This is a genomic window from Pseudomonas sp. NFACC05-1, assembly GCF_900100135.1.
Classification (GTDB): domain Bacteria; phylum Pseudomonadota; class Gammaproteobacteria; order Pseudomonadales; family Pseudomonadaceae; genus Aquipseudomonas; species Aquipseudomonas fluorescens_Q.
In genome coordinates this window covers 1-57,671 of the sequence record NZ_FMTR01000008.1, presented here as the reverse complement: position 1 = coordinate 57,671, position 57,671 = coordinate 1, and the positions used below count along the sequence as shown (strand labels likewise).

General features: G+C 59.4%; 51 protein-coding genes and 1 pseudogene (1 of these 52 running past the window's edge). 26 read left to right on the top strand and 26 right to left on the bottom strand.

The window, feature by feature from the left end:
• Nucleotides 1-1,119, bottom strand: partial view of a hypothetical protein gene (locus tag BLO97_RS14455; RefSeq protein WP_092346387.1) — the 5' portion only. It extends 870 nt beyond the left edge of the window; 1,119 of the gene's 1,989 nt are visible here — the first part of the coding sequence; it begins with the start codon at nt 1,117-1,119; the stop codon falls past the left edge of the window.
• A 327-nt stretch (nt 1,120-1,446) separates the two neighbouring features.
• Here BLO97_RS14455 and BLO97_RS14450 point away from each other — a divergent pair, with 327 nt between their 5' ends.
• Entirely contained in the window at nt 1,447-1,992 is a 546-nt protein-coding gene (locus tag BLO97_RS14450; RefSeq protein ID WP_092224509.1) for a hypothetical protein, read from the top strand.
• 42 nt (nt 1,993-2,034) lie between these two features.
• On the opposite strand, the gene BLO97_RS14445 is transcribed toward BLO97_RS14450, so the two are convergent.
• The 7 genes from BLO97_RS14445 to BLO97_RS14415 all read right to left on the bottom strand — a co-directional run bounded on the left by BLO97_RS14445 (nt 2,035) and on the right by BLO97_RS14415 (nt 8,369).
• Nucleotides 2,035-2,670, bottom strand: coding sequence for a hypothetical protein (locus tag BLO97_RS14445; RefSeq protein WP_092224511.1), 636 nt, complete (start codon nt 2,668-2,670; stop codon nt 2,035-2,037).
• Between the two features lie 170 nt (nt 2,671-2,840).
• Nucleotides 2,841-3,341 carry a lipocalin-like domain-containing protein gene (locus tag BLO97_RS14440; protein WP_092346385.1) on the bottom strand — a complete coding sequence of 167 codons (501 nt, stop codon included), beginning with the start codon at nt 3,339-3,341 and terminating at the stop codon, nt 2,841-2,843.
• A 71-nt stretch (nt 3,342-3,412) separates the two neighbouring features.
• On the bottom strand, nt 3,413-4,735 hold the full coding sequence (locus BLO97_RS14435; protein ID WP_092346383.1) for an NTP/NDP exchange transporter: 1,323 nt from the start codon (nt 4,733-4,735) through the stop codon (nt 3,413-3,415).
• A 67-nt stretch (nt 4,736-4,802) separates the two neighbouring features.
• Nucleotides 4,803-5,795, bottom strand: coding sequence for an oxidoreductase (locus BLO97_RS14430; protein WP_256571887.1), 993 nt, complete (start codon nt 5,793-5,795; stop codon nt 4,803-4,805).
• Nucleotides 5,796-5,900: 105 nt separating this feature from the next.
• A complete protein-coding gene (locus BLO97_RS14425) occupies nt 5,901-6,161 on the bottom strand; it encodes a DUF2790 domain-containing protein (protein WP_092224519.1) in 261 nt (86 codons plus the stop codon).
• 130 nt (nt 6,162-6,291) lie between these two features.
• Complete coding sequence (locus tag BLO97_RS14420) at nt 6,292-7,665, bottom strand: heavy metal sensor histidine kinase (RefSeq protein ID WP_092346381.1); 1,374 nt, start codon at nt 7,663-7,665, stop codon at nt 6,292-6,294.
• Nucleotides 7,665-8,369: a heavy metal response regulator transcription factor gene (locus BLO97_RS14415; protein WP_092346379.1), complete on the bottom strand. Its 705-nt coding sequence runs from the start codon at nt 8,367-8,369 to the stop codon at nt 7,665-7,667. Before BLO97_RS14415 ends, BLO97_RS14420 begins: the two co-directional genes overlap by 1 nt.
• A gap of 549 nt (nt 8,370-8,918) precedes the next feature.
• On the opposite strand from BLO97_RS14415, the gene BLO97_RS14410 reads away from it, so the two are divergent.
• From BLO97_RS14410 to BLO97_RS14375, 8 genes are read left to right on the top strand one after another with little or no spacing between them, the layout of a single operon-like run.
• Nucleotides 8,919-11,144 (top strand): type VI secretion system Vgr family protein, encoded by a 2,226-nt coding sequence (locus BLO97_RS14410; RefSeq protein ID WP_092346377.1) that lies wholly within the window; start codon nt 8,919-8,921, stop codon nt 11,142-11,144.
• A gap of 16 nt (nt 11,145-11,160) precedes the next feature.
• Entirely contained in the window at nt 11,161-11,619 is a 459-nt protein-coding gene (locus BLO97_RS14405) for a DUF6484 domain-containing protein (RefSeq protein ID WP_092143439.1), read from the top strand.
• A 12-nt stretch (nt 11,620-11,631) separates the two neighbouring features.
• Nucleotides 11,632-12,774: a DUF2169 family type VI secretion system accessory protein gene (locus BLO97_RS14400; RefSeq protein WP_092346375.1), complete on the top strand. Its 1,143-nt coding sequence runs from the start codon at nt 11,632-11,634 to the stop codon at nt 12,772-12,774.
• Nucleotides 12,771-13,835 carry a 3-oxoacyl-ACP synthase gene (locus tag BLO97_RS14395; RefSeq protein WP_256571885.1) on the top strand — a complete coding sequence of 355 codons (1,065 nt, stop codon included), beginning with the start codon at nt 12,771-12,773 and terminating at the stop codon, nt 13,833-13,835. Before BLO97_RS14400 ends, BLO97_RS14395 begins: the two co-directional genes overlap by 4 nt.
• Nucleotides 13,832-14,749 (top strand): DUF4150 domain-containing protein, encoded by a 918-nt coding sequence (locus BLO97_RS32100; RefSeq protein ID WP_092143443.1) that lies wholly within the window; start codon nt 13,832-13,834, stop codon nt 14,747-14,749. Before BLO97_RS14395 ends, BLO97_RS32100 begins: the two co-directional genes overlap by 4 nt.
• Nucleotides 14,749-15,615: a hypothetical protein gene (locus BLO97_RS14385; RefSeq protein ID WP_175456210.1), complete on the top strand. Its 867-nt coding sequence runs from the start codon at nt 14,749-14,751 to the stop codon at nt 15,613-15,615. Before BLO97_RS32100 ends, BLO97_RS14385 begins: the two co-directional genes overlap by 1 nt.
• 15 nt (nt 15,616-15,630) lie before the next feature.
• A complete protein-coding gene (locus BLO97_RS14380) occupies nt 15,631-16,890 on the top strand; it encodes a TIGR02270 family protein (RefSeq protein ID WP_092346373.1) in 1,260 nt (419 codons plus the stop codon).
• Between the two features lie 60 nt (nt 16,891-16,950).
• A complete protein-coding gene (locus BLO97_RS14375; RefSeq protein WP_092346371.1) occupies nt 16,951-17,730 on the top strand; it encodes an SDR family NAD(P)-dependent oxidoreductase in 780 nt (259 codons plus the stop codon).
• 69 nt (nt 17,731-17,799) lie between these two features.
• On the opposite strand, the gene BLO97_RS14370 is transcribed toward BLO97_RS14375, so the two are convergent.
• On the bottom strand, nt 17,800-18,681 hold the full coding sequence (locus BLO97_RS14370) for a LysR family transcriptional regulator (protein ID WP_092346369.1): 882 nt from the start codon (nt 18,679-18,681) through the stop codon (nt 17,800-17,802).
• Nucleotides 18,682-18,833: 152 nt separating this feature from the next.
• Between BLO97_RS14370 and BLO97_RS14365 the strand changes: the two genes are divergently transcribed.
• A complete protein-coding gene (locus tag BLO97_RS14365) occupies nt 18,834-20,042 on the top strand; it encodes an MFS transporter (protein WP_092346367.1) in 1,209 nt (402 codons plus the stop codon).
• A gap of 20 nt (nt 20,043-20,062) precedes the next feature.
• Here the strand turns inward: BLO97_RS14365 and BLO97_RS14360 are convergent, their stop codons facing one another.
• Genes BLO97_RS14360 through BLO97_RS14325 form a run of 8 tightly spaced genes read right to left on the bottom strand, consistent with a single transcriptional unit; the run spans nt 20,063 to nt 28,743 of the window.
• Nucleotides 20,063-21,382 (bottom strand): MFS transporter, encoded by a 1,320-nt coding sequence (locus BLO97_RS14360; RefSeq protein WP_092346365.1) that lies wholly within the window; start codon nt 21,380-21,382, stop codon nt 20,063-20,065.
• Nucleotides 21,379-22,620 (bottom strand): acetylornithine deacetylase, encoded by a 1,242-nt coding sequence (argE, locus tag BLO97_RS14355; RefSeq protein ID WP_092143494.1) that lies wholly within the window; start codon nt 22,618-22,620, stop codon nt 21,379-21,381. The genes BLO97_RS14360 and argE overlap by 4 nt, the downstream gene beginning before the upstream one ends.
• Before the next feature lie 23 nt (nt 22,621-22,643).
• Nucleotides 22,644-23,591, bottom strand: coding sequence for an EamA family transporter (locus tag BLO97_RS14350; protein ID WP_092346363.1), 948 nt, complete (start codon nt 23,589-23,591; stop codon nt 22,644-22,646).
• Nucleotides 23,592-23,637: 46 nt separating this feature from the next.
• The gene (locus BLO97_RS14345) at nt 23,638-24,921 is read right to left on the bottom strand and encodes an ATP-grasp domain-containing protein (RefSeq protein WP_092224546.1); all 1,284 of its coding nucleotides are present in this window, start codon (nt 24,919-24,921) and stop codon (nt 23,638-23,640) included.
• A 9-nt stretch (nt 24,922-24,930) separates the two neighbouring features.
• Complete coding sequence (locus BLO97_RS14340; protein ID WP_092346361.1) at nt 24,931-25,788, bottom strand: TauD/TfdA dioxygenase family protein; 858 nt, start codon at nt 25,786-25,788, stop codon at nt 24,931-24,933.
• Entirely contained in the window at nt 25,779-26,936 is a 1,158-nt protein-coding gene (locus BLO97_RS14335; protein ID WP_175489846.1) for an NAD(P)/FAD-dependent oxidoreductase, read from the bottom strand. The genes BLO97_RS14340 and BLO97_RS14335 overlap by 10 nt, the downstream gene beginning before the upstream one ends.
• Nucleotides 26,937-26,949: 13 nt before the next feature.
• Nucleotides 26,950-28,071 (bottom strand): pyridoxal phosphate-dependent aminotransferase, encoded by a 1,122-nt coding sequence (locus BLO97_RS14330; protein WP_092346357.1) that lies wholly within the window; start codon nt 28,069-28,071, stop codon nt 26,950-26,952.
• A 27-nt stretch (nt 28,072-28,098) separates the two neighbouring features.
• Nucleotides 28,099-28,743: an iron-containing redox enzyme family protein gene (locus BLO97_RS14325; RefSeq protein ID WP_003201856.1), complete on the bottom strand. Its 645-nt coding sequence runs from the start codon at nt 28,741-28,743 to the stop codon at nt 28,099-28,101.
• Between the two features lie 366 nt (nt 28,744-29,109).
• Here BLO97_RS14325 and BLO97_RS14320 point away from each other — a divergent pair, with 366 nt between their 5' ends.
• From BLO97_RS14320 to BLO97_RS14265, 12 genes are all read left to right on the top strand, one after another.
• Nucleotides 29,110-29,667 carry a helix-turn-helix domain-containing protein gene (locus tag BLO97_RS14320; RefSeq protein ID WP_086936583.1) on the top strand — a complete coding sequence of 186 codons (558 nt, stop codon included), beginning with the start codon at nt 29,110-29,112 and terminating at the stop codon, nt 29,665-29,667.
• Between the two features lie 314 nt (nt 29,668-29,981).
• The gene (locus tag BLO97_RS14315; protein WP_092224555.1) at nt 29,982-30,923 is read left to right on the top strand and encodes a hypothetical protein; all 942 of its coding nucleotides are present in this window, start codon (nt 29,982-29,984) and stop codon (nt 30,921-30,923) included.
• 29 nt (nt 30,924-30,952) lie between these two features.
• Entirely contained in the window at nt 30,953-31,348 is a 396-nt protein-coding gene (locus BLO97_RS14310) for a hypothetical protein (protein ID WP_063321276.1), read from the top strand.
• A gap of 22 nt (nt 31,349-31,370) precedes the next feature.
• Nucleotides 31,371-32,693, top strand: a complete 1,323-nt coding sequence (locus BLO97_RS14305) for a hypothetical protein (protein WP_092143521.1) — start codon at nt 31,371-31,373, stop codon at nt 32,691-32,693.
• A complete protein-coding gene (locus tag BLO97_RS14300) occupies nt 32,693-33,757 on the top strand; it encodes a polyprenyl synthetase family protein (protein ID WP_139197684.1) in 1,065 nt (354 codons plus the stop codon). Before BLO97_RS14305 ends, BLO97_RS14300 begins: the two co-directional genes overlap by 1 nt.
• A 22-nt stretch (nt 33,758-33,779) precedes the next feature.
• Nucleotides 33,780-35,414 (top strand): hypothetical protein, encoded by a 1,635-nt coding sequence (locus tag BLO97_RS14295; RefSeq protein WP_092346355.1) that lies wholly within the window; start codon nt 33,780-33,782, stop codon nt 35,412-35,414.
• A 9-nt stretch (nt 35,415-35,423) separates the two neighbouring features.
• On the top strand, nt 35,424-36,134 hold the full coding sequence (locus BLO97_RS14290) for a hypothetical protein (protein WP_092346353.1): 711 nt from the start codon (nt 35,424-35,426) through the stop codon (nt 36,132-36,134).
• A gap of 20 nt (nt 36,135-36,154) precedes the next feature.
• Nucleotides 36,155-37,270: a hypothetical protein gene (locus BLO97_RS14285; protein ID WP_063321280.1), complete on the top strand. Its 1,116-nt coding sequence runs from the start codon at nt 36,155-36,157 to the stop codon at nt 37,268-37,270.
• Nucleotides 37,271-37,341: 71 nt separating this feature from the next.
• Complete coding sequence (locus BLO97_RS14280; protein ID WP_092346351.1) at nt 37,342-38,283, top strand: exonuclease/endonuclease/phosphatase family protein; 942 nt, start codon at nt 37,342-37,344, stop codon at nt 38,281-38,283.
• Nucleotides 38,284-38,319: 36 nt separating this feature from the next.
• Nucleotides 38,320-42,228 carry a hypothetical protein gene (locus BLO97_RS14275; RefSeq protein ID WP_092346349.1) on the top strand — a complete coding sequence of 1,303 codons (3,909 nt, stop codon included), beginning with the start codon at nt 38,320-38,322 and terminating at the stop codon, nt 42,226-42,228.
• A gap of 149 nt (nt 42,229-42,377) precedes the next feature.
• Nucleotides 42,378-42,851, top strand: coding sequence for a (2Fe-2S)-binding protein (locus BLO97_RS14270; RefSeq protein WP_072345188.1), 474 nt, complete (start codon nt 42,378-42,380; stop codon nt 42,849-42,851).
• Nucleotides 42,852-42,863: 12 nt separating this feature from the next.
• Nucleotides 42,864-45,101, top strand: a complete 2,238-nt coding sequence (locus tag BLO97_RS14265) for a xanthine dehydrogenase family protein molybdopterin-binding subunit (RefSeq protein ID WP_092346347.1) — start codon at nt 42,864-42,866, stop codon at nt 45,099-45,101.
• A 46-nt stretch (nt 45,102-45,147) separates the two neighbouring features.
• On the opposite strand, the gene BLO97_RS14260 is transcribed toward BLO97_RS14265, so the two are convergent.
• The 6 genes from BLO97_RS14260 to BLO97_RS14235 form a co-directional block, all read right to left on the bottom strand.
• Nucleotides 45,148-46,056: an AraC family transcriptional regulator gene (locus BLO97_RS14260; protein WP_072345184.1), complete on the bottom strand. Its 909-nt coding sequence runs from the start codon at nt 46,054-46,056 to the stop codon at nt 45,148-45,150.
• A gap of 241 nt (nt 46,057-46,297) precedes the next feature.
• Nucleotides 46,298-47,044 (bottom strand): YkgJ family cysteine cluster protein, encoded by a 747-nt coding sequence (locus BLO97_RS14255; RefSeq protein ID WP_092224559.1) that lies wholly within the window; start codon nt 47,042-47,044, stop codon nt 46,298-46,300.
• Between the two features lie 227 nt (nt 47,045-47,271).
• A complete protein-coding gene (locus BLO97_RS14250) occupies nt 47,272-48,345 on the bottom strand; it encodes an alpha/beta fold hydrolase (protein WP_092346345.1) in 1,074 nt (357 codons plus the stop codon).
• Nucleotides 48,346-48,405: 60 nt separating this feature from the next.
• Nucleotides 48,406-49,776: an epoxide hydrolase family protein gene (locus BLO97_RS14245; RefSeq protein ID WP_092346343.1), complete on the bottom strand. Its 1,371-nt coding sequence runs from the start codon at nt 49,774-49,776 to the stop codon at nt 48,406-48,408.
• Nucleotides 49,777-49,813: 37 nt separating this feature from the next.
• The gene (locus tag BLO97_RS14240; protein WP_092143548.1) at nt 49,814-50,071 is read right to left on the bottom strand and encodes a DUF2790 domain-containing protein; all 258 of its coding nucleotides are present in this window, start codon (nt 50,069-50,071) and stop codon (nt 49,814-49,816) included.
• Between the two features lie 179 nt (nt 50,072-50,250).
• Nucleotides 50,251-51,213, bottom strand: a complete 963-nt coding sequence (locus BLO97_RS14235; RefSeq protein ID WP_092224631.1) for an AraC family transcriptional regulator ligand-binding domain-containing protein — start codon at nt 51,211-51,213, stop codon at nt 50,251-50,253.
• 67 nt (nt 51,214-51,280) lie between these two features.
• Here BLO97_RS14235 and BLO97_RS14230 point away from each other — a divergent pair, with 67 nt between their 5' ends.
• Together BLO97_RS14230 and BLO97_RS14225 are read left to right on the top strand one after the other, a co-directional pair.
• Nucleotides 51,281-52,135, top strand: a complete 855-nt coding sequence (locus BLO97_RS14230; protein ID WP_092346341.1) for a sterol desaturase family protein — start codon at nt 51,281-51,283, stop codon at nt 52,133-52,135.
• Complete coding sequence (locus BLO97_RS14225; protein ID WP_092346339.1) at nt 52,132-52,725, top strand: NADPH-dependent FMN reductase; 594 nt, start codon at nt 52,132-52,134, stop codon at nt 52,723-52,725. The genes BLO97_RS14230 and BLO97_RS14225 overlap by 4 nt, the downstream gene beginning before the upstream one ends.
• Before the next feature lie 28 nt (nt 52,726-52,753).
• On the opposite strand, the gene BLO97_RS14220 is transcribed toward BLO97_RS14225, so the two are convergent.
• The gene (locus BLO97_RS14220; RefSeq protein WP_092346337.1) at nt 52,754-54,265 is read right to left on the bottom strand and encodes a methyl-accepting chemotaxis protein; all 1,512 of its coding nucleotides are present in this window, start codon (nt 54,263-54,265) and stop codon (nt 52,754-52,756) included.
• A gap of 180 nt (nt 54,266-54,445) precedes the next feature.
• Between BLO97_RS14220 and BLO97_RS14215 the strand changes: the two genes are divergently transcribed.
• Nucleotides 54,446-55,594: a MalY/PatB family protein gene (locus tag BLO97_RS14215; RefSeq protein WP_092346335.1), complete on the top strand. Its 1,149-nt coding sequence runs from the start codon at nt 54,446-54,448 to the stop codon at nt 55,592-55,594.
• Between the two features lie 176 nt (nt 55,595-55,770).
• On the opposite strand, the gene BLO97_RS14210 is transcribed toward BLO97_RS14215, so the two are convergent.
• Nucleotides 55,771-56,175 (bottom strand): VOC family protein, encoded by a 405-nt coding sequence (locus BLO97_RS14210; RefSeq protein ID WP_092143562.1) that lies wholly within the window; start codon nt 56,173-56,175, stop codon nt 55,771-55,773.
• A 187-nt stretch (nt 56,176-56,362) separates the two neighbouring features.
• On the opposite strand from BLO97_RS14210, the gene BLO97_RS14205 reads away from it, so the two are divergent.
• Nucleotides 56,363-57,220, top strand: a complete 858-nt coding sequence (locus BLO97_RS14205; RefSeq protein ID WP_092346333.1) for an SDR family oxidoreductase — start codon at nt 56,363-56,365, stop codon at nt 57,218-57,220.
• 138 nt (nt 57,221-57,358) lie between these two features.
• On the opposite strand, the pseudogene BLO97_RS31780 reads toward BLO97_RS14205, so the two are convergent.
• Nucleotides 57,359-57,671, bottom strand: a pseudogene (locus tag BLO97_RS31780) (IS110 family transposase); the annotation flags it as partial.

Sequence of the window (57,671 nt, the reverse complement as noted above, 5' to 3'; positions counted from 1 at the left end):
CTCATCCGGCTGGCGGAGCTGCCCTTGGCACTTGTCGTACTTAAACTCGCCATAATAGGGGCTGGAGCGCAGCCCCTTTTCCTGTGGGCGGAATGATTTTGAAAGCCCTGGCTTGGTATGCCCATCACATAGCAAAGCGATGGCAGCGTTGAGCTGTGATTTGTTCAGGACAGTCTTGGTGCTTTTATCTTCAACAAGCTCTGTTCGCCGCGGCCGTTTCTCTTCCCTGACTGTTTGATCGATCACTATGTTTCCACCGTCTCGGTTCCAGCCTCGTTGCACCCTGCCGTCATCAAGATTCACAGGAGGATTGATTTGTGCCCTGAAAAAACCATCATATGCTTCGGCACCCGAGCAAGAAAACGATGCGTATCTTACGACCAGGTGATCATCTGAAACTGCTTTTCGCAGGGCATAGAGCGACTGCCAGGAGAGCAGAGATCTATGACAGGCTGTATCCCACCAGTTCGCCGATTCAGTGAACCTGCGGTTGGACTTGTTCCCTGCCAAGAACCAGGACAGGCCTTCCACACTTGTCGTATTCGGCATTCCAGAACCTGGTGCGGGGAGCTTACTGGTAACAGCTGCATGGTCTGGATTCCCCTCTCCAGATGCAAAAGAGTCGCCTACAGCCAGTATCAACTTGGTGGCTATCCTCTGGTCTTTTAGCTCTTCTACTGGCGAATTCCCTACTGACACTGAAATCGTGAATGGCGTCCCCTCTCTCACCTGCGAAACCGTAACTACCGCTGTGCATGGTGCCGCAGTGCCAACGGAAGACCCGTTGATACTCCAGTGGCATGCTTGAGCACTTGCAGCCCCCTTGTAGCTCAAAAGAATGTTATGTGTTGGGCTGAAAAGGCCTTTATTGTTGTATACACCAGTTGCTTCATCCCACCATGTTTCATCGATAGGGAGCAAATTTCTGAGGGACACTGAGTTCTGCGTTGAAAGAAAATCCTCCGCCGTCATGTCGGGCTTCCAAGCTTGCTTTAACTTTTGAAAGTCAGCGGCGTTTTTGAACTGCTGAAAGCCATTTTCGACCGACCAGGTAATTTCGCCCGCCGCCGCCACAATTGGTGCGGACAGCAACGCAGTAACCGCGATGAACCTTCGCATTAGCACCCCTCTCCTACAGCTATCTATAAGCTCTGGATTAGCTATAGCAGGTTCCTCCACTTTGCGGGCGATCCGTATGGGTTGAGTCGGGCTTAAGTCCGAAAGAGCGGCAGCCAAAGTAGCTTTAGCTCTGCAGTGCCCAACGAGCCGCTTATCGAGTCTCACACGAGAGCTTCGCTCTCCAGTCGACCGATAAGGTCGAAGACGGCCTTAGTTTCCCCCTCGTTCTCATGATATCCAGTGCATTCTAAACCGAACTTCACCATTGATAGCTTAGGGCCATCAGTCGATAATCACGCCTTCTAAAAAAGCACATAAGGATTTGCTGTGAAGAAGCTCTACTTGGCTCTACCGTTCTGCGCGCTGGTGCTACAAGGCTGTGGTGTGACCATGACCCGCTATGAACCCAATTTTCAGAACGTTCAGCAGCTCAAGCAAAATGCACCCATGCAGCCCTTGCGCGAAACGCAGGTGAATGCGGATTCAGGTCAAGGGTCGCTGATGGTGCGCCTGAACCCGATTTCGTCGCCCGAGGGCAGCGTTCCACTGCACATCCAGGCCGCGATCAACGATGAGCTCCGCCAGGCGGGTCTGTTGGACCCTCGTGCTGACCGGCAGCTACAGGTTCAATTGGTCAAGAGCCAGCTCACCGCAGGCATGAGCAGCGGCCATGGCGAAGTGGCTGCGCGCTTCACACTGCGTAAAGGTGATCAGGTTTTATACGAAACCACTAAAGATGTGCAGCGTGATTGGGACAGCAGTTTCTTCGGTCCGATCGCCATCCCGGCGGCCGCGAACAACTACAACCCTATGGTTCAAGACCTGCTCAAGAGCTTGTACAGCGACCCACAGTTCACTCAAGCGTTGAAGTAAATCAAAAAAAGAGCCGCGATTGCGGCTCTTTTTCTAGCGGTGTCAGCCCCGTGGAATGCGGGTGTCGACAGCGGAGTATTTTATGCGGTTGTTGTCGACCCAGTTCTTCAACAGCGCGTTGACCTGGCGGTTGAAGGTGTCGGTGATGGCAGCCTTGGGCGTATTACCTGCCAGGGGCAGGAACCAGATGCCCATCCAGGTGTTGATCGCATCATGATTGCTGGCCTTGCCCAATGGCTGGCCCTGCTCGTCCAGGGTTTCCAGACTCATGGTGTACTGGTCGGTGGCCAACGCAGGAATGATCGTGAACGTAAAGCCACTGAGGAACGCCAGGACCATTTGCCCACCGCCTGGCGCATGGTTATAGACCTTCAATCGAAGACTGTAATCGCCTGGTTGCTTCTGGAATTCGTCAAAGACCACGCGCCCAAAAAGCCCTGATTCATCGAAGGTTCGCTTCAGATCGGGCTTGAGCATGTCGCGAGCCTGCGGTACCTCGGTGGCCTTGGCATTGTCGGGATCGCCCTGATAGAAATCGAAATCGACATAGACGTTCGGCTTGTTCGAGTAGCTGGCCATTGAAGGCAGATTCACGGGGGCCACTTCATCTTTGGTGAAACTGGCGCATCCACTCAGGCTCAAGGCCAAGGCGAGGCCTATGGCTTTTGCAAATTGCATATCGACTTCCTTGCGTAGTTTTACTAATGCCGCTCATAGAGAGGGGAACGAATTCTAGCGGGATCCGCTTAAAAGCAAAAGGCCATCATGTGATGGCCTACACTCATTTGTTTCGTCCTTGAACAAGCTGGCTGAACCCAGGCATGTCCAGCATGGAAGACGCTTCGGAATTACTTTACGCGCTCCCAGACAATGTGAACCTTCGCCCCATCCGGGCGGCGAAAATCTTCTACCATCCGGTTGCCATCGACCTTCAACTGCAGGTCGTCCCGGGTGCGCACAGCGCCCACCCAGTTCGGGAATGTGGCCCCTTTGACAGTGTTGCCTGTGAACTCACCGTTCCGGTCGACGGTATATCGCCCGAAAAAACCGATGCTCCCCGCCATTGCTGCCCGGTTTTCTTCATCCGTGCCTTCGCCACGAACGTTGGATCGAAACGCCGGCACGCGTGGATCCGTGAGTACTTCGACAAATGTCAGCTCTGGCGTGAAGACGAGCCAACCATGGGGATCGGGGCCATAAGCATCCGATCTACTGCCCTGGCTCTCAACGGTTGCACTGACCATGCGCCATGTCCCGACCACGGCGTTTTCCTTGCCCGCAAACGCTGTGGAGAACGCCGAGAAAGCAACAACCGCTACGATCGCCAGTACCGTGTTTTTCAGACTCATCCGCTTCACCTTTCCTCGCCGCAACGACGCGGCAGACAATAGAGTGGGTTTCATGCTGGTCGGTACGGTCTTCATGCCCTGGCCGAGATGGTCGCCAAACGTAACTCCCGCAACGTGGCATTATCCGCCCTCCGCCCCAGTTGCCAGCCCAGGTAACCCCACAGCAGTGCACAACAGGCGCCGATTATCGCGGCCAGACCGGCCCCCTGCCCTAGCAGGTCGAGCAGACTCTTGGCCCAGCCGCTCATGGCGTCACCCGCGCGATAAACCACGGTGTCGATGAAGTTCTTGGCCTTGTATTTACTCTCGGCATCCAGCGACGCGAACAGCATTTCCCTACCCGGCCGAACGAACGCGTACTCACCGATTCGTCGCACGATCATCACCGCCGCCAGCAGAGCGAACCCCGGCGCCAACGCCAGGCCGAGGAAGCCGATGCACATGAGCAGCGGCACGACGGCCAACAAAGCACGCACCCCCAACTTCGGCGCTATGCGGCCGGTGATGAACAGCTGGGACAGTAACGCGCCCGCCTGCACGATGATGTCGATGGTGCCGAAGATGCGTACCTGCGCCTGGCGATCCGGATAATGCTCGGCCACCAGGCGCGCCTGCTCGAAATAGAGAAAGGTGCTGACCGTCGCCAATAGCACCACGAAGCCGGCGATCCCCAGCAAGTAAGGTGACCTGAGCACCGTCGTCAACCCGCTGAACGGATTACCGTGCAATGGCTGTTGGGGGCTTTGCGTCGGCGCGGCACCGGGACGACCAGCCCCGCCCGTTTCGCGCCACCCCATCAACGCCCGTTTCAACACCAGCGTGGCACCGAGCAACAAGGCCGCCAGAAACATCAATCCCGAGGCGCCGAGGGGGGCGATGAGCAGCGCGCTCAGGGCCGGCCCCAACAAACCGCCGACGCTGGCGCCCGCGGCGATGAAGGCGAACAGACGCTTGGCCTGCTCGCTGTCGAATACATCTGCCATCAGGCTCCAGGCCACTGACACGACGAACAAGTTATAAACCGAGATCCAGACGTAAAAGACCCGGGCCAGCCAGACACTGTCTGGCTGGAACTGGAACAACTCGACGAACATCAGCAGGTTGAAACCGAAGAAGCCGTACACCCAGTCGATCAGGCGCAGGCGCGGCACTCGGGAACTGAGCCAGGCGAACAACGGCACGGCAGCCAGCATGACCAGGAAGGTCGAGGTAAACAGCCATTGCAGATTCTCCACCCCTGCCGCGATACCCATCGACTCACGGATCGGGCGCAGCATGAAGTAACCGGTGAAGAGGCAAAGGAACAGCAGGAATCCGCACAACGCTGGACGTAACTCGCCGTCGCGGGCGTTCAGGGCGAGACTCAGGCGGTGCAAATAGGAAGGCGTGCTCATAGGGACTCCGGGGAGACGGCAAAGGCAAAGGTCAAGCGCGGGACGGACGCCCGCGCCCAGGGTTGCATCAGCGATAGGTCACGCCGGTCAGGCGCTCGGAGACAGCCCAGAGTCGCTCGGCATCCGCCTGCGTGTTGGCGGCGGGCGGCGTCTTGGCGAAGCCCAACGGACCGCGTCGTTCATCGTCACCGGTCGGGCCGTAATAAGCCCCGCCTACGGCTTGGGCAGCCGTGGCGGCATATAACGTGGGCAACGCCCCTTGTGCTGCCGAGTGGTACGCATCGCGGTCCTTTGCCCAGCGCCGACCGAACTCGCTGTCCAGGCCTGGACCCCGCGCGACCAACTCGGTGACCGCAACGCCGGGATGCGCCGCCATGCTGCGAATTCCCCAGTTTTCGGCGTCACTGCGCCGCTGCAAGGCAAAGGCCCAATGCAGGATGGCCAGTTTCGATTGTGCGTAAGCCGCGTAGGGGTCGTACTTCTGCTCGCTCTGCAGATCATCGAGATTCATCGCGCCGCGCGCCGCGGCAATGCTTGACAGGCTCACCACACGGGCATCCTCGCTTTGACGCAAGAGCGGCACCAGCAGGCCGGTCAGCGCGAAGTGCCCCAGGTAATTGGTGGCCAGTTGGAGTTCAAAGCCATCAGCAGACGTACCTCGCTCGGGAGGCGCCATGACGGCGGCATTGTTGATCAACACGTCGAGGCGCGGCAGTCGCTGATTGAGCCGCTGGGCCAGGCCGCGCACCGATGAAAGATCAGCCAGGTCCACGTTCTCGAACTGCACCTTGGCGTCGGGCACGGACTCGCGGATACGCGCAATGGCCTGTGCGCCACGCTCCGGGTTGCGCGCGGCGATGATGACCTCGGCGCCGGCACGCGCCAAGGCCAGCGCATCCTCGTAGCCCATCCCGCTGGTGCCACCGGTGATCAGGACAATCCGGCCTTTCTGGGACGGTATGTCGCTGGTCGACCAGTCTGGTTTCGGTGTAATGCGATCGGAAGCTTCGATACTCACCGTACTAAGCAGCGCGACGCCCGCGGCGAGGGTTCTCGCCATTCTCGCAAGCCGATTCATGGTGCTCGTGCGGCCAATGGCGGGGGGTGTTCTATTCCACATGGTGATGGTCCCTGTCTGAAGAAATGAACCGGCATCGCCGGACGGTCACTGTTTCGAGCACGCCTCAGCCAGCTGCAGAAAGCTGATGTGTTTCTTTACCCCTTGGGTGTTCAAGTAGGTCATTTTGGCTTGCACGACCTCGCATACCGGCGATGTCGCCTCCTCGATATGAATGACCCTGGCGATGTCCAGCGGCATGCCATATTCGTAGGCCGGGAACTGCGCTTGCTCTTTGGCGAGCAGCGGCGAGCCGCTCAAGGAGATGACTGCCAGCAGGCCGGCAATCGACAGGTTTCGAATGTTCATAGTGGGCTCCACGACACTGTCCTCGTTGGGATGGTCGTGGCACTTTAGGCGGGGGCGACTGACGTCAAGGTGACGGCTGGCTGACGGGAAGATGTCAAACGCGGGCGGACTTTACTCCCAGGGGCGACGACTAACGCGCGGTCTGGTTCATCAAGGAAAATCCGAAGGTGTTGAGCCCGTTTTCGCTGTGGGCAAACACGCGTCCACCGTGCATGGACGCCACCGCACGCACGATGGAAAGGCCCAGCCCATGGTGCGCATCGCTTCGCGCCCTGGCGGTGTCGGCGCGATAGAAACGCTCGAACAGACGCTCCAGGTGCGAATTGTCGATGGGCTCTCCGGCATTGGAAACGCTCACCTCGACCTGCATGCCGTGGCTGGCCAGCGTCACCGTGATGGTGCTTGTCGGCACCGCGTAGCGCGCCGCGTTCTGTATCAAATTGGCCAGGGAGCGGTGAAAGAGGCGTCGGTCGATGCACACGCGCATGTCGCCTTGGATCACCACGCTCAGCTGTTTGTCATGCAAGACCGGCTCCAGATACTCCACCGTCTTCGCCGCCTCTTCATAAAGCGAGACGTCACTGAGCTCGGTTGCTCGTTGCCCGCTCTCGGCCCCGGCCAGGAACAGCATGTCATTGACGATGGTGCCCATCCGCTCCAGCTCTTCGAGGTTCGACTGCAACAAGTCCTGAAGCTCGCTCACCTCACGCCCGTGGGCCAATGCCACCTGGGTCTGTCCGATCAGGTTGGTCAGGGGCGTTCGCAGCTCATGGGCCACATTGGCATTGAACCCTTCGAGCTGGCACCAGGCCGCTTCCTGGCGCGCCAAGGCGCCGTTGAATGACACCGCCAGTTCCTGCAATTCGCCAGGTAGCGCTTCGGTGTCCAGTCGCTGCTTCGAATCCCCCGGCGGCAGGCTGTTGGCTTGACGGCTCAAGCGCCTCACCGGTCCCAGGCCAAAACGCGCGATCCAGTAACCGAGCAGCGCAACCAGCCCGATGCCCAACGCCGAGGTCAGGATCAATATCTTGGTGAAGTGGTCCAGGGTCTTCCTGAACGGCGTCGAGTCCAGCCCCACGATAAAACGCAGTTCCGGACGGTTGCCCATGGCGGGAATGGTCTTGAGCAACACCATCATGGGGCGCTCTCGGTCAGGTAGATCTAGGGTAAAAAGCCCATCGGAGCGCTTCGACCAATCCTGGCCATCGGGCATCGCCCCGCCGTAACTGAAGGCCGGGTTGTCTACCAGGATCCAATAGCGCACTCGTTCATCCGCGGGCGTCAGGCCGTCGAGCTTCTGGCGCAAACCGACCCAGAATGCTGGCGAATCGTATTTGGCTAGCACCGGGTCGAGCACGGAATGGCGCAGCACCAGCTCGTTTTGCATCTGCTCATCGAGCGATTGCTTCAAGGAACAGCGCAACAGCGTCGCGCTGATCGACATGATCAGCAGGACAGCGAGGGCGAACATCAGGGCGAGCCGCTTGGCGATCGATCTTTTCATCAAGGCGTACCCGTTTGCCTGCCATCTGCCTCTCGGCTTTCCAGTACATACCCCATGCCGCGGACGGTATGCAGCAGCTTGCGCGGATACGGGGCATCTACCTTGGCGCGGACGCGCTTGATCGCAACCTCGACCACGTTGGCGTCACTGTCGAAATTCATGTCCCAGACCTGCTCGGCAATCATCAGCTTGGAAAGGATCTCGCCTTGATGCCGCGCCAACAGGCTCAACAGACAGAACTCCTTGGCCGTCAGGTCCAGCCGCAGCCCGCCCCGGGTCACCTTGCGCGCTTGCAGGTCGACCTCCAGGTCGTCGATGCGCAAATGCGTCAGGTCGGCCGAGTCACCTGCGTGACGACGGATCAAGGCCTGGACACGCGCGACGAGTTCGGCAAATGAAAAAGGTTTGCCCAAGTAATCATCGGCGCCCTCGCGTAGTCCGCGAATGCGATCATCCACCGTCCCCCTGGCCGACAACATGATGACCGGGGTTTTCTTTTGCAGGCGCAGGCCTTGCAACACGTCGTAGCCGTCCTTGCCCGGCAGCATCACATCCAGGATCACCACGTCGTAGTCCCATTCCAGTGCGTAATGCAGGCCATCGATGCCATTCGTGGCAACGTCGACAATGTAGCCAAGCTCGGTCAAGCCACGATGGACGTAGGAGGAGGTTTTTTCTTCGTCCTCGACAATGAGCAAACGCATCGGGTAACGCCTCTCTTAAAACGGTGCCACAAATTAGGAGACCCAATAGCCGATCCCGATGTTTGGCTGGGTGCTGATGCTTCAAGCCCCCTGCAAGATCGCCTGGATGTACATTTTCCCCAGTCTAGGCTGCGAAGGTGTCCGCAGGCTGACCGCTTCCTGACATTCTTGTCAGAAAGGTTGCAAAGGCCGAGTCCGTCACTCTCATAGTGTTATTCGATTTTGGAATGACAGTTATAGCTAACGAAACTACGTAGACGACCTTCCGTCACCTATCTTGACGTCAGGTATCCGTCCCATTCCGGGCGATGCTCGGAACGTTATCTAACGGGCTCCAGACACACGTCAATCCGCAGGATGAGGATCTGCTCGTACGTTCAGTTCGATTGAAGACCGCAATACCGATAAGGAGATCCCCCTGTGGTGGATGTGCAGCAAGTGTTGGACTCGAATTCCCCTGGCATCCCCTATGGCGACGACTATGCGTGCGACGCCACCTTCTTTACCACGGCCGACTGACGCCCGAACACGAGCCAAAGGAAGCCGTTCATGGCAATCACCCAAAACAACCGTTTGGTGCAGGTCGACAGCCCCCTCGGCGGCGATGTCTTGTTGCTGCAAAGCATGGAGGGCAGCGAAGAGCTGGGGCGGTTGTTTCACTACGAATTGGACCTGACCTCCGAAGACCGGGCAATCACGTTCGACCAATTGCTGGGCAAGCCGATGGGCCTGACCCTGGAGCTGTATGACGGCGGCAAGCGCTATTTCCACGGCATTGTCTGCAGTTGCCGGCAATTGACCGGCCACGGTCAGTTCGCCGGTTACCGCGTCAGCTTGCGCCCGTGGTTCTGGCTGCTCACGCGCACCTCCGACTGCCGGATTTTCCAGAACAAGACAGTGCCGGACATCATCAAGCAGGTGTTCCGCGACCTCGGCTTCTCCGATTTCGAGGACAGCCTGAGCGGCAGCTACCGCGAGTGGGAATATTGCGTGCAGTACCGCGAAACCAGCTTCGACTTCGTCAGCCGGTTGATGGAGCAGGAAGGCATCTATTATTACTTTCGCCATGACAAGTCACGGCATGTCCTGGTACTGGCCGACGCCTATGGCGCTCACTCCACGGCGGCAGACTATGAATCGGTGCCCTTCTATCCGCCCGATCGGCAAATGCGCGAGCGCGATCATTTCTACGACTGGCAACTGGCACGGGAAGTCCAACCCGGCTCGCTGGCGCTGAACGACTATGACTTCCTGCGCCCACGCGCCAGCCTCGAGGTGCGCTCCAGTGTGCCGCGCACCCACACCAACGCCGACTACCCGCTCTACGACTACCCCGGTGAATACGTCCAGAGCAACGATGGCGATCATTATGCGCGTACTCGCATCGAAGCCATCCACAGTCAGTTCGAGCGTGTGCAATTGCGCGGTCGCGCCCGCGGCATCGGTTGCGGTCATGTGTTCACGCTGACGGGATATGACCGCGCGGACCAGAATCGCGAGTATCTCGTGGTGGCCGCCCGTTATCAGATTCGTCAGGATGCCTATGAAAGTGGCCAGTCGGACGTCGCCGAACAGTTCGTCAGCGAACTGGACTGCATGGATGCCAACCAGGCCTTCCGCCCTCTGCCCCTCACGCCGATGCCCATCGTCCGTGGACCGCAAACCGCCGTGGTGGTGGGGCCCAGTGGCGAGGAGATCTGGACCGACCAATATGGCCGGGTCAAAGTGCATTTCCATTGGGATCGCCATGACCAGTCCAATGAAAACAGCTCCTGCTGGATTCGTGTTTCCCAGGCCTGGGCCGGCAAGAACTGGGGATCCGTGCAGCTCCCGCGGATCGGCCAGGAAGTGATCGTCAGTTTCCTCGAGGGCGATCCGGATCGGCCGATCATCACCGGCCGTGTCTACAACGCCGAACAGACCGTGCCCTACGGGTTGCCGGCCAATGCCACCCAGAGCGGGGTGAAAAGCCGCTCGAGCAAGGGTGGCTCGCCGGCCAACTTCAATGAAATCCGCATGGAGGACAAGAAAGGCGCCGAGCAGCTGTTTATCCACGCCGAGAAAAACCAGGACATCGAGGTCGAGAACGACGAGACCCACTGGGTTGGCCATGACCGCCGCAAGACCATCGACAACGACGAAACCGTGCACGTCAAACACGACCGCACCGAAACCGTCGATAACAACGAAACCATCACCATCGGTGTGGATCGCACGGAAAAGGTCGGCAATAACGAAACCATTTCCATTGGCGTGAACCGTACCGAGAAGGTGGGCAGCGACGAGAAAATCACCATTGGCGCCAATCGCACCGAGAACGTGGGCAGTAACGAGACCATCACCATCGGCGCGGACCGCACCGAAAAAGTCGGTGCCAACGAAAAAATCAGCATTGCCAGCAACCGCACCGAGGACGTGGGCGGTAACGAGACCATCGGCATCAGCGGCAACCGTAACGAAACGGTCCAGGGCAACGAAGGCATCGAGATCAGCGGCAACCAGAGCACCCAGATTGGCCAGAACGAATCCCGCGACGTCGCCCAGAACCGCACCACCAACATCAAGCAGAACGACAGCCTGGACGTTGGCAAGCACTTCTCCCTGACCGCCGGCGACTCCATCAGCCTGACGACGGGCGACGCCAGCATCACCATGAAGAAGGACGGCACGATCATGATCAGCGGCAAGAACATCACCATCGACGGCTCCGGTGCCATCAAGATCAAGGCCAGCAAAAACGTGGTCGTCAAAGGCCAGAAGATTCTGCAGAACTAGCCATGGAGTAGGCGCTATGACCGTTGAATACCACCTCCCCGCCTCCTCCACCTCCACGCCAGCGCGCGTGGAGGGCGTCGTGATTGGCGTGCTTCTGGATGTGCCCAAGGCGGACGCCCCAGTGGTGGCCTTCCCCGGTTGCCCCGCTGATACAGGCCTCGCTGCGCGCACGACCACACCGCTCACTCGCGAGGACATCGGCGCCCAGGTCGCGCTGATGTTCGAGGCCGGCGATGTGGCCCGACCGCTGGTGATCGGCCGCATCCAGCGCCTGCCGCAAACCGCCGCGCCTGCCGTCGCCCAGCTGGACGGCGAGCGCTTGGAATTCACCGCAGAACGGGAAATCGTCCTGCGCTGCGGCAAGGCGAGCATTACCCTCACGCGCGAAGGCAAGGTGTTGATCCGAGGGGCCTACCTCTCGAGCCGATCGTCTGGCGTGAACCGCATCAAGGGCGGCTCGGTACAGATCAACTGAGGCAGTGACGCCATGGAATTGGTAAACAAGACCCGCCTGGTCGGCGGCTATACGACCTCAACCGATAAAACGGGCCGTGAATGGCTGGTCGTGGTGGCGAAAGGGACCTACGGCATTCCAGATCACCCTGGACATCCGCCGCGCCTGCTTGAACAACAGGTTCCGCTGATCATGGCCGATGTATTCCCAGGGGAGCCCTGCGAATCAGCCGCGTTATACGAAAACGATTTTGCGCTGCACAAGCCCCGCTGCGATGTTCTGCTGAATGGCCACTGCCACGCCCCCAACGGTGAGCCGGCAACAGAGGTGAACGTAGCGCTGAAAGTGGGGACTCTCGTCAAGGCATTCAAAGTGATTGGGGCACGAAACTATGAGGATAGCGCCCTCTCCCACTCGATAAGCAAACCTGTTCCATTCACCACAATGCCGATTACCTACGCGCAGGCTTTTGGCGGCGTGGATCGCACGCATACAGACCCGGCCAAACACAAATGGTACCCATGGAACCCGGTTGGAGTCGGATTTTACCCCGCAGCGAGCAGTACCCAGACCAATGGCTTGCCGCTCCCCAATACCGAAGAACTGGACAGGCCGGTCACCGCTCCCCACGAACATTACAAGCCAATGGCATTTGGCCCGATTGGTCGGGCATGGCGGCAGCGTATCCAATGGGCCGGCACTTATGATCAGGCGTGGCTTGATCATCAATTTCCATTTCTTCCCGAAGATTTTGACGTGCGCTACTTCCAATGCGCACCCGAGGACCAGCAAATCGATTTTCCCCGTGGGGGCGAAGAAGTCGCGCTGCTTAACCTGAGTGATAAAGGCCGCTCGGCATTCAGGCTTCCGGCAAATCTGAAACTCGCGATGCTTGTCGTTTTCCACGACGACAGCACACGGGAAGCAGCCGCTGTGGTCGACACCATCATTCTTGAACCAGACGCGAATCGCCTGACGCTGACATGGCGAGCTTCTTCACCCCTCGGGCGCAACATCAGGGAGGTGGCCAAGGTCATCGTCGGGCAAACCGCCGCTCAGTTCGAGCAGGCCAAGGCCAACGAAGAACGCATGCGCGCGAAACAACACTTCAAGTCATTGGCTCAACTCATCGCGTGGACAAAGGAAGCCTATCCTCCCGCGGAAGAGGAAACATGACCTCCATGCAGGGGCACGCCCTCTTCATTACCAGCATGGGCATGGCCTGCCCCGTGGGCTTATGCGTCGCCAGCGCCTGTGCTGCCAAGCGCGCCGGGCTGTCAGCACTCCAGGAGCTGCCGTTTTTTGACAACGCGTGCGAACCGATCATCGGCGCGGCGGTGCCCAGCCTTGACCTGGCTTTGCCGGCAGCAGCGCGCATGTCCGAGCTCATGCAGCATGCACTGGTCGAGTTGATACAGGGTGCGCCGAAGCTGGATTGGACAGAAGTGCCATTTCTCCTGTGCCTGGCTGAACCGGAGCGTCCCGGAATCAATATCAGGGAAATAGCCCAGGCCGTCATACAGGACGTATCTTCCAAGTTGGGCATACGGTTCCATCCAACGCATTCCAGGGTCATCCCCTCCGGCCATGTTGCCGGCATGCATGCCCTTCATGAAGCCAGTCGATTAATGCAGGAAACACGGGTCCCCGCCTGTGTGGTGGCGGGTGTTGACTCGCTACTCAGCGCCTTGACGCTGCAGTGGCTGGACGAACATCGCCGGCTGAAAACGGCCACTCACAATGACGGCTTGTTTCCTGGTGAAGGGGCAGCGGCCATCCTGATTCAGGCCTATCGGCAGCCTGGCACCTGCTTGAAAATCTCAGGCCTGGGCTTTGGGCAAGAAGAGGCGCCTCTTTTGTCGAGCAAACCCCTGCGAGCAGGCGGGCTGACCGACGCTGCTCGTACGGCACTCGCCCAGGCCAAACTGGGTCTGCATGAAATTGATTTGCGCCTGTCCGATGTCACGGGAGAGCAATACGGGTTCAAGGAACTTCCGCTGATGGAGGCCCGGCTTTTTCGGACAGTGCGAAAAGAGGATCAGCCACTGTGGCATTGGGCAGAGGCCATGGGTGACACCGGGGCCATTGCTGGAATCGTCCAATTGATACTCGCCGACCAGGCCTTTCGCAAAGGCTATGCACCGGGAACCACCGCGATCTGTCTGAGCAGTGCCCTGGCCGGTGCACGCGCGGCGGCTGTCGTGCGCGACCTTAGCCAGCCAGAGGGGGACCTATGAGCTGCGACGTTTACGCAAACGGCGATGAGATTGCATGCAAAGCGGGTGGCGGCAAGGTCATCGCGGCGTTCCCGGATGTCTGCCTGACACCACCGCCACCTCCGGGGGGACCCATCCCGGTGCCCTATCCGGACACTTCGTTTTCCAAGGACATGAAGAAAGGCAGCAAGACCGTCAAGATCGAAAACAAGGAGATCATGTTAAAAAATCGCTCCTTCTATAAAACCTCCCCGCTGGGCGATGAAGCCGCCACAAGAAGTCAGGGGGCCGGTGTCATCACTCACGTCATCACCGGCAAGACCTATTTTGTTTCATGGTCAATGGATGTTCTTTTCGAAGGCCAGAACGTAGACCGACATACCGATCTCACCACATCGAATCATGCCAGCCCCGCAGCGAATGCGGCCGTGCCCATGGTCAACACCGCCAAATACAGTCCGGTGCAACAAGACGCCAAGGTACCGGGCAAACACAAATGTGAATGTTGCGGCGGCGCGGCGCACTCCAAGGCTCAAGCGAACGGGGAGTACATGACGGAAGACCAGTTCTACGGCACCGCAGAAAATCCCAAGAATGCAGCCGTCCTCGCCAAAGTCCGGGCCAATCCCAAGTGCAGGCACCTGTTGCCACCCGCCGGAAAGCAACCGAGCGGATGCAATAAGTACTATGTAACGAGCAAACGAGAGAAAAACAATATCGAAAATGATTGGATGATGAACCGGCCGGGCTATATGCGTTGGAAAACAGAAGTGGGCCCGGGAGAGCCGGTGGCGCATAGAGTCCCGAAGGCGGCCGGCGGTTGTCCGGCCGGGCAAGGGAATCTCGCGCCTACTGGCAAGAAGTGTGAGAAGCTCGAAGGAGAGCTAAGTACACTTCAAGAGACACGCATCAATAGTTTTCCAAGGCCCGAATGATGAAAGCCTATATTTACAAGCACACCCAAAGACCAGGTTTCCTTCAAGACAGCTTCTATTGGAAGGGCCGAGGATATCACTACAGCGGCTCCGCTCCGGTAGAAGTATTGTCACCTGACGGTTGGATGAATGATGACCCGTGGATTGCCCTTGCTGCGATTCTGGAACAGGCCAAGCATGGCGATTACAGCCACGTAGCCCAACTGCGCAAATGGATAGTGGACCCCGATTGCGATCCGACGTTGGTGTCGGCCTGCCTTGGACTGACCGCTGATGCGGGGATCGACACGGACCTGGATTTCCTTGCCGAGCTCATGATCGAAGCCCCCACCTACCTTCGCATCGAGGCCTGCGTGGCGGCCCAGTGGTCTGGTGTGCTGTGGCTGATACCTTTCATGGTCGAGGCGTGGCGTACGCTTGCACGTCGGGCCGACCGTGCCGCCGTTGAAGCCAATCTAGCCAATCTTCTTGACCCCATTGAAAACGAGCCCGAGTTCTTTGACAGTGGCCTGAACGAAGTCGACTACAAAGCGGCTGTCGATTCACGACTTAGCCAACTGCAGGACGCTTATGGCAGCGATCGCTGCTCAATTTCCGGGGGGATGCCCGTCGACATGAACAAACAAGTCTGGGTCATGAGAAAGTCCCTGGTTCCTTCAGGCACTGACGAATGGATCGATTGGAGCAACTTTCTCATCTGGAGGCGTAAATTCGAAGTGTATTCCGGCGTCGACTGTTCCAGCTTCTACGGAAAAAACGGCGAGTTTCAACCGCTGAATGCGGCCGCTATCCTGGACCGATACATGGCCTCTCCCCTGCACTTCGAAGTCGGTAAACGTTACTTCTTTGGAAACCTGGTGCCGTAACAAGACAGAGACGTCATGGTCCCCATCTCATCAATGATCGAGCAACATGCCGAAGAAGCTTGCTTCCTCATCCTCCTGCACGATCATGCCGTGCGCGCGCCCCACTATGACCTTGATGACCTCGGCAAACTGGACGAACGCATCGACGCTCATCTCGATGGCCTGCGTATTGCCGGCTCAACAAGCCTGGAGATTCTGCTGACCCAGTTGGGCCCGCACAGCGTCGGAGAGATGTTCGCCTGTGTGCTGCTGGCCTTCGAGACGGCCAATGCGAAGGTGCTGTCGCGGCTCAGCGAGCACTTGAGAAGTGCCACGGAAACTGAACGAGGTTACCTGATGGCCCTGGGGTGGCTCGACTGGGAGCGGATATCGCCCTGGATCGAGCGCATGCTCGCCTCCCCCGAGCCCTTGTTTCACCGCCTCGGCCTGGCGGCCTGCGGCATGCATCGCCAGAATCCCGGCCCTATCCTGTTGACCGAACTGTCCCACGCCGACCCCAGCGTGCTGGCACGTGCCGCCCGCACGGCTGGCGAGCTGCGCCGGCGTGACCTGCTGCCGGCGATTCGTGCACACCGCCAGCATGAAGACGCCGCCACGCGCTTCTGGGCCAACTGGGCCACCACCCAAATGGGCGACCAGCAAGCCTTGGAGGCTCTGCGCTCATTCGCCGAGCAACCGGGCGAGTTCCAGTACCGCGCGCTCTGCGTACTGCTGGCCTGGCAAGAACGCGAACCCAGCATCGCCTGGATACGGCAATGGGTACAGGATCCCCGGGATCGGCGCATCGGCCTCCAGGCCCTTGGACTGCTGGGCGATCCGGTCTGCGTGCCCTGGTTGATCCAGCAGATGAGCGACCTGCCCTATGCCCGCGTCGCCGGCGAGGCCTTCAGCATGATCACCGGCGCGGACCTGGCGTTGCTTGATCTGGAATTGCAGGCCCTGCCGAATTTCGATGCGGGCCCGAACGACAACCCTGAAGATCCCAATGTCGCCATGGACCCTGATGAAAACCTGCCCTGGCCCGATTCACAGGCAATCGAAAGATGGTGGCAAGCCAATAGCGGACACTTCCAGGAGGGTACTCGTTATATGCTGGGATTGGCCCATAGTGAACACAGCTTTCAGCAAGCCCTTGTCCGCGGCCAGCAACGCCAGCGCATCGCCGCCGCCTGCGGTCTCGCCCGCTTCCGGCCAGACGTGGCGCTTTTCCCTACCAACGCACCGGCCTGGCGGCAAAAGCGGTTGTTGGGGATGACGGCGGTGTCCGGGCGTTGATCAGGATGTTCATATAGCGCGCCGACGCCTGGCAATCACTTCCCCCCCTTTGGAGGCACCATGCCAAACGCAACTGGACAGAACCCTGTGGCACTCATCAGTGGGGTTGGAAGTGAGATCGGAATCGGCATGGCGATCGCGCGCAGACTGGGTACTGCAGGCGCCAGACTGATCGTCACCGCCAGCAGTGCACGCATCAACGATCGAGTCGCAGAACTGCGCGCCGAAGGGTTCGAAGTCGAAGGACGGGCCCTCGATCTTACCGATGAAAACCAGGTACGTGAGTTTATGGCATGGGCGGAGTCCGTCTGGGGGCAGATCGATATTCTGGTCAACAACGCGGGCATGGCGATGCAAGGCAGCCCGGAGTTTTTTTCCGACGTGGCAAGCATGGATCTGCACACCTGGAACCTGACGCTGGCGCGAAACCTGACCACGGCTTTCCTGCTTACACGGGCAGTTCTGCCCGGCATGCGGGCGCGTCGTTACGGGCGCATCGTCAACATCAGTTCCACGACCGGCACCCGCTGCAGTAACCCCGGTGAAGCGGCTTACAGCGCCGCGAAGGCCGCGATGGTCGGAATGAGCATGAGCCTGGCGCTGGAAGTCGCCCAGCAAGGGATCACGGTGAATAGCGTCGCTCCCGGCTGGATCACCACAGGATCGACCACTCCAGAGGAAGCCAAAGCGGCCGAATACACGCCGATGGGCCGCGCCGGACGTCCCGAAGAGGTCGCTGCACTGGTGGCTTTCCTGGCGTCTTCAGAGGCGAGCTACCTCACGGGGGAAGTTATCGTCGTGGATGGCGGAAACTGCCTGGTGGAGAACAAGGCCCCTTGATCTGAATCCGTGGCCAGCACCTTTCCCATGGATGAGGGAGCGAGCTTGCTCGCGATTGCGGTGGTCCGGTCACTTGAACAACTCACTGCTCATGAAATCAATGAACACCCGCAGTTTCGGCGCCAGGTGTTTGCTTGAGGGCCAGAGCATACGGAAGGTGCTTTGATGCCGATTGAAGTCGTCGAGGACGGTGACCAGTTCACCGCTGGCGATGGCATCGCGCACGGTGAAGTCCGGCACGCAGGCAATCCCCAATGCATCGCGCACGACGTACAGCAACGCCTCGGTGGTGTTGCAGACCAGGGTGGCCGGCAGGTTGAGATCCGGCTGCCCTTCCCCGTTTATCGGCCAGACCTGCATCCTGCCAGTACTGGGAAACTTGTAGAGCAGGCAGGCATGGCGCAGCAGATCCGCCGGCACCTGCGGCGTGCCGTGTTCGGCGAGGTACCGGGGCGAACCGACCACGACGAGCTTGAACGTGCCCAACGGACGGGACATCAGCCGGGAGTCGTTCGGTTCTCCAGTCCGAACGACGACATCGAAACCTTCCTCGATGATGTCCACCAGCCTGTCGGAGAAATCCAGGTCCAGTTCGATACTGGGGTAGCGGCGCATGAAGGCCATCAGCGTCGGCATGACCAAATCTGCAACCAGCGGCAAACTCACCCGCAGTTTGCCCCGTGGCGCCTGGCGGGTTTGCGACAGTTCCAGTTCGGCCGCTTCGACTTCGCAGAGAATACGCCGGCAACGCTCGAGGAAAAGCGTCCCTTCCGCCGTCAGCGTGATACTGCGCGTGCTGCGATGAAACAGCCGCACACCCAGGCGTTCCTCGAGCCGGGCGACGCTTTTGCCCACTGCCGAAGACGAAATGCCCAGCGCCCTGCCCGCCTCTGAAAAGCTGCGGGTTTCGGCCGCGCGAACAAAAAAATCAATCCCGCTCAGTGATTCCACGCCAGGCTCCAATTGCGGACATTTTTTCCGATGTGTTGCGCACTCTAGCATTCTTGTCTCGCCAAGGAGGGGCACTTACCGTAGTCGGCACTTATCAATCTGCGATTGACGCCGCTATCCGGCGGGTCAGAAGCGTTCCAGGCAGGTGACACATGACGATTGCCAATACCCATATCGACGCCGATGCCGAGGTTGTCCCGGACACCGCGCCGCTCCCCATCGGATCACTGTTTGCCCTCGCGCTGGCGGCATTCGTGACCATCCTCACCGAAGCCTTGCCCGCCGGTCTTCTTTCACAGATCAGCGAAGGGCTGGCGATCTCCGAAGCCCTCGCCGGCCAGTTGGTCACGGTCTACGCGATCGGTTCCTTGCTGGCGGCCATTCCATTGACCGCCGCGACCCAAGGCATGCGACGCAGATCGCTGTTGCTGATGGCCATCGCCGGTTTCGCCGTTGCCAATACCGTCACGACGTTTTCTACCCATTATGGCTTGACCATTGTCGCGCGCTTGCTGGGGGGCGTATCGGCCGGGCTGCTGTGGGCCTTGTTGGCCGGTTATGCCGCCCGCATGGTGCCCGAAAGCCAGAAAGGTCGAGCGATTGCAATCGCCATGGTGGGCGCGCCCTTGGCGTTATCCCTGGGCGTCCCGGCTGGCACGCTGCTCGGCAATCTGGTCGGCTGGCGAATGAGCTTCGCCCTCATGAGCCTGTTCGCCGTGGCCTTGATGGTCTGGGTACGACTCAAGGTGCCTGACTTTCCCGGCCAGGCCTCCAGCAAACGTCTTGCCCTGGGCCAGGTCTTCACCCTGCCGGGCGTTCGTTCGGTGTTGTTCGTGGTACTGGCTTTTGTCCTGGCGCACAACATTCTCTTTACCTATATCGCTCCGTTTTTGACGGCGGCAGGCCTGGGCGAGCGAACGGATCTGGTCCTGTTGGTCTTTGGCGTCGCATCGTTGCTGGGGATCTGGGTCGTCGGCGTGCTGATCGATCGCCATCTGCGGGCGTTGACGCTCGCAGGTACGTTGTTGTTCGCCCTTTCGGCCATGATGCTCGGGGCAATGAACGACAGGCCTGCGGCGGTGTATATCGCCGTGGCCGCCTGGGGAATCGCTTTCGGCGGGGCTGGGACGCTGTTCCAGACGGCCATCGCCAAGACTGCCGGAGACGCGGCGGATCTCGCCCAGTCAATGCTGGTCACGGCCTGGAACCTCGCCATTGCCGGCGGCGGGATCGTCGGCGGCATTCTGCTCGATCATCTGGGGGTGGTGGCGTTTGCGCCGGTCCTGGTCGTTCTCCTGCTGCTGACGTTGGCGGTGGTGGGGTCTGCCAGGCAGTACGGGTTTGCGAAGCGCGTTCAATGAACAGGGTGAATCAACGTCACTCAAGTCTCATGCTCTGCCGTCAGCGCCGGGGTGGCGCTTGCCCGGTATTTCGACAGGCTTACCCAGGCCAGCGGTATCGCACTCAGGCAGGCCGCCGCAAACAACCAGTGGGCCGCCGCCAGGGCATCTCCGCTCTGGCGGTAGATCAGGGTAATCAGCGCAGGCGTGGCACTGCCGAAGAGGGTCACCGATAAGGCGTAGGCCAGCGAGACACCCAAGGCCCTGACCTGCACCGGAAACAGCTCTGCCAAGGCCGCCGCAGCCGGCCCGGTGTAAAGCACCATCAACACTGCCAGCGCGCATTGGAAGATGATCAGCGTCTGGAGACTGGGACTGTTGTTCAGCCATACGAACCCTGGGTAGGCACAGAGCGCGACCCCCACGGCACCGATGAGCATCACGGTGTAGCGCCCGATACGGTCCGACAGCAGTGCCGTTAACGGACACAGCAGCGTGATGAGGCCGACCAGCACCAACCCCAGGTAGGCCTTGTTGCGCGGAAGCTCAAGCACCATCGATGCATAGGTCGGGATGAAATTGATCAATTGTGTCGCGACCGTCCAGAGCACGACGATCAACACCCCCATCACGAGGTTGGGCAGATAGGGGCGAAGGCTAGGCCCCTTCCCGGCCATCGCGTGCTTATCTTGATTATCGAGAAAGCGGCGCAGCGGCTCGCTTTCCTCGAGACTGCGGCGAATTTTCAAGCCTGCGACCACGACCAGCAGTCCGAAGACATAGGGCACGCGCCAACCCCATTCATCCAACTGGGCGGGCGTCAGCGCGCTCGACAACAGACTCGCACTTAAACCGCATAGCAGGAATGATCCGGCTTGCGCCACTTGTTGGCTGGACGCAAATAGCGCGCGACGGTCCGCCGGTGCTGTCTCGACAAGATAGGCCAGCGCGCCACCGATCTCTCCTCCTGCTGCAACCCCCTGCAATATGCGCGCGACGACAACGCTCAGCGGTGCCCACCAACCGATGGTTTGGTAGGTCGGGCATACGGCGATGATCAGGGTCCCGGCGCCCATCAGCATGATGGACAGCGTCAGCGCGGCCTTGCGCCCCTGGCGATCGGCATAGCGCCCCATCAGCAGCGCGCCCAACGGTCGGGCCACGAAGCCGACGGCGAGCGCCAGGTAGGACGCGAGCAACGACATCAATGGGTCGGAAGCCGGAAAGAACGCTGCGGCAATCTGCAAGGAGAAGATCGCAAACAGGGTGAAGTCGAACCATTCCAGTGCGGCGCCCACGCTCACCGCCAGCACCAGTTTCCTGCGTTCGCGCCCCTGGCTATCCAAGGCTGTGGCGCTCATTGCGCAGCCCCTGCGGGAATTGGCGGCAATGGCTCACAACGTGCCAGGCGGCGCAGGAACTGTTCACAGGCCTTGAGCTGGGCCAAGTCCACATACTCGTTCACTTTGTGCGCTTGCTTGATGCTCCCTGGGCCGCAGACGATCGTGGGGATCCCTGCGGCCTGAAACAGTCCGGCCTCGGTGCTGTACGCCACTCGCTGTCGGCCATGGGCCATTGAGCTAGCCTCGCGGACCCACTGCGCGAATGCCTGGTTGCCCTTCTCATCCAACCCCGGAGTATGCAGCGTGTGGGAAAACTCGATGGACGCCGCCCAAGCGCGATCATCCGTCTCACTGTGCATGGCCTGCTTGGCGTCGTCCTTGATCTGTACCAGCAGTTGCTCGGCATCACATCCGGGCAGGTAGCGAATCTCGAAGTCAAAGCTGCATTGACCGGGAATGACATTACCAGCGACACCGCCATTGACCCGGCAGACCTGGACAGTGGTGTACGGGACATCGAACCCGCTGTCCAACGGCCCCTGTGAAAGTCGCCTGGCCACGTGCTGAAGCTGCATTTGTACCCGTGCGGCATAGTCGATAGCGTTGACCCCCTCGTTCGGCAACGAGGAGTGCGCCACTTTGCCATGGACACAGCAATTGATTTCGTGACGCCCTTTGTGGCCGATCACCAACGCCATTGAAGTCGGCTCGCCGACAATGCAACCGGCGGGCTCCAACTGCGCCTGGGTGATGAACGGGGCCAGATGTTTCGCCCCCATCGCACCCACTTCTTCGTCATAGGACAAGGCCAGGTGAAAGCTTTGTCGTGCAGAGGCCATCAGCTCGGGAACCATCGCCAGCACCACGGCGATGAACCCCTTCATGTCCGAACTGCCACGACCGTAGAGCCGGTCCTGATCCAGATAAGCGCTGAACGGGTCCTGCGCCCAAGCCTGACCCGCTACCGGCACCACGTCAGTATGTCCGGACAGGATGATGCCCCCGGGGCGTGGCGGTCCAAGGCTGGCAAACAGGTTCGCCTTGCGCCCGGAGGCGTCCGGTAGAATCTGGGCCTGTACCCCGAAACCGTGCAGATACCCGCTCACCCATTCGATAAGGTCCAGATTGGAGCGGTCGCTGACAGAAGGGAAACCGATCAAGGTTCGTGCGATTTCCAATGTGCGTGCCAGTACGCTGCGGTCGTCGTTCGAGCAAGCGTCTGCCGCCCCCTGCGCAAAGGCCAAGGAAAGAGTCATGGGATGCTCCAGCAAACAGAAGTCTATTTTTGAAGGGCAACAGGCATAGGCCCTGAATGAACAACGCGCCTGTCTCGCGAAAACCAGACGTTGGACAACAACACCGCCACGCACACCACCGTAACCAGGACGGGAACCCAAGGGCTATGCCAGGTGGAGAGCACGAACTCGGCGGCCAAGGCAATGACCGGCACGCAAGGCGTGAGAATGGACACCCGCCCACCTCCCAGGTGCTGAATGGCAAATTGCAGGGCAAACACCGGAATCAGCACGCTGACAAACGCCAGCTTGATCAATTGGCCGAGCATGGCGCTATCCAGCGTGAGCAGTTGGTGCAGATTTTCCCGGCCGACCCACCCTGTGACGATCAATAGCAGGAAGAACCTGACGCACAGGATATCCATGGCGCTGTACTTGCTGTCGCGGTTCAGTCGAGCCGAGCAGAACACATAGATCCCGCCAGTGATCCCGGCAACACTCGCCAGGGCGATGCCCTCATGCAAGTTGACCAGGCTTACCTGGGCCGTGACCCCAAGCGCGAGACGCATAAGGACCAACGCCATCAGCGACAGCAGGATCAGCAGCGCGCCCAGCCAGCGGGAACGACTGACCGAGGAGCGCGCCACCAGCATTTCACAGGCCACCACCACCAGCGGCATCCAGCCCTGATAGATGGCCGACTCCACCGACGCCTCGATGCGCTGCAATGCCATGAACATCAACCACCAACTGAACAACGTCAGCACATTGAGCAGCAGCACGCCTCGCCACTCCTCGCGCAGCAGGCGAAACGGGTCATGACCCCGCAAGGTATGCACCAGGAAAAATACCGCCCAGGCCATCAGGAAGGTAATGAATGTCAACGCCGCCCCACTGATACGGGTGAACGCCACCATGACCCAGACGGCCGAGAGCGCCGTCGAGATGCAGTAGACCGCCATGCTGACGGCACCGAGTATTCCTGTCTTCATGCCTGCTCCTTGAGAAAAACCTGTGCTTGGCGCCCTACCTGATCGATCAAGCGGTTCCCGGCTCCAGCACTTCCACCTGGGTCGGTACGTAGTGCTGCAAAGCCTCGAAGTCGGCGCGAAGTACCTTTGGGTCTGCGTTATACAAAGTCAGGATGCCCGCGGTATCGGCCAGGGACCGGGAGTCCACCACCATTCCGGGGGCGACCCGCCAGTCGATGTTGTAGATACTGGAAATGGGGGGCTCGTTGAGCTGGCTGATCCGGCCTTTGCGTAAGGGCAACAAGGCGGACACCACGTTGTTCTTCTCGTTGGGCTTGATGTCATCGAGAGCTGCGACGCCGGCTGTGAGGTAGAGATTGGCGTCGATCAGGTTGATGTCGCTGTTTTTCTCGTGGTACGGCACCCCGATGCCGCCAGGTACGCGCGCGGCAATTTCCAGGAACACCGGATAACCGCGCTTGCGGTCCACGAAGACCTCGTGGTGCGTCGAACCGTTGCGAAAGTTCAGGGCCGCAATCACGTCCCGATTGAATGCCTCCAGGGTCGCCTTGAGCGTGGGGTCGGCCACGGGAATCACGCTCAAGGGCTTGCCCTGGACAAAGTCAAAGTTGGTGCAACCCAGTTCCAGCACACCGCAGTAGCGGATTTGACCGTCGACCACAAACGAGTCGCATTGGAACATGTCGCCGTCAATGAACTCGTCCACCTCGTAATCAAAATGATACGGTGAGGCCAGCACTTGTTCGCGGGCCTTGATGAATTCGGCCTCGTTGCGAATGATCGACACCTCGAAACTGCCCGCCGCATTCACCGGCTTCAGCACCAGGGGCAAACCCAATCGCGCCGTCAGCTCGGCGTAGTAAGCCTGCGGCTCAGCCGATAGCCGTACGTGATCCAGTGGCACAAACTCGGGAATGCGTATCCCCTTCTGGCTGACCGCGTGTTTCATCAGCACTTTGTCGCGAAAGTTCGCCACGATCGCCTGTGTATCACCCTCTAATCCGAACTCCTCGCGCAACTGAGCCGCCAGCTCAACGTGGCACTCTTCCTGGCAGAAAATACGCAATGACGAAGTATTGCCCTGCACGGCTCGCAGCTCATCGCTGATGATGCTGCGACATTGGTCATGGTCCAGCAGCGGACGGATGTTGCGCTGCAGGTCGGCATCGACGCGCACAACCTGTGAGACATTACGCTCGAGCGCGGGCGGCAGGACGTCGGCATGATAGGCGATCAGCACTGTCCGGCAATCTCGACCCAGCGTCTGCAACGCCTTCTCGGAGGCAAAGTTAAGGTAATGGGGCGTCAGGAAAACGATGGTCTGGATCATAGTAGTGCCTCACTGGAAATCGACGTTCATGCGATAGAGAAGGCGCGCATCGGCGCCCCCTTCACTTTTGGGTATTGGCGGACCTTTATGCAGCGTTGAGAGGTTGTCCCAGATGACGATGTCGCCTGGGCGGTAGGCATGCCGATAGCGCGGTGCGTGCTGGACAAGGAAGTCGACCAGGCTGTCGAGAATGCGATGGGACAGTGCAGGCGTTACCCCTTCTATTTGCATGGCCGTTGCAGCCGGTGCATACAGTGACGCCGTGCAAGCGAGCGGGTGTTTGTACACCAGGGGGTGGACCACGGTGTTTTCCAGTGCGCCAGCCTCCTGGGAATTGAGCTGTTGCACCGCGGCGTCGGCATTGCGCAGCGCGTCGCGATTGCCGAAACGGTGGTGAACCCGCAGGTTTTCCAGGTCGAGACCTTTCAGGTACGGCGGGCAACCTGGGCTTTCCAGCCACTGGCGAACCTGATGCAGGCCTGCGACACAATCGATGAATTGGGTCTCGCCGTGTTGGTCGGGTACACGTACCGACAGCAGTGACGTGAACACCGTGTTCGCCGATTTGTACGACATGTCGGTGTGCCAATACCCTCCTCCTTCATGCACGCCCAAGGCCTGGCCGTCCCGATGGAGATTGGTCACAGTCAGCACTTCCCGATAATCCTCGAGGCAGTACTTGGCCAACACATGATGGACAGGCGAGCCCAGCCTGCGCATCAACTGCACATAAGGGGCGACGCTGACGTCCTGGTTGGCGATGACCAGTACCTTGGCCTGGGCGATGGCCTGCTTGAGCGCCGCTGCCGACTGCCCGAGCACGTCGCCAATGTCCAGGCGTAGCGGCTGGAACATCCTCACGCCCATGACCGCAGTCCTTCTCGCAGCGATATGGCGGCACTCATTTCTGCAGCTGCCGGCACCATCGTGTTGATCGACGCATAACCTGAGGCAGCACCCGCGAAATACAGGCCTGCGACAGGGCTTTTCCCATCCTGGTGACAGGTAAAGCCGGTTTGCTGGTTGAGCAGTTGCGGCCAGTCGGTGGCGGGCAGTTGTGCGGTGACGCCGATGGCCGAAACAAGGCATTGCTCCTTCGCCGACACATCCAAATGCAACTCATGCCCGTCGAATGCCTGGGCGACGACCAACCGGCCCGCCTCTTGAGCCTTGCGACAGGAAGCCTGGAGCAGCGGATGGCCGTTGAGTGACGCCGGAAGGTCCATGACGACCTTGTCGCCTTCCTGGCGAATGCTGTTGTAGGCATGTAGCCAGATATTGGCCCGGCCCGTGCTGCTGGCGCTGTTGAGCGGCCCTTGAAAGGAGCTGGACGAAGTCTTGGCAATCATTTCCAGCGTGCGCTGGCTCAGGGACCTGAGGGCAAAGCGATCATCGGTCTCTTGGGGATATAGCCCCAGATAGGATTTGATCAGGATCGACACATTGCGGGCGAACGGCGCCAGGAGCAGTGCGATCTGGAACGCACTGTTACCACTGCCGAAGATGACCACATCTTGCTGCAGGAAACGATGGGCCTGGCCCCGCGCAACCATTTGATAGACGTCAAAGCAATTGAACCAATGGGCACTGGGCATTTCGAAGGGCGGCGCCTTCGGGCGAATCCCGGTTGCCAGGATAATCTGCTGTGCACGCAAGGAACGATGCTGGGAACCCGGGGCCAGGCTCACCTCGAACAGCCCCTGGACCTTGCTGACGGTGACCACCCGTTGCTGGATCTTGGTCAATTGCAAGGCTTCGAAGTTACTACGGATGTAGGCTGCGTATTCCTCACCGGTGGGGCTGACGCACAACTTGCGCATGAACCTTTGCAAGGGATAGGGCGCGCCTTCGATCTCCAGTTCATTGCAGTAGGACTGCAATGGATGATCGCCCATCATGCCCATGCACCCCCCGAATACATCGCTGATGACAGCGACTTTCAGGCCCAGATCAATCAGCCGGATACACTCGCCAAGCCCTGCGGGACCGCCGCCTACGACAATGACGTCGAACACATGCTGCTCCATTTCAAAAACCCTCCAGGCGGACACAGGCTTGATCAACAATGGGTTTGGCTACCGAGAAAGAAAACCGGACATAGGTGGGGCATGGCCCCTGGTAGAAGGGCGTCGCGGGCAATGGCATGACACCGCAACGAGCGGCCAGGTGTTGACTGAATTCAACGGGGGACAATAAAGGCGCCCGCCGTGAATAGTCGGCCATGATGTAATGGCCGCCCGCCGGTAACCGGACATCCAGCCTGGCAGCCCTCAGCGCACCTGCCAGGCGATCGCGTTTGTGCTTGTAGTGCTCACGCAAGCTATCCAGTCGCCCGACGGTCAACTCATCGAGCAAAACAGCAACGGCCGCCTGTATGGGGGTGGGTTGGCAATAGCTCAGGTAGAGGTGGTGGGCATAGGCTCGCTCCATGAAGGTTGCCTGCGCGCATAACCAGCCGATTCGCACGCCCGTCATGGACAACAACTTTGAAGCGCTGCCTGCCACCATCATGGGAATCTGCTGGCTGGGGTAGCGCGCCGGTGTGTCAGCGTCGTACTGATAGTGACGATAGGCTTCGTCGACAATCACCATGAAATCATGGTTTTTTGCCAGCGCCACCAGGTGCTGCCAATCATCAGCGGACATGCACCACCCTGTCGGGTTATGGGGCGTATTGAGCAGCAGTATGCGAACACCCGCGCGCAACTGCTGTTCGAGCAGTGCCCAATCGGGGCCGATCGACTCCCCTACCGACAACGGCACTGCAACAAACTCCAACCCCAGCAACGTGGCCATTCCTGGGTAATAGGGATAAAAAGGCTCAAAGAACGCGACCCGGCTGCCGTACTGCGTGGACGCTGCGTACAGGGCCAAGTACAAGGCCTCGGTACAGCCACTGGTCACCAGCACTTCGCTGTCGGGCGCATAGCCGGCACTGTGGGCCGCAATGCTTTCGCGCAAAATCATTTCGCCGCGTGGGTCGGCGTACTGCCAGCCCGCCCTGACCTGGCGGGCCAACGCCGCATTCATGGCATTGTCAAACAGGGGTTCAGGAAGCCCTTGCGAAAGGTTCAACGCTCCTGAGGATGCTGCATATGCACTGGCCTCCCTGAAGGGCGCCACTCGACCAATCAATGTCAAATCATCCATGACTTCCCTCCCCCCTGTATTGATCGGTCAGGCGTGAGTGGCTACTCGGTTGAGTCCTTGCCAGAATCGGGTCAACAAGTTCAGTACATCGGCAGCGCCCTCCAGAATATTGTTGCCGTTGTCAGTGTCCCGGGCCGCCTCCATGACCGCGTCACTGATCCATTGCACATGATCGGTTTCTACCAGCATGTGCAGATAGAAATAGGTGAAGTCTTCGTGTTTCCACCCGCTGTAGAGGCGGAAACCTTCGTACAGGTTGGCGATCATCGGAAAGCCGAACTCTTCGATAACGTAATGAGCACCAATGGCATGCTCTGTCGAACCCTCGAGGAAAATTCGACGCAGGCCATCGACCAACTCACTGGCTTCGGGAATATATTCAACCTTCTTCCAGTCATCCAACGTGATGCCAACGCCGGCAAGTACACGCTCGAACATGATGAAGTGTGCCTCGCCTACCCCATCGCCCAGCTCGGACACGACCGTGCGCGCCAGCTTCATCCGAATCACTTCGCTGTCGGTGCGGTGCGAGGTACCCGCCAGGATCTGGGGGAACGTACGAATGTAATAAAAGTACTGCTGGAACACTTTCTTCAGCGTTGCCTTGGGCAGCGGGGCCTGTCGAAAGGTTTTATAGAACGCATTGGTGTTGATCCCCGAAGCCGTGATCATTCCTTTAATCGAATGAATGATTTGCTCACCCGTTAGACAGCCTTGTTCCATTTGCTGAGCCGGCATAGATCCCCCCAAATACGATAAGGTAGCTTGGATGGCCGCGACGGAATGTCGCTGCGCGTTTCAGATAGTAAACAAGCAATTCACGCAAACAAATTGATACTTTTAATCGAAGGCGTTCCGAACAATAGATTTATTTTTAAACATGAAAATCGTGATATTAATTCCATTTAGAATCAATTGATTATAAGTTTGTAATATTTTATCGCACAAAAATAGAGCATTATCTTTTTTTTGCACCAGCAAGATGCATGTCGGGCGCTAAGCTCAAATTAAATCACCCCGATTTGGAAGTCTTCTATAGTGAACAATCAACCCATTGACATCGCATTCACCATCAAAGCCGAGCGAGCCGCCCGGGAATGGTCCATCGGCGAGCTCGCCCAGCTATCCGGCGTATCGAAGGCAATGATCAGCAAAATTGAAAACGCACAGGTCAGCCCGACGTCGACGATCCTGGGCCGGTTGTCGGGAGCTTTCGGCTTGCCCCTCTCCACCCTGTTGCATCGAGCCGAGGGACGCTCGGGACTTCTGTCAAGGGCGGCGGAGCAACCGCGTTGGGTCGACCCGGAAACTGGCTACGCGCGCCAGCAAGTCTCCCCGCGGGAGGGTTGGCCACTGGAGCTCATCAGTGTGCAACTGCCTGCGGGCGTGCGTATCAGCTACCCGGCCACGGCCTATGCGTTCCTTCATCAGCAGGTGTGGGCCACGCAAGGCACGCTGACGTTTACCAAGGGCACCACCACCTACATCCTGGAGCAAGGCGACTGCTTGCAATTGGGGTTGCCTGAAGAAGCCTGCACGTTCGAAAACGCCACAGCGCAAGTGTGCGAATACGTCATAGCCCTGATTCGCAAGTAGCAACCGCCCCATCGGTGCCCGCCTGCACACCGACCGCACCATCCAGACGTTCATCCAGGGCGGCGAGCGCACGGCATTCGCGCAATATGCTTATGTAGACCGGGAGGTGAATCGTCGCGCAAGAAGCCGGAGTGTCCCGCTACGGTTTCTTGCGAAATGGGCGGGTGCCAGAGGTATCGATAAGCGCTGGCATTTCTTATATCTGGCCGAACCGACGCCTCTTAAACAAATTTTTAAGAAAAAAGGTGGACTTTTAAAAACCTGCTACATTCGAGTGTGAGATGGATTCTCACAGACATCAGGAAGGTACAGGGATGACCAATTTCGACGCTGCCGCAGGCATCAGCGTGACGGAGCTCAACACCTTGTTGGGCGAGTATTACCAGAACGCCCCCAGCACTAATGACCCATTCAAGGGCAGCCTGCCCAAAACCCTGCCAGACCTCGGAGCAGTGACGCTGACTTGGGATGTCGGTGCTGCGCCTAGCCTTGCTTTCGGCCCTCCCTCCCCGGCTATCTGGAATGCCGCGCTTGCGCCGAACGGCGAAACCAATGGTTCCCAGAGCATCCCTTTGCCCAGTTTGCCAATGGTCCAACTCACCTTGCCGATGCTGACGGCCAGCTACACGCTGGGTACTGCGCCCGCGGTAGGCGGTACCGCCCCGAGCGTAGTGGTCTACGCCACGCTCACCTTTACGCCGGGAACACTGGCACTCGACTTGGTGGCAGTGTCATTGGACGAGAGCAAATTCTCCGCGTGGGACATAGCCATATTCAACCTGATGCTGTTGCCGCAGATATTCACCTCTGCTAATCAGATGCTGGCCCTCGTGCACCTGCCCAACCTCGATTGGAACGGGGTGACACTCAACCCTGTACAGCTGCAACTCACTGCAAGCTATTTGCTCGGTGCGACGACGCTGACCACCAACACCAATGCGCTGGATATCGACGGAGTAACCTGGCCCACCGATCCGGTATTCGTGATCGCCAGCAATACGCTGATCAACACGGCAATGGCTGTTTTCTTGAAGCCTTACCAGGGGTATCCGTTCTCCGACAGCGGCGACTTCAAGAAACTGGCCGATTGGAGCTACAACGGCTCGATCTCCTCGCTCTCGGCCACAGTCAAGCAGGTGGCCCCCTTGACCATCAATGCCCAGTTGAGCGCTTCGCTCAACGCGCAGGCCACCCTCACTGCGGCAGGCATGGCCCTGGCGGCGGCAGGTTGTGCCCTCGGTGCGGCCCTGCTGTAACCCTCAAATTCCTTGCCGGAGCAACGCCCATGTCGAGCATGTTTGATTACGATGTTTCCATCAGTCCTTCGCCCGCCGAAATCGATCTGACCGTGGCAGTCGATGGCGTCGCTATCAGCGCGACGATAACGTCGGTACCGTCGCTGACGTTTAAATTGACGCCGACAGGAAACCTGGTCCAGAAGATTCTGTCCGCGGTTGCCTATCCCATTGCGACCCTCATCGCCGCAGAGGTCAAGGACAAACCCAAGGACGCATTGCAAGGCAAAGTCGAGCCCATCGGCTCTGTGCCCAACTACGATACCAATGGTATCCGCATCGCCCCCAGCGCTCTGACCTTGGGTAGCGTCAACATCGGCGATAGCCCGATGTTGAAAATCGTCGCGACGCTGGCGATCACCACTCCTCCCTCTACCAGCGTCTGATCTGCCTACGAGAGCGCATCGCATGCCTACTATCGACGACTTCCTGCCGAAATTGACGGCTGCCTCCGGCACAGCTTCCTTGGCCGCTACCCTGCCCCAACAATTTTCGGTATCGGCTTGTGGCCCCTATCCGTTGGCCAGCCATGTGGACATTCCCAGCAATTCCAACGGTGGCGAATTACTGCTGGCATTGAACGACATCTCGGTGTCGCCAGTGACGTTGTTATCCATCGTTCCCGACCATGATCCCCGCCGTATCGTGGTGACCCTGGCGCCGATGCAACTGAACGGAACCTACGAACTGTTTGGCCTGGAAAGTGCGAAGGTGCAATTGGATACCGGTGGATTGATGGCGCCGCTGGCAAGTTTTGCCGTGGGTGCGAGTACTGTTGATGATACCGATCCACCGACTATCACCGAGAAACAGTATGACCAGCTGCAGCAAGCCAACGATCAGCGTACCCAGTTGAATCAGACTGCGAACGGCCGCTCCCTGCTGGATATGTTCAACCAACACAACGACGCCTACAACGCTGTCTTCACTACCAATGCACGTTTGCGCAAGCTCTGGATAGGCGATGGCGCCACCGAGCAGATGTCCGACTATACGTCCCAGGCGTTGGATACACCGGGCATGCCGGTCAATCCAGCGATCACGGACAAGTCCTTTGGTACGACGTCGCAGTCCTACAATGAGAACGCGTTAGCGCAACAACTCAATCTCTACGGCGCCTGTTATCACCCCTACCCCGAGGCCGCGACGGCCGCGCTGACTTTTCAGACGCAAGTTGCCAACGCCACCCAAAACACCCAGCAGAATGTGGTGCCTATGACCGCCCAGGCTGTCTATAGCGCTGTCGATAAAGCCTCGCCTGCGAATCAGGCAAACTTCCTGTTGCAGACCCAGGGCCTGGAAAGCGCGTTGTCACGGATCCTCGAAAATAGCCATGACGATACCGACCTGGATCTATGCGCCCAGCACGGTTTCATCATGGACGCCGAGACTCAGGCGCGTGTGCAGTCCATCTATGCCGAATCATTGCGTCTGCACGACCCCAAGCGCCGCTTGCCCCTGCATAGCGGCCCCTTCTCCAGTTCGCTCGCGCAAAGCCGCTTCGTCTTCGCCCTCAGCGAGCAGCCCGATGGCGCGCTGACGCTCAAACTGCAACGCAGCAATTTGAGCGTGCCGGCTCTAGACCTTGACAGCGCGCAGTGGCAGGGCCAGGCCGGTGAGGTCGGTCGCTCGCGCCTGGGCAGCGCCAACTTCATCCGAGGCATCCTCGAAGACCGCATTGCCAGCCAACTGACTCGCGTACTGCGAATGCTCGCCAGCCAGGAGGCATGATGTCGGCAAGCGACTCCATTGCTGTTGTCATCGCGCAACAGCCGACAGCATCGTCGGCATCAGTGTACGCGCGCATCAGTGAAGAACTGCTGGCCGAAGACCTCGTGCGTTTCCGGCAGGAAGTGGAGCTGGCGTTGGAACCGCAGGCGCCCTACCTCACCGACGTGGAACGGCAGATGTTTGCCGGCGGTAAAAAGATACGCCCCTTGGTCATGCTCCTGTCGGCGCGGCTCATCGCGCAGGATGGGCCTCTGCCCGACAAGGTCTACAAAGGCGCGGCATCGCTGGAGATGCTGCATGTGGCCACCTTGATCCACGACGACATCGTGGATGAGGCTCAGCTGCGACGAGGACTGCCATCGGTGTCGGCGGCTCGCGGCAGCAAGACCGCGCTGCTGATTGGCGATCTGCAATTCGTACAGGCGCTTCGCGGGTTCGCCACCGCCGTGGATACCGAGCGCGACATGACCTTGGTGCGGTTGGTGTTGGATACCGCGTTCGATATCTGCCGAGGGGAGTTGGACGAATTGGACCGGACTTTGCCCGAGGATCACGATGCACGCCTGGCGCGCTATTACCAGACCATTGACCGCAAGACCGCAGTCTTGTTTCGCCTGGCCTGCCAGGGGGGTATCGATCTGGCCGGTGGGCGTAGCCGTGATGCCCGCCGCGGTGGCTTCTTCGGGCGCGCCTTGGGTCGTGCGTTCCAGATCATGGACGACGTGCTCGATGTGGTGGAGTACGAAAGTTCGGCGGGCAAGCAGTCAGGTATCGACCTGTTACTGGGTCGACTGTCGCTGCCACTGATCTATGCGATGGAGACGCTCGGCCCGACACATGCAATCAGCCAATCGCTGCGCGAAGGCACGCCATTGACGGGGCATCGTTTGGGCGATGCATTGGACGACTTGCGTGATTGCGGCTGTATCGACAAGGCCTACGCGGCTGCCCGGCGCGAAGCCTTGCAGGCGCTGTTCTATCTCGAGCCATTTCCTCCAGGCCGCTATCGCGATGCACTGGAGGAACTGGCACTACACGTCGTTGACCGCCCATTGAACGGCTGACCCTGCACCTGACGGAGCACCCATGAGCACCTTGATGAGTTTTTTTCTCGACACGCTGCAACCGTGCCTCAACGACCCGGACAATGCCAAGCTATGGCTGCCCAAGCAACTGGCGGAGATGCAAGGGGGGGATGGAAATCCGGTGCTGCCGGTGCATGCCGACGAGCAGGATCTGGGCTATCTGACCGGCGACAATGGCAACTATATCGCCCAGCGGTTCGCCAACGTATGGTCACTGATGAACGACGAAGACGCCGTGCCCGATCCCAAAAAACCGTATCCGTACCTGAGTCTGTCTGCAGTCCTGGTGGACGGTTTGCAGAACATCTTCGTTAATCCGTCGTCCTCCACACTCACGGGCCAAGGCTACTCCATCACCCTGCCATTGCTGTTCAATTACTATAACGGCCCCTCGGGGCAGACACATTTGCCGCCGCTGACGATGTCTGGCAACTATCGCATCGACCAGTCGCTCCTGATCGGGGACGCTCCCGACACCTCGACCACTGACATCATCGGCACCGGTGCGTTCACTGTCGCGTTCAGTGAATGCATGTTGAACGCGCAGGTCAGCGTGACCATCGAAGGCAGCGCCGCAACCCGTTCCCTGGCCATCGGGGTGAGCGACCTGAAAATCACCAACGTCAAGGGCGGTTCCATCACGCTGAACTTCACGCAACTCACGCTGGATGGCGACCTGACGGGAAAAGATGAGCTGATTGAGTTGATCAGGCAGGCGCTCAGCGCTTCCCAAGGCCAGGCAGCCATGGTCGGCGCGTTAAGCAGCATGTTGAATTTGCCCTCCAACTTGCAAAGCGTCAACGACATGCTCGGCACACAGGCCGAGAACCTCATGTCCAGTGTGTTCGGCCCCCTCCCTGCCCAAGGCCTGCCCAATGACGACAGTGGCCAGGACGCGGCCTCGCCCGTGGACCTGTTCCTGTTCGATCGCACGCGCGTGGCACTGAACGAAGCGAACAGTAACTGGTATCTCCCGTGGCAACTCGCGTGTTCGTCGGATCCGGTGCTGGAGCCTTATTCCAATCCTCAGATCGACATACCCGATCAGACGTATGGGGGGCTGAAGTACACCAACATCCAGTTGACCAAACTGACGCTTTCGGGCGGTTCCAACGCTCAAGCACCGCTGTCGGCGGTTACGCTCAGCACTCCGCGGATTGCCGCCACGCTCAATTTCGGCGCTCTGGCAGAGGGGCCGGTACGGCAGCTCGACCGCCCGGGCCCGACGGTCAGCCAGCCCGTTCCACCGGCACCGCCGCTCACCGTGAACGCCGGGTTCTCGCTGACCCAGCAGGGCCTCAAGCCAGTCCTACTGCAGGGCACCCTGACCGCGACTGTGGTCAACCTGCGAAGCTCGCTGACGATCACCCCGTCAGGCGCCGATGTGAATGCCTTGACGCTCACGATCAGCGATATCAGCGCAAACCTGGACAGTGCCCAGATAGATGTGTCGGTGACGCTGACGCCTCACGATGTCTCACTGGAGCAGATCATCGGCCGCTTGTTCCAGAAACCCGAAGTCCAGTCACAGATCGCCAAAGCGCTGAACAATGCGCTCAGCGCCCAGGCGCCGCAGCTATCGGAAGAGTTCAGCCAGATCGCGCGTAAAGCCATCCTCAACCAACTCAACAGTTAGGAGAACATCATGTCCGACAGTCAACTCGTCCAATTGCTGGAAAACATGCTATTGACGCCCACCTCCGACTTCTACCTGTCCTCGATTCTCTACAACCCAGACGGTAGCGCCCTGGACCCACTGACCATCGCCGAAGTGGACCTGGGCTCATTCACGATCGAAAAGATTCCGATCGACATCGTTATCAAGAAACTGCATATCCTCGGACTGAGCAACAGCCAGGTGAAGCTCGATAATGGAACCGACCCCGAGATCGTCGTCGACGGCAACACCGTGACCTTCCATGGCAAACAGCCCAATACACAGGATGGGTACCAACGCCCCCCCGCCGTACCCAACCAGATCCAGGCCAATGGCGAATTGCACGTCAACCTGAACCACGTCGACATGCCACCGGGTACTTTCAGCCTGACCATCAACCACGTCGATGACCTGACCGGGGTCTTCAGTGCTACCGAGGCGGTGGATGGACAGCTCGATACCGCAGTCGTCAACTTCAGCGCGTTGTCGGTCAATCCGGTCGTTGGCAATGGCAACATAACGATCGATATCGATCTGGCGACCGTCTTTAAAGCCACCATCAACCAACTGCTCAATGAGGACGCCAACCAGACGAAGCTCATCGCCGCGCTCAACGGCCAGCTCTCCAACCCCGATCTGCTCGCCAGCCTGTCGCAGGTCGCCACCACGGAAGCCCGCAAGGCCTTGGCCACTATCTGATTGAAAAAGGAGTTTCGACCATGTCCACCGACTTCATCGCGGGCCTTTCGCAATCGTTATTGAACAACGCCAGTGAATCCATTTTTCCCACCATCGCGCCCAAGCTGAGCGACACCGCAAACATCCCCGATGCGAACGCGAGTTTGACCTGGAGCGTATCTGCACCACCGACATTCAGTTTGGCCGCCAGCGGTAGCGGTCAAACTTTCATGGTCAGCATGCCGGTGGAGCTGTCCGTGACCGTGGCCGGCGGGGACCCCACCAGCAGCACAGTCGGTGCCAATGCCAGTGCACGGGCCACAGTAGATGGCAACGGTGTGGTGCGTCTATCAGTGACCGATATCAACTTTGTCACCGATGATCCGTTTGTGAACGAAATCCTGGACGCCTTGAAGAGTGATATCGCCAGCCGGGTGAACAGCCTGATATCCGCCATCGCCATACCGCTGGGGCCCGTCAACGGTATCACCTTTGCCGGATACGCCCTGTTGATCGATGGCGGTAACGCCTATGCGGCCGGCGGATTGTTCTCGCCGGTGGCGATCAGCCAAAAGCAACCGCCATCCAATGGCGGCTTCAACCTGGTACTCACCGAGCCGCTGATCCAACAGGTCGTCGCCAATCTGTGGTGGAGCACAGTACAGAAGACCTATTCGGCCAGCGGTGCCGTCGTGCATCTCAACAGTTACAGCGCTTCGGTCAACAACGGTAACCTGACGCTGACGCTCAACTTGAGCGGTAGCTACAGCTTGGGGCCGGCAGACTGGGATATTTCCATCAGCCCAGTCACCGCGACGCTGCAGGTGGTGGTGGATGCGCAACGTAACATCCGTATAAGCGGCGGCAGTGTTTCTCGCCCATCGGTCAACATCACGCCCTCCAATTTCTGGGCGTGGATGGCGACGTTGGGCGGTGGTGTGATCTCCTCCATTACCCTGGCGATCCTCAACGATGTGGTAGGAGGCCAGATCCAGGAAACGATCCAAGGCCAGTTGGCCCAGACCCTGCTGCAAATACCGGATCTGAGCGGCAATTTCGAAGGTTTCACTCTGCAGGTGACGCCTGAGAATCTGAACATCACAGGCGTGGGCAATCAGATCCTGCTGACAGGTACCGCCAGCGTCACCGCCAGCTGAACGATACCCCGGCGGAACCAGCGTTGACACCGCCGGGATACCGAAATCGCCCTCACATGGAGTGAACGTCCATGCCGGAAATTGCCGATTACATGTCATGGAATATTGAAAGCCTGTCCTCGAAGAAATGCGCCAAGGACGTCTTTCGCAACGTCAACGTCGCGGCCTGGATCGCCGTGCTGATCGACGAGATGCAGGCCAACGTCATCGGCGTCATGGAAGTGACGCTCGGCACGGGTGAGCAAGCGGTGCAAGTGCTGGTCCAGGCCATCAATGATCGCAAGAAGCTTGTAGGCTCAGGCAGCAAGTGGAAATACGAGGTGTCGCAGCGAAATATTGAAGTCGCCCATACGTTCGCCCGGCGCGCCGACAAGTACGCGTTGCTTTGGGACGATGCAAACGTCAGCGTCAGCAACATGGCCGTCGCCACCAGCACCAAGGTGATTTTCGCTGACCGTAATCCATTGTTCTGGAACATGCAGGCCAGAACCGCAGGCAAGCCCAAGGAACTCAACTGCCTGCTCTGGCATGCCCCCCAACCCAAGTATCACAAGAAAGATGCGACCATCCAGTTGCTGGCAGATCTCAGCGAAGAGATCGAGATCAACACGGGCAACACGGCCTTTTTGATCTCTGGCGACTTCAACTACAACACAGCCAATGCCGCTACCTATGCGCCTCTGACCAGCCTGAAGTTCTCCGGTATATTCGACGGCGAAAAAACTACCCTTACCTCGTTGAAATCGTTCGTCAATGACATCGCCAATCGCCAGAAAATGATCCAGAAAGGCGATGTTGACGACGCCTTTTTGGCAAGCGCCTACGACAACATATTCATCCGTGGCATCACCTCCAATTGGGAACTCAAGGTCTGCGTTCCCAACGTCGTCCTCCAGGAAATCATGGACAGCTTCACCTTCATGATCGTCACCCGCATGCAGCTGCAACTGGCAATGAAGAATGCCAAGATCATCAGCGACCACATGCCTATCGTCATGACTCTCGAAGAATAACCCCAGCGAACTTCGCTCTCTGATGAAGAAATGGCCATGGATATCCAAACGCTTCGCGAGAACCTCAAGATAGGGCTGGACGGGACGACAACCATCGTTGCCAGTACGGTGACCACGGCAAAATTCGCCGACTTTTACGGGCGCATTTTCGACCGTCAACCGCTGACCATTTCCAATGCGAGCATCGGTCCCGACGACGCCGGCAATACAGTGCAGCGCGTCGGCACCGCCTCGCTTTTTCGCCAAGTGGCTAACGCTCCCGTAACAGCCACGTTTGTGCTCGACCCGCAAAGCGGCGACGTCACTGTCCAGTTGATGTTCACTTTGATTGGCACAGGACGAAACTGGAAATTTTCCGACAGTTTCCCGGATCTGCCCGTCAGCTTCGACTTCAGTTCCAGTGTCACCGCTCCCCAGACGTCGGCGCTGGACGATCTCACGCTGACCTCGGCATGGTTCTATGCATTGACCGATGCCACCGTCGTTGATATCGACTTGGGCTCCACCAAGACGCCAGTGTCGCTGGACGCAGGGCTCGGTTTCGCCGGCATCGTTGAGCTTAGAGGCGTACTGCTGGCGCTGGAACATCTGCTGGACGTCAACGACCGCTTCGCGATCGGCGGAAACATCGTCGAACCCTCCGTGCAGGCGTCGCCGCTGCGCGAGATCGTTAACAATTTTCCATGGAAAGAACAAAACTCACCGCCGGGCATCAGCCTGTTCGTGGACCTGGGACTGGACGTTTCCATTTCCGAAAAGCTTGCGCTTACCCAGACGATCTTCTCGATCTACAGTCCTTTGAGTGCGAAATGGTGGATGGCCAACCCCAGCTATGAGCCATTCATGGCGATCAGTGGTGCGCTGACGATACCCAGTGCCGGCCTGACCGTTGAGCTGTCATCGAAGATTCCCAAAGGCACTCGCAAGCTGGTGATCACCGGAGAATTCAGCGGTTTCACTCTGAGCAATCTGGCGGACCTGCTGGACCTGGCGGGCACCTCGACGCTAATCGACTACCTGCCGGGGCCACTGCAAGACGCCCTGCATGATGCCGGCAAGCTGCAGTTGCTGGACGCGGCGATCGCGCTGACGGGGTCGGGCATCGGCCTTAGCGTCGACTATGTCTACCTGACCGTTGGTATCCCGGACGCTCAATGGAAACTGCTGGGCGATGAGTTTCTGCTCGAATCCATATCCGTTGAGTTCCATGTCACCCTGCCTTTTATCAAGCCTGCACCGGGTGCTTCGATAAATGCGTTGTTCCTGATCGGTAATGCCGCCCAAGTAAACGTTAGCGCCGGCTATCCTGATTTCTTCATTGCCGGCGAACTGGAGGACGCGGTTACGCTGCCGCTGCAGGCGCTGGTCACGCGGTACCTGCCGTCGATCCAGCCACCGGCCGATCTGACGATCGACATGCTGTCGGTCAACATCGATAACCAGGCCGGCTACAACTTTTACACCGAAATGGCCGACTCCCCAGGGTGGGTCATTCCACTGGGCCCGCACAACCTGGCCATCGAGGACATTCAATTCGGCTTGTCAAAAGGGCTCGGAGCGAACGCCAAGACCTCGGCTCAGTTTGCCGGCGGGCTGGTCTTCGACGACAACCTGACGCTGGCCATGTCTTACGATCCCACTCAGGGGCTAGCGTTGCGGGGTGCCCTGTCCCAAGTCACGTTGAACGGGCTGATCGGCTGGCTATGCAACGCCAAGGATGTACTGCCCAGTGGGCTTGGCGACTTGACGTTTACCGACTCGACGTTGTTGATCACCAAGAACGAGGATCAATTCAAGCTTTCGTTCGGAACCCAGGTTGCCAACGCCGGCTCGCTGGCCTTCGAACTCCTGGACCAACAAGGCACCTGGGGCTTTGCTCTGGGCCTGGACTTGTCCCTGTGCAAGCTGTCGGCGCTGCCAGGACTTGCTTCCATCCAGGCGTTCCTGGATATCTTTCCCATTGCCGGCGAGCAGGTGGTGATCGTTTCCACGCTGAAGAAGTCGGATTTCACCTTTCCGGCTTTGGACCTATTTCAAAATCCGCAGATCAAGTCAAAACAGATCACTATTCCGGCCTGGTCAGGTGGACTGCAGGAAGGCTTCTACTTTTACGCGCAGACCCAATTGAAGCAAAACAGGATCCTGCAAAACCTGGCCAGGATGCTGTCCATTTCGCCAGACACTAACCTGAATGCGGGGATATTCATTGGCACCGATGCCGGCACCCAGGCACGGCTTTTCGCAAATATCAGCACGGTGATCAATCGTTCGGTAACGCTCAGCGGGGCCTTGGGCGTTCAGATACAGGCCGAACAGGTTGAGTTCTATCTGACCGCCACCGCTCGCGCCACCCTCGAGTCGCAACCGGTGCGCTTCGATGTCAGCTTGGCAGTCGTGGAAAACGGCGCATTCGTATCGGGCGACATGGTGGTTGAAAACGATAACGGCACCCTCGACTTCTCGGTATTCAAGCTCAAGAGCTTGGCGTTCGAGCTTGGCATTTCCTTCGAAGGCGAACCTTCGATCGGATTTGCCGCCGAACTGGATATAGCCGACATCGATAGCGCCTTGGCGGTGTTCATCGACACCGTGCAACCTAGCCAGTCAATGGTTGCCGGCGCTGTCAGCGACCTCAGCCTGGCCAAGGTCTTTGACGAGTTGACCGGTGCTACTGCCTCGGACTTGCCCGGTTTCCTGCGCGATGTACTCACCCAGATAGCGGTGGGTCGATTGCACAGCTTCGACAGTGACTGGCAGACCTACCACGATGCCCTGAACCATTACGACCTGGCCAAAATTCGTGAAATGTTCGCCGCCGGTGGCGTTGACCTGCCCGCGGATAGTGGCCAGATCCAATTGATTGTGAACACGCCGGACCAGATTTGGTACCTGCTCGATCTTTCCACGATGTACCACTACGAAATGCAGCGTAACGGGGGGCAGATCTCGGTGTCCCTGGAGGCCCAACTGTACGTCGTGCCTCAGCCAGTCAGCATCGCCACATTGACGTTCCCACAGGGCTTCCACATTTTTGCCGATATCCAGTTTCTGTGGATCCGAGAACAGATCAAGGTCGAGGTCATGCCCCAAAAAGGCATAGCCTTCAATGTCGAAATGGCGCCAATCGTCATCGGCAATGACAAGCTGTTCAAGCTCACGGGTGCCCAGGGCTCGGGCGGCCCTAGCGTGCTGCTATGCACCTTCTCGGACGCCACTAACCCGCAACCGTCCTATCGAACGCCCGCATTCATGATCTCCGGTGAAGCTTATCTACTGGGTATCGGCCCGCAAATCGATATCGATATTCGAGCTGACCATTGTCACTTTGAACTCAAGGACACCACCCTCGGTGGCTCGACCTTCAACCTACAGGCCGATATCGACGGTATCGACTCAATCAACGCACAAGGTTCGGCCAGCGTCGGTATTAACGAGTCCATCGATCTTGGACCACTCGGCACGCTGAGCATCGACGACACCATCAATGCCGACCTGGCCTTCGGCACCACAGGCCAGGGAATATTTGCCAACGCCTCGTTCAGCTTCACCTTGGCCAGCAGCACGCATGACATCGCCAGCTTCGACCTGGATGTCGACATCGGTCCTCTGGAAAATCTCCCAGGCATCCTGCTGGAGAAGATCAAACAGTTCTTTGTCGGATTGTTCCAAGACGCGAAGAAATGGTTGGAATACGTCTATCAGGGCATCCTGAAGGGCATTGAAGGGATCGAGCAAATCGGCAAGATCCTCAGAGACACCTTCAAACTTGCGTGGAAGCAGGCCGCCATCTTCCTCCAGGCTGTGGGCTATGCGGCCGAGGACGTGGAGAAGATGTTGATTGCAGTCTTCGACAAAACCGTCGAAGAAGCGCAGGAAATCGTCGACTTCCTGTACAACAGCATCAAGAATTGCGCGATGAAGAGCGGCTTGCTGGCCGTTGCATGAGAAATGCTACCGAAGGCCATTGGTAGCTCTTTCATGGCGCTCCAGTCAATTTGCAAGATTAGGCAATCATCCGCCCGGATCGTGCAATCGCTCCCAAACATAGCTTTCTATAGTTAACCAGAGCCAAACCATCCGGAGCTGGTACCCCTATGAGCGCCCTCAACATCAATGGCCGTGAATACACGGTCGACGTAGACCCAAGCACCCCGATTCTTTGGACCTTGCGCGACACGCTGGGCATGACCGGCACCAAGTTCGGCTGCGGCGCGGCGTTGTGTGGCGCTTGCACCGTGCACCTGGATGGCCAGGCCATTCGTTCCTGCGTGACGCCCATTGCCGCCGCCGAAGGCAAGAAAATCACCACCATCGAAGCGGCAACCAACGGCAGCGATCCGGTCGGTAGCGCCGTGCACGATGCATGGGTCAAGCATGATGTGGCGCAATGTGGCTACTGCCAGAGCGGCCAGATCATGAGCGCGACCGCTTTCCTCAAGGCCCAACCCAAGGGCAAGCAGCCCACGGCCGCCGAGATCGACTCGGCGATGGCCGGCAACATCTGCCGCTGTGGCACCTACGCCCGTATCCGCGCCGCGGTGGCTGATGCCGCCAAAGCCCTTGCCTGATCGGAGCAGACCATGTTGAACGAGATCTTTCCGAACGAGCGCCCTCGCGCCTTGCAACTCCTGCTTGAACGCGACGAGGCTGACAGCCCCGCTACGCTGCCGCGCCGCAGTTTTCTCAAGATCGTCGGCATCGGCGGGCTGGCCTTGGGGGCGTTTCCACACCTGGCCCTGGCGCAAGAGACCAGTGGCGCCGCTGTGCCACTCAAGCCGAGCCAGCAACCCTCGGCATTCGTGCAAATCGCGCCCAGCGGCGAAGTGACGGTGACCATCAACCGCCTGGAATTCGGCCAAGGCGTGCAGACCGGCTTGCCGATGATTCTTGCCGAAGAACTCGATGCCGACTGGAGCCTGGTACGCAGTCGCAACGGCAACAGTGACGCCGCCTACATGGACCCGAATTTCGGCATTCACCTGACCGGCGGTTCCAACTCGATCAAGAACAGCTATACCCAGTACCGCGAACTCGGCGCCCGTGCCCGCGCCATGTTGCTGAGTGCCGCCGCCGCGCGCTGGAACGTGGACGTGGCGAGCCTGAGTACCCAGGCCGGCACGGTCCTCGGCCCGGCAGGCCGTAAAGCCAGCTACGGCGAACTGGCCGAAGCCGCGATGGCGATGCCGGTGCCCGAGCAGATCACGCTCAAGGATCCCAAGGATTTCCGCATCATCGGCCAGGCCACGACACGCATCGACGCCAAGGCCAAGAGCAGCGGCCAGCAGGATTTTGGCATCGACATGCATCTGCCGGGGCAGCTCACCGCCGTTGTCGCCCGCCCTCCGGTGTTCGGCGCCAAAATCGCCTCCCTGGATGACAGCGCGGCACGTGCCACGAAAGGGGTAAAAGCCGTGTTGCGCGTACCCCTGGACGGCGGTGCCGAAGGTGTTGCGGTGGTCGCCGACAGTTACTGGCAGGCAAAGCTGGCACGCGATGCGCTGAAGGTGGAGTGGGATGCGAGCGCTGTAGAAAAAGTGGACAGTGAGAAACAATTGGCTCAATACCGGGAACTGGCCAACCAGCCCGGCCCACTGCACTTTGATGCCGACATGACGCCACTTGCTAGCGCGCCGCATCAACTGGACGCCGAGTTCGTGTTTCCCTACCTCGCCCACGCCCCGATGGAGCCCCTCAATTGCACCGTGCAGCTCGCCGCGGATGGCGCTCAACTGTGGGTCGGTACACAGTTCCCCGGCGGTGACGGTGCCGCGGCGGCCAAGGTGCTTGGCCTCAAGCCAGAGCAGATCCAAGTGAACGTGCAGACCGCCGGCGGTGGTTTTGGCCGGCGCGGCGTGCCCACCAACGATTTCGTCGTACTGGCTTGCGAGGTCGCCAAGGCCGCGCGCACCGCCGGGGTCAACGCCCCTATCCGCACCCTTTGGAGCCGGGAGGACGACATCAAGGGCGGTTACTATCGGCCCATGCACCTGCACCGTGCGCGCATCGGTTTTGACGACAGCGGCAAGGTGCTCGCCTGGGACCACGCGCTGGTGGGCCAATCGATCATCACCGGCACCGTGTTTGGCGGGCGAGTGAAAAACGGCATCGACCCGACCGCCACGGAAGGCCTGCGTAATCCGTATCCGCTGCCCATGCGGCTGACGGTTCATCACCCCAAGCTCAACGTGCCCGTGCTGTGGTGGCGCAGCGTGGGCTCCACCCATACGGCGTTTGTGATGGAAACGCTGATCGACGAGATCGCCCGCACGACCAAGCAGGATCCAGTGGCCTACCGGATGAAGCTGTTTGGCGACCAGAGCCCACGCCATCGCGAGGCGCTGCAATTGGCCGTGGACAAGAGTGCGTATGGCAAGCGCCAGTTGCCGGCGGGCCATGCCTGGGGCGTGGCGGTCCACGAGTCGTTCAGCTCGGTGGTGGCCTACGTCGTCGAAGCCTCGGTGCAGGACGGTCGTCCGGTGCTGCATAACGTGACGGCCGGTGTGCACTGCAACCTGGCGGTCAACCCTCGCAGTGTCGAGGCCCAGGTCCAAGGCGCGGCGCTGATGGGATTGTCGATGTGCCTGCCAGGTGGCGCGATCACGCTGAAAGATGGCGTGGTGCAACAAAGCAATTTTGCTGACTTCAGCGTGCCGCGCATTACCGACATGCCGACATTTGCCGTCCACATCGTGCCCAGCGCCGAGCCTCCTACGGGGATGGGTGAACCCGGCCTGCCGGCACTGGCCCCCGCTTTTGCCAACGCGGTGGCGAGCCTGACGGGTAAACCGTTGCGTGAGTTACCTTTCAAATTGGCGTGACAGGCGTGTGAGGCTGTCTGGCCGCAACGCCAGACAAGCCTCACGATCACAAGCGAATGCGCTTGATGTCCCGCTGCGGTGGCGCGCCGAACAGGCGGCTGTATTCACGGCTGAACTGCGAGGCACTTTCATAGCCAACCAAGCCCCCTGCACTGCTCGCATCGACATTCTGGCTCAACATCAACTGCCGAGCGGCTTGTAGCCGCAGCTGCTTCTGGTATTGCAACGGACTCATTCCGGTCACGGTGCGAAAATGCTGGCGAAACGTGGATGGACTCATGTGCGCTTGTGCCGCCAGATCGTCCATACGTAACGCCTGGCGAAAATTCAGTTTCAGCCAGGCAACCGTCTTGGCGATGTGCTGGCTGGGTGACCCGGCAGCGATCACATGCAGCAACTGTGGCGCGTGGGCACCGCTCAACAGGCGCGCGATGATCTCTTCCTTGATCAGCGGAGCGACTGTCTCAAGCAGCGACGGTTCCTCCAGCAGGTCTATCAAGCGTCGCAGGGCGTCCAGCACCCTGGTATCCAGCGCTTGTACGGTAACCGGTCGAAACGCGTCGTCCCTCATGCGTTGTGACAACTGCATGCGCTCGGCCACTTGCATCACCATCGTGCTGTCGAATCTCAGCATCATGCCCAGGAACGGCTTGGCGACGCTGGCTTGGGAGATGTGGGAAATGACCGGCAGATCCACGCAGGTCACCATCGACTGGCCCGGCGCGTAAGTCAGTATCTCGTCCCCGAGCATGGCTTGCTTGCGGCCCTGCAAGGTCACGCCGAGACCCAGGCCATAGATGCAGTGCGTCGGCGCGGTGATCGCGTTGCGCCGATGCAGGCTCAAGCCGGCAATGGCGGTGATCTGGTCGCCCTCGCTGGGCACAAGCTGGCTGACCGAACCGGCCAGGCGACTGATGTCGCTGACGCCCTGGTCGCAGTTGAAGTCGGTGTGCACATTTCACTCCTTGGAAACATCGGACCCACGGCTTGGTGATGCGAACACTGTTCGCCATCACCGTAAGTCGTTGATCAATATGGACGCAGTATGCTGGGTCGGCGGTTCGAGTCGCTTGCCTGATTGACGCAATTTCTTACTCGATTTAACGATCCCTAGCTCGCATCAGTCACCTCGGGCCAGAAATGACAATATGATTCAGGAGTTTTGGGGGGCACAAAGTGATGGTTGGGCTGGGTGCCTAAAGATTCTGGAAGATGTAGCCGGTTGACCGTTGATCATCCAGCGCGACACCCACTTGCAGCAGGCGTTGGGCCAGGGCCGGCGTTTCGACCCGCACTTTCCAATCCAGGCCTGTCGGTGCCACGGGGGCGCGATCGTAGCGAATGATCGCTTCAGTCAACTGCGCCCGATCAGGCAAGTACACCGCCAACGCGTTGCCCTTCCAGGCGGCGACGTTCATGCCCATCGCTTCACACAGCGCAATCTTGGCCTGGGCATCGTCCCTGTCCGCCTGGCGGGAGCGTTCGATCTGATCGGCCAGGATCGGATCGACAATGCGGTCGCTGAACAAGACCTCGCCCGTCTCCCAGACCTCAGGCGGACAGACCTTGTCGGCAGGACGCAAGGCAATGAGCGGATTGATTTCCATCGGATAGATTCGACAGACCAGCGGCCGCTCTTCATAGATGCCGCAACGACCATCGTCGCCGAGATTGCGGCACTGCGTCAGCGCATTGCCCGCCAGTACCGCAACGACTCGAATCTGGGCATCGCCACTGGTGACGGCCACGGCCCGTTGGGCGCTGTGGGCGAATTGCCTAGGCTCGGAAGGCCAGGTTGACTCATCGAACGCCTCCAGTATGACCGCCACCTCATGTCCGCGGTGTAGCCACTGCCTTGCCTCATCCAACGTCAGTGGAATCAGCCGCCCCTTGCAGCAGATGCCGCAGCCGTTGCAGGCAAAGCGGATCGTGTTGTTTTCCATATCAAGCACTCGCACACGTGTTTTCGATGGCCTACAGAAGTCCCCGCCACTCGGATACAGCTGTGGCAGGGCCTCAGGGCCGCGAGAGTATGTGGAGCGAAACGCCTATCCGGTTGCCGGATTCGCCGGCATGTTTGCCTGATCCAAGGTGATTTCAGGTATCAGCCTTTGGGAGGCGAACCCGTTGTTTCGGGTTCCCCTTCACTTCAGATGCCGGGAACGCGGCTTCACTGGAGGTGATCGGCGTCGATCACGGCCTGGGCGAACGCCCGCGGTGCTTCTTGCGGCAAGTTGTGGCCGACACCGCCATCGATCAGGCGATGTTCGTATTGGCCAGTGAAACGCTTGGCATAGGCTTCGGCGGGCGGATGAGGAGCGCCATTGGCATCACCCTCCAAGGTGATGGTCGGCACGCTGATCGACGGGAACGTCGCCAGTTTCTTTTCCAGGGCATCGTATTTGGCCTCGCCCTTGACCAGGCCCAGGCGCCAGCGATAGTTGAAGATTGAAACGGCGACATGATCGGGGTTCTGCAAAGCGGCGGCACTGCGCTCATACGTTGCGTCATCGAAGTTCCACTTGGGCGACGCCAGTTTCCAGATCAGTTTGGCGAAGTCGTGGGTGTTTTTCTCGTAACCGAGGCGGCCGCGCTCGGTCGCAAAGTAGAACTGATACCACCACTGCAGTTCGGCGGCCGGTGGTAGCGGTGTCTTGCCGGCCTCCTGGCTGCCGATCAGGTAGCCACTCACCGCCACCAGCGCCTTCACCCGCTCCGGCCAAAGGGCCGCGACAATGTCGGCGGTGCGTGCGCCCCAGTCATAACCGCCGAGCACGGCCTGCTTGATCCTCAGCGCGTCCATGAAATCAATCAGATCGTTTGCCAGTGCAGAAGGCTGGCCGTTGCGCAGGGTCTTGGCCGACAGGAAGCGCGTGTCGCCATAACCACGGGCGTACGGAATCAGCACGCGATAGCCCTTCTCTGCCAGCGCTGGCGCCACATCCGCGTAGCTGTGAATGTCATAGGGCCAACCATGCAGCAGGATGACCACCGGCCCATCGGCGGGACCGACCTCGGCATAGGAAACGTCCAACAGGCCAGCCTTGACGTGCTTCAGCGGGCCGAACGAGGTGTGACTGCCCGGTGTAATGGCGCCGATGGTGCTGGCAGGTATATCGGCGGCGTTAGCCTGCGACGAAGCGAAGCCCAAGGCGCCCAATTGCATCATCGCGAACACCAGAAGGGCTGGGGTGAACAAGCGACCATGGCGCGCTGCGGATGGGTGGTTCAGAGTCGTGTCCATGTGAATCTCTCTTACGAATGGCGGGTGAGCGGCTCCCGGTTCTGAGCCGCCAGGAAAGGTTTAATAAGCGGTCTGGGCGACGGTGTTTTTCGCGGCGCTACGCAATGGCCGGAATGCCTCGCGCAACTCTTCGCTGAACAATTGCGGCTGCTCCCAGGCAGCGAAATGGCCGCCCTTGCTGACTTCGTTGAAGTAGGACAGCGATGGGTAGGCGCGCTGGGCCCAGGTTTTTGGTGCACGGTAGATTTCGTGGGGGAACACGGTGATCGCTACCGGGACCTTGATGTCAGCGGTTTTTTGCGCCACCGCACTGAAGTTATTGTTGTTGTTCTCCCAATAGAAACGGGAGGACGATGCGCCGGTGTCGGTCAGCCAGTACAGGCTGATGTCGTCGAGCATTTCATCGCGACTGAGCACACGCTCAGGCTTGCCTTCGCTGTCAGTCCAGGCGGCAAATTTCTCGTACATCCATGCCGCTGTGCCCGAGGGCGAATCTGCCAGCAGGTAACCGATGGTCTGCGGCCGGGTCACCATCATTGCGCCGTAGGCTGCATTGCGGCCGAAGAAGCTGCTCAGCGAGTTGTAGGCAGTGCGTTCTGGAGCGCTCAACCCGGCCGGTGCCGGTTCGCCGCTGGTGATCGGCTTCACCAGCTCCGGCGGCACGGTCGCCGGCATGTTCAAATGGATACCCAGCAAACCGGGCGGCGCCAGGCGGCCCAAGGCGTCGGAGATGACCGACCCATGATCACCGCCCTGGGACACGTAATGGGTGTAGCCGAGGCGTTTCATCAGCACGTCCCAGGCCTTGGCCACGCGGTCCGGGCCCCAGCCCAACTCGGTCGGCTTGCCGGAAAAGCCGTGACCTGGAATCGACGGAATCACGACGTCGAAAGAGTCCTCGGCACGCCCCCCGTAGGCGGTTGGATCGGTCAACGGGCCGATGGTCTTGAGGAACTCGAATTGCGAACCCGGCCAGCCATGGGTAAGGATCAGCGGCATGGCGTTGGGATTGCGCGAACGCACATGAATGAACTGGATGTCGACACCATCGATCGTGGTGATGAACTCGGGCAATGCATTGAGCCTGGCCTCGGCCTTGCGCCAGTCATAACCGTTGCCCCAATACTTCACCAAGTCCTGTACCTGGGCCAGTTGCACGCCCTGGGAAACGTCATTGACGGTTTCCTTGTCCGGCCAACGGGCGTCGGCAATGCGCTTGCGCAGTTCGGCCAGCTTCGCGTCATCGACATGGATGCGGTATGGGCGGATGGCCTCGGATTGAGACGATTGAACCGTACTGGCTGGCGCGACCGCGGCGGTGGCCGCCCAGGCTCCCGGGCTGGCAGCGAGCAGTGCGAGACTGAGCGCACTGCCCCTGGCGGTGTGAACCAGGCAACGGTGCCAGGCGCAAACGGATGAAATTGCAAGCATGATGACTCTCCTTGAGTGAGTGGCCCACGGACCTGGATCAATTGTCCTGAGCGCAGTCCTGGGCGACGGCGTCGTAGTCCAGTGCCTGGATCTGGCCGGCCGAGTCCAAATAGGTCATGCGTGTCTCCACGACGCCGCAGCCCGAGCCTTGCTTGACCGAAAGCACCTTGGCGACATCCAGGTGGTCGCCATACATGTAGGTGTGAGGCTTGATGCTGTCTTGGGCATTGGCCACGACAGCGCCAAGGCTCAATGCGGCAAACAGGGAAGCGATGCCGAGGTTTTTCCAGTTCATGATGTTATCTCCGACGTGGGGTGAGCCAGTGAGACGGCTGGGGCTGTCTCGGTGGGCTCATTTGACGTCGGCCAGGTATCGCGCATGTGTCAGCGACGGCCTTGAATGAAATCGTCCGTATCAACAATGGCCTTGGATACACAGAGATACATTCGTATCGGGAGGGCTCGCTGATTGCCTTACTTCACCGCACGCCATCTGCTTCGTGCATGCAGGTACGCGGTCGTATCGCTGTAACCCAGCTGAGCGGCAATCTGCGCCGGGGATTCGCCCTGCATTTCCAAAAGCAACTCCAGTTCGCCGCGAACCTGGTCGAGCAACTGCCTGAAGGTCGTGCCTTGTTCCTCAAGGCGCCTGCGCAAGGTTCTCGGCGTCTGGTGCAGTGCTTGCGCCAGATCGACCAGCGTTGGCGTTTCGCCTTTGGCCAATGATCGCCGAACACCGTCGGCCAGCCTGGCCGACCAGCCGGTGAAACTGCGGTGCGCGGCGACCCGGCGGTCGAGTTCCTGGGTCAACAGCTCCAACATGCCGTGATGACGCGTCTGCATCGGCAGGCGTGCGCTTGGGGCATCGAAATAGAAACGGTTGTCCGGGCAGTCGAACTCGATACGGTCTCCAAACCATTGGCTGTACTGTTGGTAATACGAGGGCCGCGAATGGGCGAATCTGGCGAGAATCGGCTGTATGTCCTGTCCCGTTCCTCGCCGTAATTGCGTAACGGCCATTACGCCATAGTGCTCTACGACGTACCGCGCCAAATCCCCCGGCGCATCGACACTCAACTCGACGCCCAGGCCGTTTTCGTCATTGAGCAAGCGCACCGTGTCCGTATCCGAGGCGAGCGCGGCGTAGCGTGCCCAAAGCTGCATGGCCGACAAGACGTCAGGGCTGTACAGGCAAAGATAAGCCAGGACGTGCCAGTCCTGAGGCGTAAATAGCTCAAACAGTTTCAAGCCGATCGCCGGATCGACGCGCGCCGCTTCGCGCCAGAGCTGATCCAGCTCGATCAGGTTGTAGTCTTTTTGCCTCCCGCCAGCGTGACTGTCCAGGAAGCGCTCCAGCACCTGGCCCAATTTGCCCCGGTGAAAGCGTTGGGGTGAACGATTGACCGCTTCTCGCTCGATTCTGTCCGTTTCGCGCATTGGGAGGGCTGACTCGCTGGCTTCTAATGAAATGGCATTGCCCGCTGGGGCCTTAATCGAGAGTGCCATGAATACAACAATGCTCGCCAATAATCCTTCTGTCGTCGTGGCCGGGATATTCCTCGCCTTCATTTTGCTGGAACTTGCTTGCTCGGCCTTGCGCCAGTCATCGGGCGGCAGGCGTGATGTACTGATTGAAGTCATCGGCTCCGGGATCCTGGTTGCAATCACCTTCCCCGCCGTCATGTGGCTGAGCGGCAAGTTGCTCAGCCTGGTTGCCCCGCAGATGAAGGACGCGCTGGTGGCGATCCCCTGGGCCGCCGGGTTCGTGTTGTTCCTGTTGCTGGACGACATGACTCAATACTGGTGGCATCGCCTGACTCACCGGGTTCCCGCCCTCTATGCGTTGCATCGCGCCCATCATTCCGCGCCCTACATGAGTGTCCGGATCGTTTACCGCAACAACAGTTTTTATTACCTGCTCATGCCCGGGATCTGGCTGTCCGGCATGCTGATCTACCTGGGCCTCGCGCCGGTCTACTACGTTTACCTGATCATCAAGATGACTGTTATTTTCGCGGCGCACAGCAGTGTTGCATGGGATGACAAGCTTTATGGGGTTCGTGGTTTGCGGCCCGTGGTCTGGCTTCTGGAGCGGATAATTTCCACCCCATCCACCCACTCTGCCCACCATGGCTTGACGGCCGAGGACGGTGTCACGCATTACAAAGGCAACTTCGGCAACCTGTTGTTTCTATGGGATGTGCTGTTCGGGACGGCAAAAATCACGCGCCGACGCCCTCCAGCCTACGGAATCGAGCACCTGTCACCGATCAGTTGGCAAGAGGAATTGTTCTGGCCCGTCGTGCGCTCACGCCGTACCGCGCCCAAGGCCAGCGCACAACCGGAGGTGACGCAATGAGCCGCCACATCGTTGTGCTGTCGGGTTCCAACCGCGGGGACAGTCAGTCGCTCAAAGTGGCGCGTTATCTGCGCCAGCGACTGACGGATCTCAACCTGTGCGACGCCAGCGACTTGATTGACCTGGCCGCCTGCCGATTGCCGCTTTGGCCGGAAAAAGACTGCGATGAGGTGTGGCGTGCCCAACAATCGATCCTTGCCAAAGCGACAGCACTGATCGTGATCAGCCCGGAGTGGAATGGCATGGCCTGCCCCGCGCTGAAGAACTTCTTCCTCTATGCCGGGACCAAGGAGCTCGGGCACAAACCCGCGCTGTTGGTGGGCGTCTCGGCTGGACTTGGCGGCGCCTATCCCATCGCCGAGCTGCGTGCGTCGAGCTACAAGAATTGCCGGATTATGTATTTGCCGGAACAGCTGATCATTCGGCAGGTGGAGTCGATGCTCAACGGCCAGGAGCCGGCCCACGAAGACGACAATCGCATTCGGGGGCGGGCTGATTGGGCGTTGCGCATGCTCTGCCAGTACGAAGTTGCGTTTCGCGAGATACGGCTGACCCTCGAACATCCTCCGGCGTTTGCTACCGGTATGTAGGCGCGGTGGTCACTGCAGATCCTGCCGCTCAGAGCGTCCCGGCTTTGCCATGAAACGCTTGCCCCAACACCGCCAAACGCTCTGCCAACGGCGGCAAGCACTGACTGCTGCGAGTCAGGATGCCAATGTTGTCGGCGTTGCGCTCAGCCACGGCCTGGACGCTCTGCAAGCGCTCATTGATCCCCATCGACGCCTTGGATTGTTCCTGGGTGGTAGTGGCGATCAGGTCGTTGAAATGGTTGATCACTGCGATGTCTTCCACCACGGCGTGGAGCAGTTGTGAAGCGAGTTGGCTGGCGGACACGCAGCGCGCCACTCCATCCCGGCTGTCTTGCATGGCGACAGCGGCCTGGCGGCTGCCCTGCTGCAGCTTGGCGATGATCTGCTGGATTTGCGTGGTGGACATCGAGGTCTTTTGGGACAGGGTCCGGACTTCGTCGGCCACCACCGCGAAACCACGGCCCTGCTCGCCGGCCCGAGCGGCTTCGATGGCCGCGTTGAGGGCCAGCAGGTTGGTTTGTTCGGCGATACCATTGATCACATCCAGCACCTGGCCGATCTGTTGCGCCTGTTCAGCCAGGACTTGCACGGTTTCGTTGGTCAGGTTGATGCGCCCGGCCAGCTCGACGATCTCTTCTCGGGTCTGGTCAACCGTGCTGCGCCCGCGGTTGACCTGCTCGTTGGCCTGGCCGGCACGCTGCAAGGTCTGGTCGACATGGCCGGCGATGTTCTCCATGGCCTGGACCAGATGGCTGATCGCTCCGCTCATCTGCGCCACTTCATCGAGTTGGTGGCGGGCGCCGGTTTCCAGGGTCTGGCCGACTTGGGACAGGTCCTGGCCCAGGTCCGAGAGGTTTCGGGTGTCGCGCACCACGCCGTCCACCAGTTGGGTGACCTGCTGGAGGAAATGATCGAAACGCTCGCTCGACGAGACCTTGACGCCCTCGTTGTGCTGCCTGCCAGCGTCGTTGCTCAATTGCGCGGCCGCCACCAGAACCTTATCGAGCACATCCTGGTTTTCCGTGGCGTCGGCCAGGCTCTGGTTCGCCAGGTAAATCAGGATCACACTTTCCACTACCACGTAGAACGCGTGGAGAAAGACCATCGACCAGCCACCGTGGGTATCCATCACGAACACCGGATAACCCTGGTGTTGGAGCCAGTGAAAACCGAGGTGATGAACCGCAATGGTGGCGGCGGCCACGACAATCGGCAGCCAGTCACGGTAGAACGTCAACACGGCCAGCAGCACGAAGATCCCGAAGTGGAATTCGATCACACCCTGGGTCTGGTTGATGTGCAATGCCGCCATGACCATCAACGCCACCGCGATAACACAGCGCATGGCCCGAGTGCCCACCAGGACGCGATAAAGCGCGGTGCTCGCCACGCAGGTTGTCGCTCCGACCAGCAGCGCCTGGGTAAACGTCGAGTGCAGGAATGCCAGGCTCAGGGAATACAACAACGTGAGCCAAAGCAGCCCCAACATGATGCGATCGGCTCTACGGTGGTGATCGTTAAAGCGCACGGGCGATGTCATGGGGGTCGTCCTTTTCAAAGGCCTGGAGGGTCCGTTACCAATGCCGTTCACGTCTTGGGGGCGTTTCGACAGTGAACTGTAACTGATTATCATCAGTTGGTGGCACTACGCCACCAAGCTTTTCTCATTGGCCTTTGCTTTATGATGTTCGCCATCTCATGACTGACTGATGGAACCCCCATGACTTTCGATTTCGACACGGTATTGGAACGCCACGGCACCGGCAGTACCAAATGGAGCCGCTACCCGGCCGATGTGTTGCCGATGTGGGTCGCCGATATGGACTTCCCCGCCCCACCCGTGATCATCGACGCGCTGCACAAGCGCCTGGAACATCCGATGCTGGGCTACAGCGTGGCCCAGGACGATCTGCGCGCCGCCGTCGTGGCCGATCTGTGGAGCAAGTACGCCTGGCGCGTCGAGCCCCAGCAGATTGTGTTCCTGCCGGGTGTCGAGCCGGGCTTCAACATGGCTCTGCATGCCTTGGTAGCGCCCCAGCAGAATGTCGTGGTGCAGGTGCCCAACTACCCGCCGCTGCGCAACGCCCCAGGTCACTGGCAGTTGAACAAAGTGGAATTGCCATTCCACCCGGTCAACGGTGAATTCCACACGCCATTGGCTGCGTTGCGCGAGGCCTTGCAGGGCGGTGGCGCGCTGTTGCTGAGCAATCCTCACAACCCGTTGGGCAAGGTGTTTGACCGCCAGGAACTCAAGGCCGTGGCAGACATCTGCCTGGAGCAGGACGCCTGGATCATCTCCGACGAAATCCATGCCGAACTGTGCTTCGACGGCCGTGTGCACATTCCAACCGCCTCCCTCAGCCCGGAGATTGCCGAGCGCACCATCACCCTGATGTCCGCCAGCAAGGCCTTCAATATCGCCGGGTTGAAGACCTCGTTCGCCATTATCCAGAACACCAAGCTGCGCGAACGGGTCAACAGCGCCCGGGCCGGCATGGTCGACAGCGTCAATGCCCTGGGCCTTGAAGCGACCCGTGCGGCCTATAGCGAAGCCGGTCCGTGGCTAGAGGCCCTGAAGGCGTACCTGCAAGCCAACCGCGATTACCTGGTCGATGCAGTGAACACTCGCCTGCCGGACATCACCATGACCGTACCCCAGGGCACTTACCTGGCTTGGCTGGATTGCTCCGGGTTGGGACTGGATGACCCGCAGGGCTTCTTCCTGAAAGAAGCCAAGGTGGGGCTGAGTGCCGGCCTGGATTTTGGCGACGACGCCGGTCAGTTCGTGCGCTTGAACTTCGGCTGCCCGCGGGCGCTGCTGGAGGAAGGGATCACGCGGATGGAGCGCAGCCTGAAGGCCAGGGGCTGATCCAAAGACCAACGCCCCCCTGTGGTGAGGGGATTTATCCCCGCTGGGCTGCGAAGCAGCCCCAATAAACAGCACATGAAGTCAACCTGACACAACGAGTGATCTGTTTTTAGGGCCGCTTCGCAGCCCAGCGGGGATAAATCCCCTCGCCACAATAGTCATCTGCCACAATCGCTTTATTCATGCATATCCGGCGCATGGACAAAGCACAGCTTGTTGCCCTCCGGATCGCGGCAATAGGCCCCGAAATAGCCTTCGCAATACTGCGGCCTCGGGCCGGGAGCGCCTTCGTCAGAGCCGCCCATGGCAATCGCCTGCTCCCAGGCAGCGCGCACGGTTTGCGGGGAGTCCGCGGCGAAGCTCACTTGCATGCCATTGCCCCACGTAGCGGGCAGGCCATTGAAAGGCAACTGGACGAAAACCTGGGGCCAATGCTTGCCGGGCTGACGCCAGCCTTCTCCCGGCGGGCCCGAATCATTTTCGCCCTCGATACGCTCCAGCCCCAGGCAGCCGAGGACTGCGTCATAAAAAGCGACCATTGTCGGCAGGTCGCGCGCGCCGATCTGTATGTGGCTGAACATTGCCCTGCTCCTTAAACGACACCTGTACTCACATTGGAGAATACAGGCCCGTCCAATGTTCGCCAGGCCCCTCTATTCGCCGACGAAACACGCCTTATTACGCTCATCGACTGGCCGGACAATTCGACCGAACTCTGCCCGAAAACCCAAAGTCCACCCTCCATCGCAACCCACCTGGAGAACGACGATGGTCGACTACCCTTTCCCGCCTTTCCCTAAACAAAGCCAGCCGGTGCCCGGCAGCCAGCGCAAAATGGACCCTTACCCGGACTGCGGCGAACAGAGCTACACCGGCTCCGGACGATTGGCGAACAAAATCGCCCTGATCACCGGCGCCGACAGCGGCATAGGTCGTGCCGTGGCCATTGCCTTCGCCCGTGAAGGTGCGGATGTGGCGATTGCCTACCTGGACGAGCATGAAGACGCCCGGGAAACCGCACGCTGGGTCGAGCAGGCCGGGCGCCAATGCCTATTGCTGCCCGGTGATCTGGCGGACAAAGGCTTGTGCCGCAAGATCGTCGATGAAACCGTCGCCCGCTTCGGGCATATCGACGTCCTGGTCAACAACGCCGCGTTCCAGATGACCCACGAAAACCTGGAGGATATTCCCGACGAAGAATGGGTGCGTACGTTCGATATCAACATCACCGCGATGTTCAGGATCTGCCAGGCCGCCGTGCCGCACATGAAGCCGGGTGGCTCGATCATCAACACCAGCTCGGTCAACTCCGACATGCCCAAGCCGACGCTGCTGGCCTATGCCACCACCAAGGGCGCCATTGCCAACTTCACCGGCGGCTTGGCGCAAATGCTCGGCCCCAAGGGCATCCGTGTGAACAGCGTGGCACCCGGACCGATCTGGACGCCGCTGATCGTGGCGACCATGCCCGAGGAAGAAGTACAGAATTTCGGTTCCCAGACACCCCTTGGCCGCCCTGGCCAGCCGGTTGAAGTGGCGCCGATCTATGTGCTGCTGGCCTCGGACGAAGCCAGCTACATTTCCGGAACCCGTTATGGGATTACCGGGGGCAAGCCGATGCTCTGATCAAGGTTGAGACTGCTTTTGTGGCGAGGGGATTTATCCCCGCTAGGCTGCGAAGCAGCCCTAAAAAGCTCACCTGGTATATCAGGCTGATCCCGAGTGTTGGCCTATTGGGGCTGCTTCACGCTCTGAGCTCTTCCGTCAACATGCTTTCGTTGCCTCCGGTGCTCTTATCAAAGGCGAGTCGTGGCGGGCCAAGGCTTGTAAATAGACGCTCTCGTCATACTGGGATCCAGCATTCCAGCACCGATAAACGATCCTGATCCATTTAAAAGCCAGTGCCCTCAGGGCTGCTTGATGAGAGCAGCCTTTGGCCTTCTGCTGGCGATAGTACGCCCCTGCCCATACCGATTGATTGATGCTGTGGGCAGCCCACTCGACAAATGTCTGGCGCAAAAAGGTTGAACATTGATAGCGCCAGCGAACGATTTTCTTCTTGCCACTGCGCTCGGTA

Excerpts from the sequence above, each read along its gene's own strand:
- BLO97_RS14425 (WP_092224519.1), bottom strand. The coding sequence starts at position 6,161 with ATGAACATTCGAAACCTGTCGATTGCCGGCCTGCTGGCAGTCATCTCC.
- BLO97_RS14415 (WP_092346379.1), bottom strand. The coding sequence starts at position 8,369 with ATGCGTTTGCTCATTGTCGAGGACGAAGAAAAAACCTCCTCCTACGTC.
- BLO97_RS14360 (WP_092346365.1), bottom strand. The coding sequence starts at position 21,382 with ATGAGCGCCACAGCCTTGGATAGCCAGGGGCGCGAACGCAGGAAACTG.
- BLO97_RS14375 (WP_092346371.1), top strand. The coding sequence starts at position 16,951 with ATGCCAAACGCAACTGGACAGAACCCTGTGGCACTCATCAGTGGGGTT.
- BLO97_RS14270 (WP_072345188.1), top strand. The coding sequence starts at position 42,378 with ATGAGCGCCCTCAACATCAATGGCCGTGAATACACGGTCGACGTAGAC.
- BLO97_RS14350 (WP_092346363.1), bottom strand. The coding sequence starts at position 23,591 with ATGAAGACAGGAATACTCGGTGCCGTCAGCATGGCGGTCTACTGCATC.
- BLO97_RS14300 (WP_139197684.1), top strand. The coding sequence starts at position 32,693 with ATGTCGGCAAGCGACTCCATTGCTGTTGTCATCGCGCAACAGCCGACA.
- BLO97_RS14385 (WP_175456210.1), top strand. The coding sequence starts at position 14,749 with ATGAAAGCCTATATTTACAAGCACACCCAAAGACCAGGTTTCCTTCAA.
- BLO97_RS14295 (WP_092346355.1), top strand. The coding sequence starts at position 33,780 with ATGAGCACCTTGATGAGTTTTTTTCTCGACACGCTGCAACCGTGCCTC.
- BLO97_RS14405 (WP_092143439.1), top strand. The coding sequence starts at position 11,161 with ATGACCGTTGAATACCACCTCCCCGCCTCCTCCACCTCCACGCCAGCG.
- BLO97_RS14215 (WP_092346335.1), top strand. The coding sequence starts at position 54,446 with ATGACTTTCGATTTCGACACGGTATTGGAACGCCACGGCACCGGCAGT.
- BLO97_RS14255 (WP_092224559.1), bottom strand. The coding sequence starts at position 47,044 with ATGGAAAACAACACGATCCGCTTTGCCTGCAACGGCTGCGGCATCTGC.
- BLO97_RS14330 (WP_092346357.1), bottom strand. The coding sequence starts at position 28,071 with ATGGATGATTTGACATTGATTGGTCGAGTGGCGCCCTTCAGGGAGGCC.
- BLO97_RS14280 (WP_092346351.1), top strand. The coding sequence starts at position 37,342 with ATGCCGGAAATTGCCGATTACATGTCATGGAATATTGAAAGCCTGTCC.
- BLO97_RS14245 (WP_092346343.1), bottom strand. The coding sequence starts at position 49,776 with ATGCTTGCAATTTCATCCGTTTGCGCCTGGCACCGTTGCCTGGTTCAC.
- BLO97_RS14265 (WP_092346347.1), top strand. The coding sequence starts at position 42,864 with ATGTTGAACGAGATCTTTCCGAACGAGCGCCCTCGCGCCTTGCAACTC.
- BLO97_RS14235 (WP_092224631.1), bottom strand. The coding sequence starts at position 51,213 with ATGCGCGAAACGGACAGAATCGAGCGAGAAGCGGTCAATCGTTCACCC.
- BLO97_RS14230 (WP_092346341.1), top strand. The coding sequence starts at position 51,281 with ATGAATACAACAATGCTCGCCAATAATCCTTCTGTCGTCGTGGCCGGG.
- BLO97_RS32100 (WP_092143443.1), top strand. The coding sequence starts at position 13,832 with ATGAGCTGCGACGTTTACGCAAACGGCGATGAGATTGCATGCAAAGCG.
- BLO97_RS14340 (WP_092346361.1), bottom strand. The coding sequence starts at position 25,788 with ATGGGCGTGAGGATGTTCCAGCCGCTACGCCTGGACATTGGCGACGTG.
- argE (WP_092143494.1), bottom strand. The coding sequence starts at position 22,620 with ATGACTCTTTCCTTGGCCTTTGCGCAGGGGGCGGCAGACGCTTGCTCG.
- BLO97_RS14420 (WP_092346381.1), bottom strand. The coding sequence starts at position 7,665 with ATGAAAAGATCGATCGCCAAGCGGCTCGCCCTGATGTTCGCCCTCGCT.
- BLO97_RS14435 (WP_092346383.1), bottom strand. The coding sequence starts at position 4,735 with ATGAGCACGCCTTCCTATTTGCACCGCCTGAGTCTCGCCCTGAACGCC.
- BLO97_RS14210 (WP_092143562.1), bottom strand. The coding sequence starts at position 56,175 with ATGTTCAGCCACATACAGATCGGCGCGCGCGACCTGCCGACAATGGTC.
- BLO97_RS14240 (WP_092143548.1), bottom strand. The coding sequence starts at position 50,071 with ATGAACTGGAAAAACCTCGGCATCGCTTCCCTGTTTGCCGCATTGAGC.
- BLO97_RS14345 (WP_092224546.1), bottom strand. The coding sequence starts at position 24,921 with ATGATCCAGACCATCGTTTTCCTGACGCCCCATTACCTTAACTTTGCC.
- BLO97_RS14395 (WP_256571885.1), top strand. The coding sequence starts at position 12,771 with ATGACCTCCATGCAGGGGCACGCCCTCTTCATTACCAGCATGGGCATG.
- BLO97_RS14290 (WP_092346353.1), top strand. The coding sequence starts at position 35,424 with ATGTCCGACAGTCAACTCGTCCAATTGCTGGAAAACATGCTATTGACG.
- BLO97_RS14285 (WP_063321280.1), top strand. The coding sequence starts at position 36,155 with ATGTCCACCGACTTCATCGCGGGCCTTTCGCAATCGTTATTGAACAAC.
- BLO97_RS14325 (WP_003201856.1), bottom strand. The coding sequence starts at position 28,743 with ATGATCACGGCTTCGGGGATCAACACCAATGCGTTCTATAAAACCTTT.
- BLO97_RS14400 (WP_092346375.1), top strand. The coding sequence starts at position 11,632 with ATGGAATTGGTAAACAAGACCCGCCTGGTCGGCGGCTATACGACCTCA.
- BLO97_RS14410 (WP_092346377.1), top strand. The coding sequence starts at position 8,919 with ATGGCAATCACCCAAAACAACCGTTTGGTGCAGGTCGACAGCCCCCTC.
- BLO97_RS14275 (WP_092346349.1), top strand. The coding sequence starts at position 38,320 with ATGGATATCCAAACGCTTCGCGAGAACCTCAAGATAGGGCTGGACGGG.
- BLO97_RS14205 (WP_092346333.1), top strand. The coding sequence starts at position 56,363 with ATGGTCGACTACCCTTTCCCGCCTTTCCCTAAACAAAGCCAGCCGGTG.
- BLO97_RS14380 (WP_092346373.1), top strand. The coding sequence starts at position 15,631 with ATGGTCCCCATCTCATCAATGATCGAGCAACATGCCGAAGAAGCTTGC.
- BLO97_RS14305 (WP_092143521.1), top strand. The coding sequence starts at position 31,371 with ATGCCTACTATCGACGACTTCCTGCCGAAATTGACGGCTGCCTCCGGC.
- BLO97_RS14220 (WP_092346337.1), bottom strand. The coding sequence starts at position 54,265 with ATGACATCGCCCGTGCGCTTTAACGATCACCACCGTAGAGCCGATCGC.
- BLO97_RS14440 (WP_092346385.1), bottom strand. The coding sequence starts at position 3,341 with ATGAGTCTGAAAAACACGGTACTGGCGATCGTAGCGGTTGTTGCTTTC.
- BLO97_RS14445 (WP_092224511.1), bottom strand. The coding sequence starts at position 2,670 with ATGCAATTTGCAAAAGCCATAGGCCTCGCCTTGGCCTTGAGCCTGAGT.
- BLO97_RS14430 (WP_256571887.1), bottom strand. The coding sequence starts at position 5,795 with ATGGCGAGAACCCTCGCCGCGGGCGTCGCGCTGCTTAGTACGGTGAGT.
- BLO97_RS14225 (WP_092346339.1), top strand. The coding sequence starts at position 52,132 with ATGAGCCGCCACATCGTTGTGCTGTCGGGTTCCAACCGCGGGGACAGT.
- BLO97_RS14315 (WP_092224555.1), top strand. The coding sequence starts at position 29,982 with ATGACCAATTTCGACGCTGCCGCAGGCATCAGCGTGACGGAGCTCAAC.
- BLO97_RS14365 (WP_092346367.1), top strand. The coding sequence starts at position 18,834 with ATGACGATTGCCAATACCCATATCGACGCCGATGCCGAGGTTGTCCCG.
- BLO97_RS14250 (WP_092346345.1), bottom strand. The coding sequence starts at position 48,345 with ATGGACACGACTCTGAACCACCCATCCGCAGCGCGCCATGGTCGCTTG.
- BLO97_RS14310 (WP_063321276.1), top strand. The coding sequence starts at position 30,953 with ATGTCGAGCATGTTTGATTACGATGTTTCCATCAGTCCTTCGCCCGCC.